The organism is Acidobacteriota bacterium (genome assembly GCA_039028635.1).
Lineage (GTDB): Bacteria > Acidobacteriota > Thermoanaerobaculia > Multivoradales > JBCCEF01 > JBCCEF01.
Window position 1 is genome coordinate 1 of record JBCCHV010000039.1, and the last position, 57,671, is coordinate 57,671.

Annotated in this window: 46 protein-coding genes (1 of these 46 running past the window's edge); 29 read left to right on the plus strand and 17 right to left on the minus strand. The window is 67.3% G+C overall.

Features of this window, described 5'->3' with window-relative positions; all coding sequences use genetic code 11:
* From AAF604_15890 to pyrR, 7 genes are all read right to left on the minus strand, one after another.
* A partial coding sequence (locus AAF604_15890; GenBank protein MEM7051150.1) for an SdrD B-like domain-containing protein occupies positions 1 to 1,522 on the minus strand: 1,522 nt, incomplete at its 3' end.
* A gap of 521 nt (positions 1,523 to 2,043) precedes the next feature.
* Positions 2,044 to 2,796, minus strand: coding sequence for a hypothetical protein (locus AAF604_15895; protein ID MEM7051151.1), 753 nt, complete (start codon positions 2,794 to 2,796; stop codon positions 2,044 to 2,046).
* A 23-nt stretch (positions 2,797 to 2,819) separates the two neighbouring features.
* Entirely contained in the window at positions 2,820 to 3,350 is a 531-nt protein-coding gene (locus AAF604_15900; GenBank protein ID MEM7051152.1) for a M23 family metallopeptidase, read from the minus strand.
* Positions 3,351 to 3,899: 549 nt separating this feature from the next.
* Positions 3,900 to 4,772, minus strand: coding sequence for an inositol monophosphatase family protein (locus AAF604_15905; GenBank protein MEM7051153.1), 873 nt, complete (start codon positions 4,770 to 4,772; stop codon positions 3,900 to 3,902).
* A gap of 121 nt (positions 4,773 to 4,893) precedes the next feature.
* On the minus strand, positions 4,894 to 6,174 hold the full coding sequence (locus AAF604_15910; protein ID MEM7051154.1) for a dihydroorotase: 1,281 nt from the start codon (positions 6,172 to 6,174) through the stop codon (positions 4,894 to 4,896).
* Positions 6,171 to 7,109, minus strand: coding sequence for an aspartate carbamoyltransferase catalytic subunit (locus AAF604_15915; protein MEM7051155.1), 939 nt, complete (start codon positions 7,107 to 7,109; stop codon positions 6,171 to 6,173). The genes AAF604_15910 and AAF604_15915 overlap by 4 nt, the downstream gene beginning before the upstream one ends.
* On the minus strand, positions 7,109 to 7,666 hold the full coding sequence (gene pyrR, locus AAF604_15920; protein ID MEM7051156.1) for a bifunctional pyr operon transcriptional regulator/uracil phosphoribosyltransferase PyrR: 558 nt from the start codon (positions 7,664 to 7,666) through the stop codon (positions 7,109 to 7,111). Before pyrR ends, AAF604_15915 begins: the two co-directional genes overlap by 1 nt.
* Positions 7,667 to 7,824: 158 nt before the next feature.
* Between pyrR and xrtH the strand changes: the two genes are divergently transcribed.
* The 5 genes from xrtH (at position 7,825) to AAF604_15945 (ending at position 13,982) form a co-directional block, all read left to right on the plus strand.
* Complete coding sequence (gene xrtH, locus AAF604_15925; GenBank protein ID MEM7051157.1) at positions 7,825 to 8,364, plus strand: exosortase H; 540 nt, start codon at positions 7,825 to 7,827, stop codon at positions 8,362 to 8,364.
* Positions 8,313 to 8,945, plus strand: a complete 633-nt coding sequence (locus AAF604_15930) for a hypothetical protein (protein ID MEM7051158.1) — start codon at positions 8,313 to 8,315, stop codon at positions 8,943 to 8,945. The genes xrtH and AAF604_15930 overlap by 52 nt, the downstream gene beginning before the upstream one ends.
* 161 nt (positions 8,946 to 9,106) lie before the next feature.
* The gene (smc, locus tag AAF604_15935; protein ID MEM7051159.1) at positions 9,107 to 12,634 is read left to right on the plus strand and encodes a chromosome segregation protein SMC; all 3,528 of its coding nucleotides are present in this window, start codon (positions 9,107 to 9,109) and stop codon (positions 12,632 to 12,634) included.
* 78 nt (positions 12,635 to 12,712) lie between these two features.
* Entirely contained in the window at positions 12,713 to 13,444 is a 732-nt protein-coding gene (locus tag AAF604_15940; GenBank protein ID MEM7051160.1) for a 4'-phosphopantetheinyl transferase superfamily protein, read from the plus strand.
* 76 nt (positions 13,445 to 13,520) lie between these two features.
* The gene (locus tag AAF604_15945; GenBank protein MEM7051161.1) at positions 13,521 to 13,982 is read left to right on the plus strand and encodes a hypothetical protein; all 462 of its coding nucleotides are present in this window, start codon (positions 13,521 to 13,523) and stop codon (positions 13,980 to 13,982) included.
* Positions 13,983 to 14,627: 645 nt separating this feature from the next.
* Here AAF604_15945 and AAF604_15950 read toward each other — a convergent pair.
* From AAF604_15950 to htpG, 4 genes are all read right to left on the minus strand, one after another.
* The gene (locus tag AAF604_15950; protein MEM7051162.1) at positions 14,628 to 14,963 is read right to left on the minus strand and encodes a hypothetical protein; all 336 of its coding nucleotides are present in this window, start codon (positions 14,961 to 14,963) and stop codon (positions 14,628 to 14,630) included.
* A 47-nt stretch (positions 14,964 to 15,010) separates the two neighbouring features.
* The gene (locus tag AAF604_15955; GenBank protein MEM7051163.1) at positions 15,011 to 15,670 is read right to left on the minus strand and encodes a hypothetical protein; all 660 of its coding nucleotides are present in this window, start codon (positions 15,668 to 15,670) and stop codon (positions 15,011 to 15,013) included.
* A 29-nt stretch (positions 15,671 to 15,699) separates the two neighbouring features.
* Positions 15,700 to 15,930 (minus strand): MbtH family protein, encoded by a 231-nt coding sequence (locus AAF604_15960; protein MEM7051164.1) that lies wholly within the window; start codon positions 15,928 to 15,930, stop codon positions 15,700 to 15,702.
* 360 nt (positions 15,931 to 16,290) lie between these two features.
* On the minus strand, positions 16,291 to 18,249 hold the full coding sequence (gene htpG / locus AAF604_15965) for a molecular chaperone HtpG (GenBank protein ID MEM7051165.1): 1,959 nt from the start codon (positions 18,247 to 18,249) through the stop codon (positions 16,291 to 16,293).
* A gap of 409 nt (positions 18,250 to 18,658) precedes the next feature.
* Between htpG and AAF604_15970 the strand changes: the two genes are divergently transcribed.
* The 6 genes from AAF604_15970 to AAF604_15995 all read left to right on the plus strand — a co-directional run bounded on the left by AAF604_15970 (position 18,659) and on the right by AAF604_15995 (position 27,609).
* Entirely contained in the window at positions 18,659 to 19,246 is a 588-nt protein-coding gene (locus AAF604_15970; protein ID MEM7051166.1) for a hypothetical protein, read from the plus strand.
* Positions 19,243 to 21,876, plus strand: coding sequence for a hypothetical protein (locus AAF604_15975; GenBank protein ID MEM7051167.1), 2,634 nt, complete (start codon positions 19,243 to 19,245; stop codon positions 21,874 to 21,876). The genes AAF604_15970 and AAF604_15975 overlap by 4 nt, the downstream gene beginning before the upstream one ends.
* A gap of 74 nt (positions 21,877 to 21,950) precedes the next feature.
* Positions 21,951 to 23,369: a M64 family metallopeptidase gene (locus AAF604_15980; GenBank protein MEM7051168.1), complete on the plus strand. Its 1,419-nt coding sequence runs from the start codon at positions 21,951 to 21,953 to the stop codon at positions 23,367 to 23,369.
* Positions 23,370 to 23,438: 69 nt separating this feature from the next.
* Positions 23,439 to 25,175, plus strand: coding sequence for a VRR-NUC domain-containing protein (locus tag AAF604_15985; protein MEM7051169.1), 1,737 nt, complete (start codon positions 23,439 to 23,441; stop codon positions 25,173 to 25,175).
* 4 nt (positions 25,176 to 25,179) lie between these two features.
* Complete coding sequence (locus AAF604_15990) at positions 25,180 to 26,493, plus strand: WS/DGAT domain-containing protein (protein MEM7051170.1); 1,314 nt, start codon at positions 25,180 to 25,182, stop codon at positions 26,491 to 26,493.
* Between the two features lie 165 nt (positions 26,494 to 26,658).
* A complete protein-coding gene (locus AAF604_15995; GenBank protein ID MEM7051171.1) occupies positions 26,659 to 27,609 on the plus strand; it encodes a DUF3179 domain-containing (seleno)protein in 951 nt (316 codons plus the stop codon).
* Positions 27,610 to 27,877: 268 nt separating this feature from the next.
* Here the strand turns inward: AAF604_15995 and AAF604_16000 are convergent, their stop codons facing one another.
* The 4 genes from AAF604_16000 to AAF604_16015 form a co-directional block, all read right to left on the minus strand.
* Entirely contained in the window at positions 27,878 to 28,903 is a 1,026-nt protein-coding gene (locus AAF604_16000; GenBank protein ID MEM7051172.1) for a cytochrome c peroxidase, read from the minus strand.
* 30 nt (positions 28,904 to 28,933) lie between these two features.
* Entirely contained in the window at positions 28,934 to 29,917 is a 984-nt protein-coding gene (locus AAF604_16005; protein ID MEM7051173.1) for a hypothetical protein, read from the minus strand.
* A 305-nt stretch (positions 29,918 to 30,222) separates the two neighbouring features.
* Positions 30,223 to 30,435 carry a hypothetical protein gene (locus tag AAF604_16010; GenBank protein ID MEM7051174.1) on the minus strand — a complete coding sequence of 71 codons (213 nt, stop codon included), beginning with the start codon at positions 30,433 to 30,435 and terminating at the stop codon, positions 30,223 to 30,225.
* A gap of 381 nt (positions 30,436 to 30,816) precedes the next feature.
* Positions 30,817 to 31,983 (minus strand): succinylglutamate desuccinylase/aspartoacylase family protein, encoded by a 1,167-nt coding sequence (locus AAF604_16015; GenBank protein ID MEM7051175.1) that lies wholly within the window; start codon positions 31,981 to 31,983, stop codon positions 30,817 to 30,819.
* Between the two features lie 215 nt (positions 31,984 to 32,198).
* Here AAF604_16015 and AAF604_16020 point away from each other — a divergent pair, with 215 nt between their 5' ends.
* The 17 genes from AAF604_16020 to AAF604_16100 all read left to right on the plus strand — a co-directional run bounded on the left by AAF604_16020 (position 32,199) and on the right by AAF604_16100 (position 54,571).
* A complete protein-coding gene (locus AAF604_16020; protein ID MEM7051176.1) occupies positions 32,199 to 33,500 on the plus strand; it encodes an NAD(P)/FAD-dependent oxidoreductase in 1,302 nt (433 codons plus the stop codon).
* Positions 33,497 to 33,850, plus strand: a complete 354-nt coding sequence (locus AAF604_16025) for a hypothetical protein (protein ID MEM7051177.1) — start codon at positions 33,497 to 33,499, stop codon at positions 33,848 to 33,850. The genes AAF604_16020 and AAF604_16025 overlap by 4 nt, the downstream gene beginning before the upstream one ends.
* Complete coding sequence (locus tag AAF604_16030; GenBank protein MEM7051178.1) at positions 33,847 to 34,245, plus strand: hypothetical protein; 399 nt, start codon at positions 33,847 to 33,849, stop codon at positions 34,243 to 34,245. The genes AAF604_16025 and AAF604_16030 overlap by 4 nt, the downstream gene beginning before the upstream one ends.
* 107 nt (positions 34,246 to 34,352) lie before the next feature.
* The gene (locus tag AAF604_16035; GenBank protein ID MEM7051179.1) at positions 34,353 to 35,309 is read left to right on the plus strand and encodes a hypothetical protein; all 957 of its coding nucleotides are present in this window, start codon (positions 34,353 to 34,355) and stop codon (positions 35,307 to 35,309) included.
* Positions 35,310 to 35,604: 295 nt separating this feature from the next.
* Complete coding sequence (locus tag AAF604_16040; GenBank protein ID MEM7051180.1) at positions 35,605 to 35,967, plus strand: hypothetical protein; 363 nt, start codon at positions 35,605 to 35,607, stop codon at positions 35,965 to 35,967.
* Positions 35,964 to 36,854 (plus strand): hypothetical protein, encoded by an 891-nt coding sequence (locus tag AAF604_16045; GenBank protein MEM7051181.1) that lies wholly within the window; start codon positions 35,964 to 35,966, stop codon positions 36,852 to 36,854. The genes AAF604_16040 and AAF604_16045 overlap by 4 nt, the downstream gene beginning before the upstream one ends.
* 274 nt (positions 36,855 to 37,128) lie before the next feature.
* Positions 37,129 to 38,958 carry a multiheme c-type cytochrome gene (locus tag AAF604_16050; GenBank protein ID MEM7051182.1) on the plus strand — a complete coding sequence of 610 codons (1,830 nt, stop codon included), beginning with the start codon at positions 37,129 to 37,131 and terminating at the stop codon, positions 38,956 to 38,958.
* Between the two features lie 5 nt (positions 38,959 to 38,963).
* Positions 38,964 to 40,700: a hypothetical protein gene (locus AAF604_16055; protein MEM7051183.1), complete on the plus strand. Its 1,737-nt coding sequence runs from the start codon at positions 38,964 to 38,966 to the stop codon at positions 40,698 to 40,700.
* Complete coding sequence (locus AAF604_16060; GenBank protein ID MEM7051184.1) at positions 40,697 to 42,784, plus strand: multiheme c-type cytochrome; 2,088 nt, start codon at positions 40,697 to 40,699, stop codon at positions 42,782 to 42,784. Before AAF604_16055 ends, AAF604_16060 begins: the two co-directional genes overlap by 4 nt.
* Positions 42,785 to 42,826: 42 nt before the next feature.
* Entirely contained in the window at positions 42,827 to 44,494 is a 1,668-nt protein-coding gene (locus AAF604_16065; GenBank protein ID MEM7051185.1) for a cyclic nucleotide-binding domain-containing protein, read from the plus strand.
* Positions 44,491 to 45,324, plus strand: a complete 834-nt coding sequence (locus AAF604_16070) for a hypothetical protein (GenBank protein ID MEM7051186.1) — start codon at positions 44,491 to 44,493, stop codon at positions 45,322 to 45,324. The genes AAF604_16065 and AAF604_16070 overlap by 4 nt, the downstream gene beginning before the upstream one ends.
* Positions 45,325 to 45,340: 16 nt before the next feature.
* Positions 45,341 to 46,957: a cytochrome c3 family protein gene (locus AAF604_16075; GenBank protein ID MEM7051187.1), complete on the plus strand. Its 1,617-nt coding sequence runs from the start codon at positions 45,341 to 45,343 to the stop codon at positions 46,955 to 46,957.
* A 156-nt stretch (positions 46,958 to 47,113) separates the two neighbouring features.
* Positions 47,114 to 47,941, plus strand: coding sequence for an FHA domain-containing protein (locus AAF604_16080; protein ID MEM7051188.1), 828 nt, complete (start codon positions 47,114 to 47,116; stop codon positions 47,939 to 47,941).
* Complete coding sequence (locus AAF604_16085; protein ID MEM7051189.1) at positions 47,938 to 50,142, plus strand: FAD-dependent oxidoreductase; 2,205 nt, start codon at positions 47,938 to 47,940, stop codon at positions 50,140 to 50,142. The genes AAF604_16080 and AAF604_16085 overlap by 4 nt, the downstream gene beginning before the upstream one ends.
* A 41-nt stretch (positions 50,143 to 50,183) precedes the next feature.
* On the plus strand, positions 50,184 to 51,644 hold the full coding sequence (locus tag AAF604_16090) for a protein kinase (protein ID MEM7051190.1): 1,461 nt from the start codon (positions 50,184 to 50,186) through the stop codon (positions 51,642 to 51,644).
* Between the two features lie 61 nt (positions 51,645 to 51,705).
* Complete coding sequence (locus AAF604_16095; GenBank protein MEM7051191.1) at positions 51,706 to 54,150, plus strand: response regulator; 2,445 nt, start codon at positions 51,706 to 51,708, stop codon at positions 54,148 to 54,150.
* Between the two features lie 43 nt (positions 54,151 to 54,193).
* Positions 54,194 to 54,571, plus strand: coding sequence for a response regulator (locus AAF604_16100; GenBank protein ID MEM7051192.1), 378 nt, complete (start codon positions 54,194 to 54,196; stop codon positions 54,569 to 54,571).
* 42 nt (positions 54,572 to 54,613) lie between these two features.
* On the opposite strand, the gene AAF604_16105 is transcribed toward AAF604_16100, so the two are convergent.
* Positions 54,614 to 55,285: a hypothetical protein gene (locus tag AAF604_16105; protein ID MEM7051193.1), complete on the minus strand. Its 672-nt coding sequence runs from the start codon at positions 55,283 to 55,285 to the stop codon at positions 54,614 to 54,616.
* A gap of 112 nt (positions 55,286 to 55,397) precedes the next feature.
* Positions 55,398 to 56,360, minus strand: a complete 963-nt coding sequence (locus AAF604_16110; protein MEM7051194.1) for a DUF4097 family beta strand repeat-containing protein — start codon at positions 56,358 to 56,360, stop codon at positions 55,398 to 55,400.
* 246 nt (positions 56,361 to 56,606) lie between these two features.
* Between AAF604_16110 and AAF604_16115 the strand changes: the two genes are divergently transcribed.
* Positions 56,607 to 57,671, plus strand: the 5' portion of a protein-coding gene (locus tag AAF604_16115) for a hypothetical protein (protein MEM7051195.1). Its footprint extends 666 nt past the window's final position; 1,065 of the gene's 1,731 nt are visible here — the first part of the coding sequence; the start codon lies at positions 56,607 to 56,609; its stop codon lies beyond the right edge, outside the window.

Here is a 57,671-nt window from a genome sequence, read left to right on the forward strand (position 1 = left end):
CGCCGAAGCAGTAGAAGCCCTGCGGATCGATGCCCGTGTTGTTGGCCAGGCAGGCGTTCCAGAAGGGGCTGAAGATGTCGAAGGTGCGCGTCCGGTCGATCACCATGCCGGTGCTGTCCAGAAGCTCCATCTCGACGCCCGGAATGCCGGCGTCGCCGGCATCCTGCGAACCGCTGCCGTCGGCGTCCGAGAACACCGTGTCACCAACCAGGTAGACCGTCTGGTTCGGGCACGCCGGCGACACGCCATCACCGGCGGCGCGGGTCGAGCAGGTGTCGGCGAACCAGAAGTTCAGGTTCGACATGTCGAGACCGGTGACGTTGACCGTCCAAATGCCCCCAGGCAGCTCCGCCGTCGCGGCGGTGGCATCCGCCAGCGTGGTGTTGCCGGCATCGGGGTTGTCCTGGCTGACGATGCGGAACTGCTCCCACTCGCGGTTGCCGGAGGGATTGTCGTTGCGGTAAACCACGCCCACGGGATCCACCACCTCGTAGCGCACGCAGCCCACCCGGTCGGCCGAGCCCGGCTCGCCGCGACGGAAGAGGTCCAGACGGCTGTCGTCCGGCGGCGCGCCCAGGGTGCTGGCCCCCTCATCGACGGCGCTCAGCGTGTCGAAGGGGAAGTCCGGGTAGCCCGGCAAGGTGTCCGGATCGTCGAGATCACCGCAGGCATCGAGGGTGGCCCCGGAAGGCACCGCCACGAGCTGCGTCGGGTCGGTGCCGTGATCGAAGTCACCATCGAAGATCCGCAGCTCGGTCGAGCCCTCGGCCACCGAGAAGAAGAAGGTGAAGGTGCCGTCGTAGCTGGTCGGCGCATCGACGAACACGCGCGGATCGGAAAGGTCGCTGAAATCGACCGTCGGGTAGACGAAGGCGGCGTCGTTGACCACCTCGCGCAGCGCCGCCACCAGGCCGAAGCTCGGCACCAGGAAGGTCATCGGGTTCGACGACGCGATCTTGACGTTGCTCTCCAAAATCTCGCCGGTGACGCAAGCGCCATCGAGCTGAATCACCAGGTTGTAGTGGAAGAAGCCGCTCGGGGACTGGGCGCTCGCCGACGTCTGGACGGTGGCGCCCCACCAGTCGTTGTCCGGCATCTGCGCTTCCGACGTCGTCCACAGGCCGTTCGGGTCGACCAACAGGTTGGGATCGTTGCCGGTCCAGCGGCCGATCAGGTTGGCGGCGGTGGTGCCGCCGGTCAGCAGCGGGTCGGCATAGAGCAAGAACTCGAGCTGGCGATCGCCAACGTCCCAGTGCTCCAAACCGTCGACATCCACGCCACCGGTCTCACCATCGAAGAAGCTCAAAGTGAACTCGCTCGACGTCGAAGGCACCGTCAATGCGATGCTGACGCCTTGCTCCAAGGTCTCGATGCCCGGGCAACCGAAGCCCAGGAATCGACTGTCCGTCGGATCCGCCGACGGGAACGCCGCAAATGGTCCCGGACCGATCTGCGCCATCGCGCCCGTCGCGCACCAGGCGACGAGCAGCGCAAGCCCGAGAATACGAAGAGAATCCCTCATGTTCTTCCTCCTAGTCGATAGCGGCGCCAGCGTCAGGAGACGCCCCGACCCGCATTCCATGCAGCCCTTTTCAAGCCTTCCCCGTCCTCTTCTGCGGATTCGCTCGCGACCAACGGCCGGGTCAACAGCTCGGCCAGCCCCCCGGGATCGGACAGGTAGTGCTCCTCGCCCGTCCGGAGATTGCGCAGAAAGCCTCGCACCGGGGCGGATTCCCCCTCGATCTCACGAGGCTCGGCCCACAGGCGAACGAGAAACGATGCGGAACGGCTTGTAGTTTCGTCTTTCACGGCTCCCTTTCATCACGATCGGAGAGCAGAAATAGCAACCAAACGGCTCGCTGGACTGATGCCGTGGAGTGAGTCTCGGCAGCAAGCGTCAGGAAAACGTCAGGAAATTAATTCCAACAAACGTATGTTATGAATATCTCAAATTTAGATAACCGACCAAGCCCCGAAAGAGGGGCCCAAGACGAGACCGTCAGAGGGGAAAAGAGGCGCCGGAAGGGCGCTGGAGGGGCGCCGTCAGGTCGCCTGAAAGTAGGCGGCGACCAACTCGCTGGCCCGCTGAACATCGTCACCGGGTTCGATGATGCGTCCGAAGAGGGTGCGATAGGTGTGGCGTAGGGTCTCGAGATCGCGACCATCGAGGAGCTTGACGAGCTCTTCGAGGACCCGCTGCGAGGTGGCTCCGTAGACGCCCCGCGAAGCATCCCGCTCCAGCAACACGAGGGCGAAGAAGAGCGGCTCCGGCAAGCGATCCCGCGAGCCCTTCTCCGGCGCCTTCTCCGTCACCTCTTCGACCTCGACCTCGGTCGGAGCCTCGAGCTGCGGCGCCACCTCGCCTTCGACTTCACCACGGTAGAAGGGCAAGGAGCGGAACTGCCGGGCGAAGCGCGAGAAGAGCACGAAGAGATCGTTCTCGTTCGAGAAGTTGCCCACCAGGCGGGCATCGCGTCCGATCTCGAGACTCTCCGTTTCCTGCAGCACGATGTTGGCGCGGGCCGAGTCTTCGAGTTGCAGCGAGCTCGCCCTCACCTTCCAGGCCGTCAGACTGCCCTGCACGAAGCAGGCGGCGGCGCACTCCAAGCTCACAGCCTCGACCTCGACCCCGGGATCGATTCGGATCGAGCCGCCCACCGACTCGATCTTGCCGTAGGAACCGGAGTTCTGGATCACCAGGTTGCCGGGGGCACGGATCGAAAGCTGGCCGTGGCCATCGACTTCGATCTCGGTCCCTTTCGGGATGATCATGGTCGGCGGAGTCGGTTCGGGCATGGCTCAGCTCGTTTCGGGTAGGGTCAGCGACCGATCAGGCGCGGCAGTGGCTCGAAGTCATCGAGAGACGGCGTGGCGCGCGCCCGCACCAGGGTCTGCTCTTCGTCGCTCCAGCGATAGTCCAGAATGTAGATCCGCGGATCCACCGGCACGAAGCCCTTGCCTTCGGTGCGCCGACGCACCTCGTAGTGAAGGTGGGGACTGGTGCTCCACCCGGTATCGCCGACGGTGCCGATGACGTCGCCTTGGCGAACCCGCTGGCCGCGGCGAACGGTGACCTCATCGCAGTGGCCGAAGAGGGTGATGAAGCGATCCCCGTGACGCAGCACGACCAGATTGCCATAGCGCCACCAGCCGACGCTCTGACGCCGCGGATAGCGGCCGGCAAAGGCCACCACGCCCTCCGCCGGGGCATGGATCTCCATGCCGATGGGGGCCGCCAGGTCGATTCCGGCGTGAAAGTCGAGGGCCTTGGTGAAGGGGCTGCGGCGGTTGCCGAAGGGACTGGTGAGCAGGAAGTTGGCACCGCGCAGGGGAATCACCGACGGCGTCACCCCGAGCGCGCTCCTGGTGGGCGCTCTCGAGCTCCTGGATCTCGGTCAGGAAAGTATCGAGAACCTGCAGCTGCTCGTCGAGACCGGACTGCAGCGTGCGGCCTTGCTCGATGACATTGGCGAAGGTGGACTTCGGCACCGGTGCCGGCGACGGGGTCGCCGGGAAGCCGCCCTGGCCGATCGACTCGTCGTTGGTCAAACCGTAGGCGAGGGAGATCTTGTCGACCTTGAGGCGCAGCGACTCACCGCGTGCTTCGAGCTCCCCCAGGCGGTCGATCATGGCCTGGAGACGCTCCCCCTGACGCACCCTTTCGGCTTCGAGGACCGGCATTTCGCGCAGGCCGAGGAGACCTCGGATCACGTCCGGAGAAACGCGGATCGCAAAGGCGAAGACGGTGAGCAGGAGAAGCACTGCCACCACTCCCGCGGCCACCTGCCCGCGGGTCAGGAAGAAATAGCGCACCCTGCGACGGATGTCCGCCGGGTGGAACTGAAATTCGAAGGCCGAGGGGGCAGGGTCTCGGCGGCGCAGTTTGAGCTTCCAGTGTTTCACGACGAGGGCTTCACGTTGAGACTCGGGGGAAGGGTCCGTGCGGTCGGATCGAGCCGCTCCAGGGCCGCTTCGTCGGCGATGCTGCCGACGACGGCCAACAGGTCCGGCTGAGCCGCCGCTCCTCCAGCCACGATATTACCGGTTTCGAGGTAAGAAGGCCCACCATCGAGGTCACTCACCCGGCCGCCGGCCTCCTCGACCATCAGCACGCCGGCCGCCAGATCCCACGGCGCAAGGCGAAATTCGAAGAAGCCGTCGAACACGCCCGCCGCCGTGTAGGCGAGGTCGAGGGCGGCGGCGCCGCAGCGCCGGATCGCCTTGGCCCGCAGGAAGACCTCCCGGAACACGTCGAGATAGAGGTCGAGCGCCCGCCGCGCCTTGAAGGGGTAGCCGGTCGCCAGGAAAGCGCCGTCGAGGGAAGGGCGCTGCGACACCCGCATCGGCCGGCCGTTCCATTCGGCTCCACCGCCCCGCAGCGCGGTGAAGGTCTCGCGCCGCAAGGGATCGAGAATGACCCCGGCCTCGAGCCTGTCGCCGCGGCGGCAGGCCACCGATACGGCACACATCGGCAAGCCGTGGAGAAAGTTGGTGGTTCCGTCCAGCGGATCGATGATCCACTCCGGGGCACTCTGCCGCGACCCTCCTTCCCCGGCGACGGCACCACCTTCCTCGGCGAGGATGCGGTGGTCCGGGTGACGGCGATGGATCTCCGCAACGATCGCCGCCTCGGCGCCGGTGTCGGCTTCGCTGACGAAGTCGTGAGCCGCCTTCTCGGCCACCCGCAGGTCGGCGGCGCGGAAATGGCGACGCACGACATCGGCACCGGCTTCGGCGGCGCGCAGAGCGGTGGCGAGGAGTTCGGTCGTCATGATCGTCGGCAGGCTGGCAGTTGGTCGCGACGCCATCGCCTGAAGAAACGGCTGACGGCGCCGAGCCGTGAATCGACTGCGCCGCCTTCAACCGAAGGCCGGGGCGGTGAATTCCCCGCCGTCAGTCGATGGTGACGCGGCGACCGCCGACGAAGGTGGTCACCGGAGCGCCACGCAGCTTCCAACCGTCGAAAGGCGTATTGTGGGACTTGGCTCGCAGCGCGTCCGCCTGGACGGTCACCGGACGGTCGGGATGGAAGACGGTGATGTCCGCCGGCTGACCGACCGCCAAGGAGCCACCGGGAATGCCGAGCACCCGGGCGGGCGCCGTCGACAGCAGCTCGATCAAGCGCGACAGGGTCACGACTCCGGGCCGCACCAAACGGTCCAGGCACAGGCTGAGGGTGGTTTCGAGACCAACGATGCCGAAGGGTGCCGCACTGAACTCGACGTCCTTCTCGTCGCGATGGTGCGGCGCGTGGTCGCTCGCGATGCAGTCGACGGTGCCGTCCACCAACCCGGCCACCAGAGCCTCGCGATCTTGCTCGGCGCGCAGCGGCGGCTTCATCTTGGTGGCGGTCGACATCTCGCTGTCGGCCACCGCCCGGTCGGTGAGCAGCAGATGGTGCGGCGAGACCTCGCAGGTCACCCGCAGGCCGGCGGCGCGCGCTCGGCGCACCATCGCCAAGCTGCGGGCGGTCGAGAGATGGGCGACGTGATAGCGACCGGCGGTGTCCTCGAGGAGGAGGAGGTCACGCGCCACCACCACGTCCTCGGAGGCTCCCGGAATGCCTGGTAGGCCGAGGCGCGTCGCCCACTCGCCTTCGTGCATCACGCCGGAGCCGGTGAGATCGAGATCCTCGGCATGCTGAATCACCGGCACGTCGAAGTGGCGGGTGTAGAGCAGGGCCCGGCGCATCAGCTCGGCATTCTTCACCGGCAGACCGTCGTCCGAGACGGCGACGACGCCGGCATCGACCATCTCGCCGATCTCGGCCAGCTCCTCCCCTTTCATTCCCTTGCTGACCGCACCGATCGGATAGACCCGGGCATAGCCGGCCCGGCGGGCCTCTTCGAGAATGTGCTCGGTCACCGTCCGAGAATCGTTGACCGGCCGGGTGTTGGCCATGCAGGCCACCGCCGTAAAGCCGCCGGCGGCGGCCGCCCGGGTACCGGTGGCCACCGTCTCCTTGTACTCCTCACCGGGCTCCCGCAGGTGGACGTGAATGTCGATCAGGCCCGGAGAGACCACCATGCCATCGGCCTCGAAGATCTCGGCCCCATCGCCGTCGAGGGCGTCGTCGATGCGCGCCACCGCGCCGTCCTCGATCAACAGGTCGTAGAAGCCATCGAGATCCTGGCTGGGATCCACCAGCCGCCCGCCACGTACCAGAGTCTTCACGCGAGATCCTCCCCAGCGCCGGAAAGCAGGTAGAGCACCGCCATGCGCACCGCCACGCCGTTGGTCACCTGCTCCAGGATCACCGACTCGGGACCGTCGGCGACGTCACTGGCGATCTCGACGCCGCGATTCATCGGCCCCGGATGCATCACGATGACATCGTCGGCGGCCAGGGCCAGGCGCTGGCGAGTCAAGCCGAAGAGGCGGAAATACTCGCGCGTCGAGGGGAACAGGAAGCGGCTTTGGCGCTCCATCTGGATGCGCAGCATCATCACCACGTCGGCCCCTTTGAGGGCCTCGTCGAGACCGTGACAGACCCGCACTCCCAGAGCCTCGATACCCGCCGGCAACATGGTGAAGGGTCCCGCCACGGTGACCTCGGCGCCGAGCTTGGTGAGCAGGTGGATGTTCGAGCGCACCACCCGGCTGTGCTCGATGTCGCCGACGATGGTCACCTTGAGGCCCGCGATGTCGCCCTTGCGCTGGCGAATGGTGAGGGCGTCGAGGAGCGCCTGGGTGGGATGCTCGTGGGCGCCGTCGCCGGCGTTGATGATGCCCGCCTCGAGACGCTTGGCCAGCAGGTGCGGAGCCCCCGGATGGCGATGCCGGATGACGATCAGGTCCGGCGCCATCGCCTGCAGGTTGAGGGCGGTGTCGACCAGGCTCTCGCCCTTCGAGAGTGCGGAGGTCGATGACGAGAAGTTCAAGCCATCGGCGGACAGCCGCTTTTCGGCGATCTCGAAGCTCGAACGGGTTCGCGTCGAGGCCTCGAAGAAGAGGTTGACCACCGTCTTGCCGCGCAGCGTCGGCACCTTCTTGATCGGCCGCTCCGCGACCTCGTGGAAGGACTCGGCGGTATCCAGGATCTGGCGAATCTCCGCCGCCGACAACTCGGCGATGCCGAGCAGATCTTTGCGCTTCCAGCCCTCGGCCATCAGGAGGCGGTCCGCTCGAGGAGACGCACTCGCTCAGAGCCATCGGTCTTCTGAAAGCTGACCTCGATGACCTCGAGCTCGGCCGTCTGCACCGCCTCGCCCACCACGTCTCCCTGGATCGGCAGCTCGCGATGGCCGCGGTCGATCAAGACCGCCAGCTGAACCGACTTCGGTCGCCCGTAGTCGGCCAGATGGTTGAGGGCGGCGCGCACCGTTCGCCCGGTATAGAGGACGTCGTCGCACAGCACCACCGTCTGCCCCTCGAGATCGACCGGGAAGTGGGTTCCCTTGACCACCGGCTGAGGGGCGATGGTCGAAAGGTCGTCACGATAGAGGGTGATGTCGAGGGTGCCGAGAGCCACCGAGGCGCCCTCCATGGCCTCGATCTCGCGCGCCAAAGCCTCCGCCAGCGGCACACCGCGGGTGCGGATGCCGACCAGCAACAGACCCTTCACACCGCCGTTACGCTCCACGATCTCGCCGGCCATGCGGCGGATGATGCGACGCATCTGCTCCGCGTCGAGGATGGTGCCCTTCTCGATCAGTGTTTCACTCAAAACCGGTGCCCTCCGAATCGCCCGAAATGGTACGCGCGCCACGGAGGAGTGTCAATCGAGCTCCGAGCGCCGCGAAGGCGGCCGAGGTGACGACCTTTTCATCGGCCTGCTATATTCGACCCGGCGGGCGAAAGAGCCCGTCGGAACCCCGAAAATTCATGGCAAAAAAAGACTCGAAAACCGCTGAGACTCCTCCCAGCCGACGGCGAGAAATCCTCTTCCTGGTGGTCTTCGTCGCCCTCCTCGGGCTGAGCTTCACGGCCGTTTCCCTGCCGGCCGTCAACGACCACGTGATCGAGCCCTTCACGGCCGGCGTCGCCAAAGCCAGCGGCATCGCCCTCAACCTGCTCGGCCAGGGCATCACGATGCGCGGCACGATCATCGAGAACCCGCGTTTCGCGGTCAACATCCGCAATGGCTGCAACGGCGTCGAGACTATGCTGATCTTCGTCTCGGCGGTGCTCGCCTTCCCCGCGCCCTGGAAAGCCCGGCTAACGGGCATCTTTCTCGGCGTGCTGGCGATTCAGTTCATCAACCTGGTGCGAGTGGTGGCGCTGTTCTTCACCGGCGTCTACTTCCGCAGCTTCTTCGACGCCTCCCACACGGTGGTCTGGCAAACCGTGGTGATCCTGTTCGGCGTCCTGCTGTGGATTTTCTGGGCCAGCAAGTTCGCGGCCCCGCGGAAAGCGGCGAGCTGAGCACTTCCGGCCTGGCGCTCCGCCCCTTCCTGCTCCGGCTCCTCGCCTGGGCGGTGCCGGTGATCGTCGTTTGGATGCTGATCACCCCGTTCTACAACCGCTTCTTGAAGGTCAGCGCCGAGAACCTGCTGAATCTCTCCGAGAGCCCGGACGTCACGGAGCTCTACTTTCATCCCGAGAAGGAGTATCGCGACCGCGGTTACGTGGTGGTCCACCGCAGCGACTTTCCGCCATCCCGGCGTCAGGTCTACTCGTTCCGCGCCACCGACCTGCACTTTCATCTCCTGCTCCTCGGCAGCCTCTTCCTGGCGGTGCCCGCGATCCCCTGGCGGGAACGCCTCGAGAAGCTCGGCTGGGCCCTCCTGCTATCGGTCTTCTTCCACATCCTGCTGGCCTTCTTCTGGGTCAAGTTCGGCTACGCCACCCAGCTCGGTAGCTGGAGCCTGGAGAACTACGGTGCCTTCGCCCGCAACTTCTACGGCCTCGGCAAGCACCTGCTGGACTTGCCCTTCAAGCTCGCTTTCCCCTTCGTGCTGTGGGTGGTGTTCTACTTCCCGCTCCTGATCCCGCGCCAGAGCTGATCTCCCGGCAGGCCATCCAGAAGCGAAAGGGCCTCCAGCCGGCGGGCCGCCAGCGGTACCAGATCTAGTAGCCGCCCTGAAATTGCACCCCACAGGTTGTGGTGCGGGCGGATCTCTTGCTATTCTCCCGGCTCGAACGACGTCCACCCTTCGGGAGCTCCATGCTGAAGCTAGATCGCCTCGAAATCTCGGGCTTCAAGTCCTTTGTCGACCCGGTGACGATTCAGTTCGCCGGCGGCATCACGTCCATCGTGGGACCCAACGGCTGCGGCAAGTCCAACCTCTCCGATGCCGTCACCTGGGTGCTCGGCGAGCAAAGCGCCAAAAGCCTGCGCGGCGGCAAGATGGAGGACGTCATCTTCGCCGGATCGCAGCGCCGCAAGCCGCTCGGCATGGCGGAGGTCAACCTCACGCTGCAGGCCGACCCGGGGCTTTCCCAGACCGAGGACGGTCGGCTGCAGATCGGCCGGCGGGTCTTCCGCACCGGCGAGAGCCGCTACACCCTCAACGGCAAGGTGGTCCGCCTCAAGGAGATCAAGGATCTCCTGATGGACACCGGCCTGGGCATTCGCGCCTACTCGGTGATCGAGCAGGGCAAGATCGGCATGATCTTGTCGGGCAAGCCCCAGGAACGTCGCAAGCTGCTCGAGGAAGCCGCCGGCATCACCCGCTACAAGGCGCGCCGGCGCATCGCCGAGATCAAGCTCGAGGAATCGAAGGCCAACCTGCTGCGCCTCGACGACATCCTCTCCGAGGTCGAGCGCTCGCTGCGCTCCCTCAAACGCCAGGCGGGCGCCGCGCGGCGCTACCGGGAACGGGAAAAGGAACACCGGGAGCTGCTCGAGAAGGTCCTGCTGGCGCGCTGGAGTCACCTCTCGGATCGCCTGCGGGAGGTCGACGGCCGGATCGCCGAAGCCCAGACCCAGGAAGCCGAGTCGACGTCGTCCCTGAGTCGCGAGGAAGCCACTTTGGTGGCCGGCCGCGAAACCCTCGACACCCTTGCCAGCCAGCTCGCTGAGCGCCATCAGCGGCAGGCGGACCTGGCCGCCACCATCGAGGGACGGCAGCAGTTTCTCAACGCCAACCGCCAACGGCTGAACGAGATCGGTGAGCGGGCCGCCCAGAGCCGTGCCCTCGCCGACCGGCGGCAAGGCGACATCGAGGAGCAGCGCAAGAACCTCGGCGGCCACCAAGAACGGCGCCAAGAGCACGTGACCGACCTCGATCGCGCAGCGGACGAGGTCGATCGCGACGAGGCCAAGATCTCGGCCGCCGACACCGCACTGCAGCGTGCCGCCGAACGCGTCGAGGGCTTGCGCCGCGACATGGCCGAAGCGGTGCGCGGCATTCAGGAGCTGCGCCGTGAGCGCCACCAGGCGGACATTCAGCTCGAAAAGGGCAACTTCCAGCGCCACCGACTGGCGCGCGAGCAGGAGGCACAGGGGGCGGAGCTCGAGCTCGCCCGCGAAGCCTGGGAGCTGAGCCGCGAGCAGGTCACCCATCTCGAGCGCGAGGTCGGCGACCGGCAGGCCAAGGGCGGTGAGCTGAGCAGCGCTCTCGAGGCCGTCCAGGGACGCGAGGCGGAGGCCAGCCAGCACCTGCAGCGAGTCGAAGAAGGCCTGCGCGAGGCCCGTCAGCGGCAGCGCTTGCTGGTCGAGCTGTCACGCGCCCATGCCGAGCGCCGCGGCCGGGTCGAAGCCGCCTTGGCGGCGGCCGGCATCGCCGAGCCGACCTTCCTGGCGGATCGCGTCGAGGTTCTCGATGGCTGGGAGCGCAGCCTGGACTTCTACCTCGCCGACCTCACCGATGCGGTGGTGCTGGGGAGCGCCGATTCCGCCGACCTGGTGGCGCAGCTCGCCGCCGGCGAGGTCAAGACGACGCTGGTCCATCCTCTCGCAGACCTCGGCGAGGCGAGCCCGACGGTAGACGATCCGGCAGCGGTCATCGCGCTGCAGCAGGCCCTGGCTCTGCCGGCGGACCTCGCCGCCTCGCTCCCCCCCGCCTATCTGGTCGAGACCGCCGACGACGCCGCCCGCCTGGCCCGGCAGTACCCCGGGATCGACTTCATCGCCCGCGACGGCGTCTGGGCGAGCGGCGGCCTGGTCTACGTCGAGAGCCGTCAGGCGGCTCCCGGCGTCCTCGAGCGCGAGCGCGAGCTCGCCGACCTCGAGCAAGCGGTGCCGCGCCAGGAAGCGGCCCTCGCCGCCGCCCGCCAGGCCCTCGAGGCACTGGTCGAGCAACGCACCACCCTGGCCCGCGACTCGAACCGCTTGCGCGAAGAGCTCGCCCAGCTACGCCAGGAGCTGGCGGTGGCGGAGACCCGCCGCGAGAACGCCGAGACCCGTCATCGTCGCCTCGCCGAGGCCGGCGAGAGCCTGGCCGTGGAAAAGGCGGCGGTCGAGGCCGAGGTGGAGCGTTTGATCGCCGCCCAGGGCGAGATCGACGGTCGCCTGGGCGGCGCTGAAGAGCGCCAGTCCAGCAGCCAGCAGCAGCTCGAGAGCCTGGAAGCGGAGCGCGAGGCCGCCAAGGCCGAGCGCGAGGGCCTGCGCGAAGCGAGCGCCGGACGCCGCGGCCGCCTCGACCTGTTGCGCGAACGCCTAGCGGCCCACGATCGCGAGATCGAGCGCCTGCAGCGCGAGATCACGGAGGGCGAGGGGCAGGTCACCCAGTGGCAGGACGAAGCGCGGCGCCTGGACGGCTCCCGCGGCGACCTCGGCGAGCAGATCAAGGCCGCCGAAGGCGAGCTGCAGAGCGCCCTCGAGCGCCGCGAGGCCAGCCAGCAGGCGGTGATCGAAGCCCAGACCCGGCTCGACGATCAGCGCGCCCTCCTCAAGGAGCTCGAAGGCAAAATCGCCGAGCTGCGCCAGCATCGCGAGCAGATGGTGCAGCAGCTCGGCGAGTTGCGCATTCGACGGGCCGGCCTGGGCCAGGAGGCGGAACACCTCACCGCCGCCTTCCGCGAGAGCTTCGATGCCGAGCTCCCGGCCAACGCCGGCGAGCCGCCCACCAATCTGCCCGAGATGGAGAGCGACCTGGCGCGACTCAAGGCCACCCTCGAGCGCTTGGGCCCGGTCAATCTGCTCGCCGTCGAGGAGTTCGCCGAGAAGGAAGAGCGGCACCAGTTCCTCACCACTCAGCGGACCGATGTGATCGAGTCCGTCGAGCGCCTGCGAGCCACCATCCACGAGATCGACCAAGCTTCGACGGAGCGCTTCACGGCCACCTTCGCCGAAGTCAACGCCAGCTTCTCGCGCATCTTCACCCACCTCTTCCGCGGCGGCGAGGCGGAGATGCGCCTGCTCGACGAAGAGGACGTTCTCGAGAGCGGCATCGAGATCATCGCCCGGCCGCCGGGCAAGCGCACTCAGAACATCATGCTGATGTCCGGCGGCGAGAAGGCCTTGACCGCCATCGCCCTGCTCTTCGCCCTCTTCCAGACCAAGCCTTCGCCCTTCTGCATCCTGGACGAGGTCGACGCCCCCCTCGACGACGTCAACACCCTGCGCTTTGTCGAGCTGGTGCGGGAGATGGCCGGGGAGACCCAGTTCATCGTCATCACCCACAACAAGCTGACGATGGAAGCAGCCTCGACCCTCTACGGCGTCACGATGGAGGAGAAGGGGGTTTCGAAGCTGGTCGCCGTCGAGCTCGAGGACGTGCAGCCGGAAGAGCAGGCGGCCACCGCCTGACCGGCCCTCCGCCTCGACAGCAGGCCCCGTTCGACAACCCGAAGGCCCTCGTCGCGCCCTCGGTGAGATGATTCCGCAGTGACCGACCTGGCGCAGTTCTCCCCCGCCCCGGCCATGACTCCGCCCGCGGCCGACGAGATCCACCTCTGGCGGGTTCCCCTCGACCCACCGGCGGAGAAAGTGGCTGCCTGCCGTGATCTCCTCTCGCAGGATGAGCGGCAGCGCGCCGATCGCTTCCACTTCGATCGTCACCGGCGACGCTTCACCGTCGGTCGCGGCGTCCTGCGACGCCTCCTCGGCCAATACCTGGACCGCGCCCCGCGAGATATACGCTTTTCCTATGGTCCGAAAGACAAACCCGCCGCCGAAGATTCCGGCACCTTGAGCTTCAATCTCAGCAACTCCCACGAGCTGGCTCTGATCGCCGTCCTCCAGGGTCCCGAGGTGGGTGTCGACCTGGAACGGCTGCGACCGATGCCGGACGCCGAAGACCTCGCCGAGCGCTTCTTCTCGCGCAGCGAACGGGTCGCTTTGCGGGCCGTCGCCGCCGGCAGCTCCAAGGACCGCGCCTTCTTCCGCTGTTGGACCCGCAAGGAGGCCTACGTCAAGGCCACCGGCGACGGCCTGTCGCTCCCCCTCGACCGCTTCGACGTCTCGCTGGACGAACCGCGCTTCCTGGCCCTCGACGGCGACCCGGAGATCGCCCGCGGCTGGTCCCTCTTCCATCTCGAGCCCGGCGAAGGCTACCTCGGCGCCCTCGCCGTCCCGGGGCGCCGCTGGCGCCTGCGGGGCTGGCAATGGGCGGGCTGAGCGCGATAATATATTCCTTGACATCTATTTTTAAGATCAATGGAATTTTCATGCGATTCGACAAAGGAGCGGTCAGATGAAGCTCGGAGACGTGCTCAAGAAAGAGCGGGAAAAGAAGTCCATCGAGGCCGATGTCATGGCCCGCCATCTCGACCTTGCGCCGGGTGAGTACCAGGCCCTCGAGGGCGGCACGACCGAGGCCGAGGCAGCGGGCCCTCTCCTCGCCCAGCTCGCCATCCAGCTCGATGCTCCGACCTCCCGCCTGATCGCTGCCAGCGGCCGGGCCGCAGATGCCCGCAACGGTCAGCTCGGGGAGCTGGTGACAGCGCAGCGCAAGGTGCGTCAAAAGACCCCCGAAGCCCTCGCCGAAGCTCTCGGCATCTCCCTCGCCGACTACCAGGCGATCGAGGCCGGCAAGTCCAATCTCGAGCTCTGGGGGCCCCGCTTCTTGCGCTTCGCGGAGGTCATCGAGCAGCCGGTTTTCAACATCTTCTATCCCTGCGGACTGCCCTTCCAAGAGCTCGACGATTATCCATAGGGGGCTAGGCGCCCCCCTCGGCCGCACGCACAGGTCGTGCGGCCTCACCCCCCTCCCCGGCGCCAAGGGCGCCGCCTCGCCCTGATCGGGCTCGGACGCGCGGTGCTGACTAGCACCTCGCTGCGTGCTGCAACCGATTGATTGTTGGCGTGCGCTGATCAGGACACACGCACAGGTCCTGCGGCCTCACCCCATCCCCGGCGCCAAGGGCGCCGCCTCGCCCTGATAGGGCTCGGAAGCGCGGCAACCGGTTGATTGTTGAGATGCGCTGCAGGACACACGCACAGGTTCTGCGGACTCACCCCATGCGCCAAGGGCGCCGCCGCGCCCGGAAGCAATTTTCAACAACCTGCTGGGCGCCCCCTCGGGTCTGCGCGGCCCGCCAGCACGCACATGTTGTGCGCCTCGCGGCCGGCCAGGCACCCCCATCCTCGGCGCCAAGGGCGCCGCCTCGCCCTGATCGGGCTCGGAAGCGCGGTGCTGGATAGCACCTCGCGGCGCGCGGCAACCGGTTGATTGTTGAGATGCGCTGCAGGACACACGCACAGGTTCTGCGGACTCACCCCATCCTCGACGCCAAACGGACAAGGCCGGCGCACCGGGTTGTTCCCGGCGGCCGGCCTTTGATGCAGATGGAGGCGGACCTCAGGCGCTCGCCGAGTCGGCCTCCGCTGGCTTGATCTCGATCGGCTCGTAGACCGGGATCTCGAACTGCAGCTTGTCGTGGCAGAAGTCTTTCCACTCGTCGGTGATGTCATCGAAGATGATGTGCTCGTCGATGAAGATGCCGTCGGTGACGGTGTAGTTCTCCTGCAGGTAGAGGATGTCCTCGTCGTCGAGGCTGTCGCGCTCGACCTCGACCTCCTGGCCATCGACCACCTTCTTTTCGCGCATCAGCTGGTCGGTCTTCTCGCTCCACGACGCGAAGGCGCGCAAGTCTTTGGCGAGATAGGCCTTGCAGTACTTTCCCATTTCAGCCATCTGGTTCTCCTCAGCCGACCCAGCCGGGCTTCCGAACCGGGTCGTTCCTATCGGTTTGCCTCGAGGCCCATCGCCACCGGCGACGGGACCCACCATTCGAAGTCTTCGCCCAGCAGGCGGCCGACCTTGGGACCGCCGTTCAGAACTCGGCCGCCGGCGCCGAATTGCACCTGTGCTCCGCCGGGGACCGCCAACCCGGGCCGGCCCAGAGAATCCGCCGCCACCTGACGGCGAAGGCCTTGCCAGTCCTCCCCTTCGGCGTGGACGGCCACCCAGAAGGGGGCCCACCGGAGGCCGCGACGGACCTCATCACCGTCCTCGAAGCCCAGGCCCATCTGGACCGCTCCAGCGGAAATACCGATCAGCGTCGCGCCGGCGCGATAGCGCTCTTCGAGCAGCGGTAGCAGCATTGCCGCCTCGAAGCCGCGCCAACCAACGGCGGGATCGCCTCCCGCCAGCACGATGATCTCGGCTCGGGCAAGGGCCCGAAGATGTCGCTCCTCGGGATACCGCGGGATCGCCTCTCGGCGCTCGACTCCGACCCCCGCCATGGCCGCCTCGAAAATCTCCCGGGCCGCCGGATCGTGACCATTCGACGCCCCCAGGTACACCGCCTGCACCGCTTCGGTGGCCTGCTGGCGCAGGCGCTCGAGGAGCGGCGAAGGCGGTTGTCCGGAGGTCGCGAAGAGGCCCCGGCTATCGGCCAACAGCCAGGCCGATGGCGCCGCGATACGACTCAGCCGGCGCTCTCTTGCTGGGCTTCTTCCATCTTCTTGCGCAGGCTCAGCGGACGCATGTCGGTCCAGACCTCTTCGATGTAGTCGAGGCACTCCTGCTTGGTACCTTCCTTACCGACCGCCTTCCAGCCCAGAGGCATGTCGCGATCGACCGGCCAAATGGAGTACTGCTCCTCATGATTGACCACCACGGTGTAGGTCGTATTGTCGTCTGTCTCGTCCCAAGTCACGTCGAGATCTCCCGATTGAGTTCCGCTGTTTTGATGTCGCAAGCCTTCAAGGAAGGCCTGCTAAACATAGAATATCATCTATACAGTGCAAACCTCTGCCAAAGCGGGACAAATCGACAGCGCGAGTTTGGTCTTCACCGCGACGTTCTCCTTCCCCACCTGGCACTGAACACTCGCAGCCTTCACCACGGCAGCGAAGGCTCTTCCCGCTCGCCTCAGAACGATGACGAGCCCTTCCTCGAAGCGCGAGGCGCGCCGATGATCGGCCGGCGAGGCGGGGCAGTCGCGAGCCACCGACGAACTCAATGGCCCGCCCGCAGCGGGGTCGAACGGCGGCCTCGGCAACCCTCGAGGTGCGGCTCAGCCGCCCTCGGCGGCCAAGCCGCGAGACAACAGCTCGACGACCAGGCTGTTGAAGCGCACCGGGTTGGTCAGCTCGGATCCCTCCGCCAGGGTCGCATAGCCGAGCAGCAGCTCCGCATAGTCGCCAACGGCGCCGTCTTCGGCATCGGCCTGGTGGCGATCCAGCAGGCTTCGGACGATGTCGTGCTCGGGGTTGAGCTCGAGGATCCGGCGCTGCTTGGCGCCTCCTCCCTTGCCCTTCTGCAGCAGCTTCTCGAGCTGCGGGCTGTAGTCGTGCTCGGCCCCGACCAGGCAAGCCGGCGAGGTCGTCAGGCGCCCCGAGAGGCGCACCTGCTTGACCGTCTCGTCGAGGGACTTCTGGAGGGCCTCGAGGAGCGGCGAGAAGCTCTCCTCGAGCTCCTCCATCTCCTTCTTCTTGGCTTCCTTGTCCTCTTCCGCAGTCAAGTCCACGGTGCCCTTGCCGACCGACTTCAAGGCCTTGCCTTCGTACTCGTGGAGCGACTGCACCATCAGCTCATCGACCGGATCGACCAGATAGAGAACCTCGATCTCCTTGTCGCGGAAGGCCTCGAGATGGGGTGACGCGGCAACCGCCTCGCGCGACTCGCCGGTGAGGTAGTAGATCTCGTTCTGGTCCTCACCCATGCGGCCCACGTAGTCGGCCAAGGAGGTCAGCTCCTCGCCGTGGGAGCTCTCGAAGAGCAGGAGCTCGATGACGCGGTCGCGGTAGTCCTGCTCCTCGCCCACCCCTTCCTTGAGGGCGCGGCCGAACTCGCCCCAGAATTCGAGGTAACGCTCCCCCTCGTCCTGTTTCATCTTGCGCAGCGTGTCGAGGACTTTGCGCACCAGCCCCTTGCGGATAGCCGCCATCTGGCGGTTCTGCTGCAGCAGCTCGCGGGAGACGTTGAGGGGCAGATCGGAAGCCTCCACCACGCCCTTGAGAAAGCGCAGGTAGCGCGGCAGAAGGTCCTCGCAGTGCTCCATGATCAGGACCCGGCGGACGTAGAGCTGCAACCCCGCCTTGAAGGCCATGTAGTAGAGGTCGTAGGGCGCCGAGCCCGGGATGAACAGCAGGGCCTGGTACTCGAAACGCCCTTCCGCCTTCAGCCAGATGGGCTGCATGGGGTCGTTCCAGTCGTGCGAGATGTGGCGGTAGAACTCCTTCAGCTCGTCGCCCTCGACCTCTGACTCGGAGCGCGTCCAAATCGGCTTCATCGAGTTGAGGGTGAGGTCTTCGACCACCGATTCGGTGTCACCGCCTTCGACCGGATTGCCCTCGTCGTCGAGCTTCGGCTTCTCGCGCTCGACCTTCAGACGAACCGGGTAGGTGACGAAGTCGGAGTAGCGCTTGACCACCTGGCGCAGCGGCCATTCCTGGGTGAAGTCATCGATGCCGTCCTCGCCATCGGCGGCCTTGAGGTGGAGGGTGATGGAGGTGCCGTGGCTGTCACGGCTGGCCTCGGCGAGGTCGTAGCGACCATCCCCCGAGGACTCCCAGCGCGTCGCCCCACTCTCCCCCGCCCGACGGGTGACCAGCACGACCCGGTCGGCCACCATGAAGGAGGAGTAGAAGCCGACACCGAACTGCCCGATGAGCTCGGCGAGCTGAGCTTCCGACTCGCCCGCCCGCACCTTCTCCATCAGCTCACGAGTCCCGGACTTGGCGATGGTGCCGATGTTGGCGATCACCTCGTCGCGATTCATCCCGATGCCGTTGTCGTGAATGGTCAGGGTGCGGGCGTCGGCATCCGGCTCGAGGCGGATCTCCAGCTCGTCGTCGCCGATCAGCTCGGGGCGGGTCAGGGCCTCGAAGCGCAATCGGTCGAGGGCGTCGGAGGCGTTGGACACCAACTCGCGGAGGAAGATCTCCTTGTTGGTGTACAGGGAGTGGATCATCAAGTTGAGAAGCTGCTGCGTCTCGGCTTGAAACTCGAAGGTCTGGGCTTGCTCGCTCACGCCATTCTCCTGGGCGCCTCGAGGAGGCGACCGATGGACTTCTTCGGGGTTCCGGACGGGCACCCGGGGCGCCAGCCGGTCCTCACCGTGGTTTGTCGGGATTTCCGTTCAGATCCTCACCTGAAAACTTCGAACTCGATCTATTTTAACCGATTCTCTCGCCGGCTCCGAGAAGCGCATCGATCAGGCCATCGCCACCGCTCAATTCTTCTATTCCTATGAGCACAGAATTACCGCCTTTCTGTCCCCGTCCCTCAGCTGAAACGCATATACATGTTTGCGGTCCAACAACTCGAATCGCGGTTGCCTCCTCCCTCCCTCGAGTGACCTGAACGGTCGCCTGCAGGTCGTCGCTTCGATTCACTCACAGTGCGTTGCTCTTGGTCTTTCATGCCGAAGGAGACGATGAATGTTTGCTTTGAAGTTTCGTCCGCTACTCGTGTTCCTGAGCCTCTCCGCCGCCTGGGGAGCCGCACCTGCCGGGGCGGCCTTGGTTCAAAAGCTCAACCTCGATGAGATGTGCTCCAGTGCCGATCGGGTCTTTCGCGGTACCGTCGTCGAAGCCCACCGTGGCAGCGCCGCCGTGGGCGGCGGCGAGATTCCGACGGTGACCTATCGCCTGCACGTCTCCGAGACCTTCAAGGGCTCCTTCGAGGCCGAGAACGGTCAGCTCTTCGCCGAGATCCGGATGGTGACCTCGGCCGCTACCAGCAACTCCCGGCGTCACTCCTTGCTCGACTTCCTGCCCCGTCTCGAGGTCGGCAGCGAGTACCTCCTGCTCACCACCCGTCCCAGCGCCTCCGGCCTCTCCACCACCGTCGGCCTCGGCCAGGGTTGCTTCTCGGTGACCGGTCCCGCCACCGGCGCCACCGCCCTCAACGAGGTCGGCAACGCCGGCCTCTTCGACCGCATGACCTCGCCTCCGGCCGGCTGGAGCGGCGGCCCGGTGTCCTACGACGAGCTGCGCCAGCGCATTCAGGGAGCGGTCTCGCCATGAGCCGTTCCAGCCGCGGCCTGACGATCCTCGCTCTCGGCACCCTTCTCGCCCTGCCGGCCTTCGCCGGCGGTCCGCTGGTCAACTGTCGTCCCGGCGAACCCCACCGCTGGCCCGACGGCGGCCGGGCCATTCCCTTCGACCTCGACCTCGGGCCCCTCGCCGGCCTGAGCAACGACGACGCCACCGACCTCTTTCTCACCGCCCAGCAGCGCTGGACCGATCTGCCCTCGGCGACCACCACCTTCGCCGCCCCCGGTCGCATGCCGGTCGACATCACCGTCGACAACTTCGCCCAGTTCTTGAACACGGCGGCGCCGGACGGCCTCAACCCGATCGCCTTCGACGACACCGGCGAAATCTTCGTCGAGCTGTTCGGAGAAAATTCTGGCATGTTCGGCTTCGCCGGGGCCGAGTGGCTGGATCCGCTGCGCTGCGAGATCGAAGAGGCCGCCTTGTTCCTCAACGGGCCGGCGCTGACCGACGCCACCGTCGCCCTCGACATCATGGTCCACGAGCTCGGGCACTTCCAGAACCTCGCCCACAGCAATGTCAACGGCCAGCTCGTCTTCGGCGACACCAGCGGGCCGTTCCCCGACGACACTTTTCCGGTTCCTCCCCTCGGTGGCACCATCGAGACCATGTACCCGCTCTACTTCGGCCCCGTCGCCGGCACCTCGACACCCCACCGGGACGACATTGCGGCCCTCTCGACGCTCTATCCAGCGCCCGACTTCAGCGCCACCACGGGCACCATTGGTGGCACCATCTTGGGCCCCAACGGCACCACCCCGCTGACCGGCGTCAACGTCATCGCCCGCAACCTGGCAGATCCCTTCCTCGATGCCGTGTCGGCCATCTCGAGCGCCACCACCGACGACTTCGCCCCGGCGGACCCCTTCGTCGGCAGCTACACCCTCGCCGGTCTCACCGCCGGGGCCGATTACGCGGTGTTCACGGACGGCCTGATCGCCGGCACCTTCAGCACGCCGCCGTTCAATCCCCTGCCCGGCCCGGAGGAGTTCTACAACGGCAGCGACGAGTCGACCGATGGCGACCTCGACGCGCCCCTCGATCGAGTCGCCCTGACGCCCCTCGCCGGTCAACCCATCAGCGGCATCGACATCGCCTTCAATGCCGGCCCCGAGGGCCCGGTGACGCTGTCCAACGACCAGGCACTGCAGATCTTCTTGCCCTTTACGGTGCCTTTCTGCGGCCGGCGATACGACAGCTTGTGGATCAATGCCAATGGCTCGCTGACCTTCGAGGCCGGCGATACGGACCGTTCGCCGACCCCGCGCGAGCTGCTCTCCGGCCCGCCGAGGATCGCGCCCCTATGGAGTGATCTCGATCCCTCGGCCGGCGGCGAGATCGCCTTCGAGGTCGATCCCTACGGCCTCGCCGTGCGCTTCTCGCAGGTGCCCCGGTCCGACGCCGAAGAAGACGGCGGCGGCAACAGCTTCGAGGTCTTCGTGGACCGCTTTTTCGGCTTCGTGCGCATCGACTACGGCGACCTCGACGTCACCGGCGGCATCGCCGGCCTGTCCTGCGGCGGCGACCAGACCTCCGGCTTCGAGCGCGAGACAGACCTGCGGCGCCACGGCGGCCTCAACCTCAATCACCTGCGCCAGGAGGCCGCCGACTTCGAGAGCTTCGAGGCCGGCGACAACGACCTTGCCGGCAGCCGGTTGAAGTTCCTGCCGCGCTTCCTGCGCCCGCGGGACGCCTTCGAGCCGAACGATCGCTTCGACCGGGCGGTTTGGATCGCGCCGCCCTTTTCCACCGACCAGCACCTGTCCGAGATTTCCCCGGCCGGCGACGACGTCGACTTTTTCCGCTTCAGGGCTCGCGCCGGTGAGACCGTCGCCATCGAAGTGGTGCGCAGCAATGTCGACACCCTGATCGGGGTTTTCGACGGCATCAGCGGTGAACTCCTGATGAGCGACGAAGACGGCGGCAACGGCGACCTGTCGCGTCTGTTGTTCTCCCTCGACAGCGACCGCGAGCTGGTGCTCGCCGTCACCTGCGCCGACGACATCGATTTCTCCGGCGATGGCCGCGAGGGCGGGCGCTACACCCTCCTCGTCAACAGCTATCGCGGCGAGCTCGTCGCCGCCGGCGACGACACCTCGGCAGAGGTCGAGCTGGCGACCTTCGAGTTTCCCTTCGCCGGTCGCCTCTGGGATCGCGTGTTCGTCAACTCGAACGGCAACCTGACCTTCGGCGAAGGTAGCTCGCGGCGCTCCGAGGCGGTCGACCAGCTACTCGCGGGACCACCCCGCATCGCGGTGCTCTGGGACGACCTCGATGCCAGCCGCGGCATGGTCCTCGCTGAGCGCAACAACCGCTCCCTGGCGATTCACTTCCTCAGCGTGCCGGAGTTCGGATCGCGCAATCCCAACTACTTCACGGTCCGCCTGAAGCGCAGCGGCCGCATCGACATGACCTGGGACGCCACCGCCCGACGGGATGCCCTGGTCGGGGTTTCGCCCGGTGAGGGCGCCAGCGATCCCGGCGCGACCGATCTTTCGCGGCGCTTCGTCCACCGCGGCGAGACCGTCTACGAGGTCTTCCCCTTGAGCGGCGGTGAGGACTTCGACCTCTTCTACCGCACCCGGCGCTTCAAGCCCTGAAGCGCCGGCGATCGCTCCCCGGGGTGGCGATGCCCGCCCCGGGAGGGCCGCCCCCGCGAGGTAACATCGGTGCCATGCGCGTCACCAGCCTCTTTCTCGGCCTCGCCCTCGCCGTGCCCGCCCTGGCGGACTTCGACCAGCACTTCACGGAGCGCACCCTGCGCTTCGACTATCACCACGCGGGCACCGCCGGCGAGGAGCACATCGCCCTCGATACCCTGCGCCTCGAAGGCCCCTGGCCGGGGAGTCGCACTCGCTTGATCGACGACACCAACCTCGGCAAGTACCTGTTCGAGGTGGTCGACCCGACCACCCACCGGGTCCTCTATTCGCGCGGCTTCGCCAGCATCTACGGGGAATGGGAGACCACCGCCGAAGCGCGCAGCCATTGGCGCACCTTCCACGAGAGCCAGCGCTTTCCGGAGCCTCGCCGGCCCGCCCAGCTAGTGCTCAAAAAGCGCGCCGCCGACGGCGCCTTTCGCGAGATCTTCAGTCGCCGCATCGATCCCGCCGGCCGCTTCGTCGACCGCTCGCCCCTGGCCCCCGCCGGCAAGCCCTGGGTGGTGTTCGAAAACGGACCCGCCGCCACCAAGGTGGACCTGCTGATCCTCGGCGACGGTTACCAGGCGGGCGAGCTCGAGAAATTCCGTCGCGACGTCGAGCGTCTCACCGCCTACCTGTTCGAAACCGAGCCCTTCTCCCACCACCGCAGCGACTTCAACGTTCGCGCCATCGACGTCGCGTCCCATGACTCGGGCATCGCCGATCCCCGTGAGCCCGGCCACCAGGGCTGGCGCAATACTCCTCTCGGCCTGTCCTACAACGCCTTCGACTCCGAGCGCTATGTGCTCACCTACGCCAACCGCGAGCTGCGCGAGATCGCCGCCCTGGCGCCCTATGACGCCCTCATCTTGCTCGCCAACAACCGCAAGTACGGCGGCGGCGGAATCTACAACCTGTGGACCACGGCGGCCGCCGGCAGCAATCAGGCGCCCTACCTGGTGGTGCACGAGTTCGGCCACTCCTTCGCCGGCCTGGGGGACGAGTACTACACCTCGCAGGTGTCCTACGAAGACTCGATCAGCGGCTCCGCCGAGCCCTGGGAGCCCAACATCACCGCGCTGCTCGATCCGGACGACCTGAAGTGGAAGGATCTCGCCACGCCGGACGTTCCGTTGCCGACGCCCTGGAATCAGGAGCGCTATGACGAGGCCTCCCTCGAGTACCAGGCCAAACGTCAGGCGCTGCGCGCCGCCGGCGCCGGCGAGGAGCAGATGGAAGCGCTCTTCGCCGAGGTCAAGGCGGTCACCGCGCCGCTGTTGCAGAGTGAATCCCACTACGGGGCCGTCGGCGCCTTCGAGGGTGCCGGCTACCAGGCGAAGGGCCTCTACCGACCGGCCGCCGACTGCATCATGTTCACGCGCAACCCGCGCGGCTTCTGCCCGGTGTGCTCGAGCGCCATCGAAAAGGTGATCGCCCTCTACGCCGAGTAGCGGATCGGGTCAGTTCCAGGGAGCGCGGTTACCGCCTTACTCACGCCGCCCTGCGGTAACATGGCGGCAATGGAACCTGCTCCCCAGCGCCCTCTCCCGGAGGGCTACTACGTCGCCAACTTCATCACCCTGCTCGACCAAGTCGAGCAGCGCTATGGCGACCTGCTGACCGCCGAGGAACACTCCCTACGCGAGCGCTTCCTCGGCCTGTCCGAGGGCGCCCAGCGGCTCTATGTGCGGTTGGCCTCGCGCCGCGGACCGGTGTTCCGGCGCGATCGGCTGGCCTATCCGGAAATCCCTCGCCTCGACGCCGCCCTCGAAGACCTCGAGGCGGCACACCTCGGCGACCGCGGCGACCCGGATGACTTCGCCCCTCGGATCGGTCTCCTCCTCAAGGCCGAGCTCACCGACCTCGCCCGCCAGCTCCTGCCGCACCAGCGCGTCTCCGGCGAAAGCAAGGCCGATCTGCGCCAGCGCCTGCTGGACGAGGCATCGCCCGCATCCCTGAGTCTGGTCCTCGGCGACTTCGAAGTGGTTCGACCCCTCGATCTCGAGCTGGTCGACCTCTACCAGCTCCTGTTCTTCGGCAATTTCGGTCAAAACCTCACCGAGTTCGTTCTGCGCGATCTCGGCGTGGTGACCTTCGAAAGCTACTCTCTGGATCCGGACCTGCGCCGATTTCCGGATCGCGTCGCTCTCGACGACACCCTCGAGCTGCACACTATCCGGCAACATCTCGCGGAGCTCCTGGAGGCCGGCGATGTCGACGCCGTCGAGGCCGTCGGGCGCTCGGTGCTGGCTCGCTGCGACCCATGGCATCAACTCTGTCAACGCCCCCTCGACAGTCTCCTGCTGGCCGCTGGGCGAGCTCTCGAACGGGCCTCCCGATGCCATGCCGCCCTCGCCCTCTTCGAGCCGGTGAAGCGCCCGCCGGGCCGCGAACGGCGAGCCCGTCTGCACCACCGCTTGGGTCGAGACGACGAGGCCCTCGCCCTCTGCACCGCCATGACCGCCGAGCCGCGGGACGAGACCGAAATCGCTTTCGCCGACCGCTTCGCGCACCTGGTGCTGCGGCGCCAGGGGAAGGCGGAGCCCCGGCCACGGCCGCGCCGGTGCAGCCAGGATCTCGCCCTGCCCTGCGGCGAACCGGACGACGGAGCCATCGAGGAGCGCGTTCTGGCGCACTTTGCGAACCACGGACGCCAGGGATTCTTCGCCGAGAATTGGCTCTGGCGCAGCCTCTACGGACTGGCCTTCTGGGACATCGTCTTCGCCCCCGTCGCCGGCGCCTTCGAGCACCCCTTCCAGTACGGCCCTCTCGACCTGACGAGGCCGGACTTCCGGCCCCCACGAGAAGGCTTGATCGAGGCCCGCCTGGACCATCTTCGTCATCACCGAGAAATCGGCAGCCTGAGCCGCGAGCTGCTCGCCACCTATGAGCGCAAGCGCGGCTTGGCCAACCGGCTGGTGCCCTGGAACGAGGAGCTGAAGTCGGCCCTCGAGCTCGCCCTCGGGCGCCTCCACGGCCCCCAGCTCGCCGCCGTCTGCGACCGACTCAGCGGCGGCCTGCGGCGCTACGGCCGCGGACTTCCGGACCTCTTCGTGACCGCCGCCGATCCTGACGACCTCGGCTTCACCCTCTACGAGGTCAAAGGCCCCGGCGACACGCTGCGTCCGGAACAGGGCCGGTGGATCGATTTCCTCAACCGGAACCGACTGCCGACAAAGCTCTTACGGGTCACCTGGAGGAGCGATGCCGCATGCTACGATCGAGTCGATGGCGAATCCCCTTCGCCACCGCCTTGAGGCCATGACCGAGTCCCCCGCACGCCAGCGCATCGCCAGCCCCGATCTCCTGTGGCTGCAGGACTCGCCCCACAACCTGATGAACATCGTGGGGATCCACACCCTCGATCGCATCGACGCCCCGACCCTCCGCGAGCTGTGGACCGAGCGCGTGCTCGGTCTCGACCAGGGCCGGCGCTACCCACGCTTCACCCAACGAGTGGTCGAAGACCGCGGGCGCTCCTACTGGCAGCGAGACGACGCCTTCGCCGTCGAGCGGCACATTTTCGAGGTTCCGGAGGAGGGTCCCTGGAGCGATCAGCGCCTGAAATCGTTCCTCGGCCACCTCGCCGCCGATCCCCTGCCCCGAGACCGCCCTCTCTGGCAGCTAGTGATCATTCCCGAGCTCGACAACGGCCGCAGCGCCGTCATCACCCGCATCCACCACTGCATGGGCGATGGTATGGCGCTGATCCCGATCTTGTTCTCGCTTCAGGATCCCCTCGAGCCGGCGGCGCCGAAGCGCCGCGACGACCCCACCGGCAAGGTGGCGAAGCCGCGGGCGAGCAAGGCGACCCTCGCCCTCAAGGCCCCTCTCCTGGGCCCGCTGGTGATGCTACGCAAGATGATCGCGCGCGCCGACCGCAGCATTCTCCACGGCCCTCAGCCGAGCGGCGAGAAGCGCGTCGCCTGGTCCGAGCCGATCCCCTTGACCGCCATCAAGGAGCTCAAGAATGCCTACGGCGCCACCGTCAATGACGTCCTGATGGCGGCCATCGCCGGCGCCTTCCGGCGCTATGTCGAAACTGCCTCGGGCGAGCCCGTCGCCAGCCTGCGGGCCTCGGTACCGGTCAACATTCGCGCCGCCGGAACGACACCCAAAATGGAGAATCGCTTCGCCACCGTGCTGCTTGAGCTTCCCGCCGGAATCGCCCACGGCGGTGAGCGCGTCGCCGAGGTCAAGCGCCGGATGGACGCCCTCAAGCGCTCCGTCGAGCCGCTGGTGATGTTCGGAGCGGTGAGTGTCGTCCTCAAGACCCTGCCGAAGGCCGCCAGCCGAGCCGTGGCCGACTTCTTCGCCAACAAGTGCACCTGCGTGTTGACCAACGTTCCCGGGCCCCAGGAACCCGTGGCGATGGCCGATCGGCGAATTCACGAAATGATGTTCTGGGTCCCGCAGCGCGCCAAGATCGGCATCGGCGTGTCGATCCTGAGCTTCGCCGGCGCCGTCCGCCTGGGGGTGATCAGCGATGTCGAGCTGCTCCCCGAGCCCCACGCCCTGGTGGACGCTTTCGGGGCCGAGTTGGCGGACCTCGAGGCCGGCCGGCCGAGCCCCTGACCGGGCCGCTCCAAGTCGCAAATCCCACCGTCGCCCCGGACCGTAGAGAGAGCGACGGCGGGAGCCACCTCCGCCGCTCTTCGAAAACCCTCGGGAGGAAAGACCTTGAAGACGCGTTCCTGGATCGTCCTCGTCGCTATCGTCAGCCTGCTCGGCGGCTCCGCCTTGGCGGCGGCCGACCGCAAGCTGCCGGAGCCTCACCCGGACCTGCCGAAGGAGTTCAAACAGCTCCTACCGCGCGGCGGCATCCCCTCCGTCGACAACCCTCAGTTCGTCAACGCCGCAGAGGCCGAGATCGCCGACGATGCCTGGGTACTGGGCGTCGCCCTCGACGGCGAGGCGCGGGCTTACAGCCTCAACCTGCTGAATCGCCACGAGATCGTCAACGACCGGATCGGAGAGCGGCTGTTCGCCGCCGTGTGGTGACCGCTCGCCAACACGGCCGTCGTGTACGGCCGCAGCTACCAGGGCAAAGAGCTCAACTTCGAGCCCTCCGGAGGTCTTCTCCACGCCTCCCTGGTGATGCAGGACAAGGAGACCAGCTCCTACTGGGCGATCATGACCGGCGACTCCCTCGCCGGCCCATTCCAGGGCACCGCCCTCGACGAGCTGCCGCTCGGTGAGAAGGCGACCTGGGCAGACTGGAAGGCGCGCTACCCGCACACCACCGTGCTGTCGGTGGAGGGCGAAGAGCACGTTCAAAACAATCCCTACGACAACTACTTCGCCTCCGAGAAGGGCTTCCGCGGCAGCACCGCTGAGGACGACCGGCTACCGACCAAGGAGCCGATCTTCGCCTTCTTCCATGACGACAAGCCGCGCGCCATCGTGCTCGCCGGCGTCGCCGGCGGCGCCATCGTCCGACTGGGCGAGCGCGACCTCTTCCTGCATCGCCCGGCCGGCGCTCCGCTCTTCCGCTCCACCGCCGCCCACCTCGGCGACCGCGGCAGCTTCAGCCAACGCGACGGCGCCTGGCACCACGGCGATCAAGCCTTCGACCCGGCGAGCGGCAGGTTCTCGGGCGAGGTCGAACGCCTCGAAGGATTCGACACCTTCTGGTTCAACTTCTCGGAGACCCATCCGAAAGTGAAGATCCTGCGGCCGGAAAAGGGCTGATCGGCAACGCCCGGGCTTCCGTGAGGGGCCCGGGCGAGAAAGCCGGTTCCTACGCCCAGGGCTTCCGCGCCCCGGTGACCTTCGACGAAGATCTCCACATCGAGCTCGCCGGTGGCGAAGCCCCCGAGGCCTCCCGCCGAGGGGAACCCATCCGCCCGGCGATAGGCGGAGACCTTCCGACCGTCGATGCGACAGATCTCGAAGTCGCACCTGGAGGCGAGCAGGGGATTCTAGGGGCGCAACCGGCTAGCGGGTGACCTGCCTCGGCTCAGTAGCCGATCCGGAGATCGGAGCTGGTGAGGCTTTCGAGAAAGGCGACCAGGGCGGCCTGCTCGTCTTCGCTGAGGTCGAGGGGCTCGATGCGCTCGTCCTGGAAGCGGTTCTCGATTCCACCTTCGACGTAGAAGTCGACCACCGCTTCGAGGGTATCGAAGCGGCCATCGTGCATGTACGGTCCGGTGATCTCGACGTTGCGCAGGCTCGGGGTCTTGAAGCGGCCGCGGTCCTCCGGCATCAGGGTGACGTAGAAGCGACCGAGGTCGATCTTCTCGTAGTCGAAGCCGATGCCGGTGTTGTGGTACTCGAAGTCGGTGAAGAAGGGCTGCTGCCGATCGAAGCTGTGGCAGCTCACGCAGCCGGCCTTGTTCTGGAACAGGTCCCAACCGGCGAGGGCCTCGGCCGAAAGGGCTCCGCGATCATTCGCGAAGTAGTAGCGGTCGAAGGGCGAGTCGCCGGCGATCAACGTGCGTTCGTAGGTCGCAATGGCCTGGGAGATGCGCTCGAAGGTCACCTCCGAATCGCCAAAGGCCTGGTCGAAGAGCACCGCGTAGGCCGGGTTTGCCGCCACATCCTCGACCGCTTCGGCCGGGTCGTCGCGGCGCATCTCCTTGGGATGGATCACCGGGTACTCGACCTGCGCCTCGAGGGACGGCTCCTCTCCGATCCAGAGCAGCTCCGGCTGGTAAGCGACGTTGAGCAGGGACGGCGCATTGCGCACTCCGAGGACCCCTCCCACCCCCAGCGGCAAGGGCTCGCCGTCGCAGAAGGCCTTGTCCGGCAGATGGCAGCTGGCGCAGCTCAGAGAGCCATCGGCGCTCAAGGCCGGATCGAAGAACAGTTGCTTGCCGAGGGTGATCTTTTCCGCCGTCATCGGATTGCCGTCCGGTACCGGGACCGGAGGGAACCCGAGAGGTAACTCGACCCGGTAGCCGATCGGCGCGACCTGCACGGTGGCACAGGCCACCAGGAAGGCCAGCGCCAGGCAGAGGAGCAGAGGGGCTTTCGGCAAGCGCATGTTTCGGCGGGTATCAGCTCTCGGCAATGGTTAGCGGGTGCGAACCTCGGGAACGGCTTCGAGCTGCTCGAGGTCGAGCATGTTCTGCCAGGCCTCGGCCAAGGTCAGACCACCGGGACGCGGCGTGGCGTTGGAGATCTTGTAGTAGCGATCGACGAAGAACTCCTTGCAGTTGACGAAGGTGATGGTCGGTCGGCGGAGGCCGCTGACCACGTTGCCGTTCTCGTCAACCTCGCCGTCGGTCAAGACGACGTGCTTCCATAGATAGTCCTCCGTGTAGCCGCTCGACGGCGAGATCCAGGGCTCGAGGATCACGAAGTAGTCCCCCTCGCGGAAGAAGGTCGCCTGCTCGTCGAAGCTGAAGCCGCCCGGCGGGAACTCGTGGCCGGTACCGCGATAGTCGCCGGCCATGTCGATGCGCAGGCCCTTGAAGCCCTGGGAGCGATCGACACCATCCACCGGCGTGAGCTTGATGTCCCAATGGGCGGCCACGATCTCGGGCATGAAGAGCTCGCCACCGGGGATCTTGCCCTCTTCCACCGCTTCTTCGAAGTCTTCCGTGATCTCGACCCGCGGCTCGGCCTGGGAGATGTGGATGCCGGTCATGTCGGACTTGTCGTCGGGTCCGAGGTTGACGTGGTCGATCATCATCGCCTCGCCGGTTCCGGTGCGGTCCTTCATGTCGAAGTGGAAGAAGGAGCGGGTCTCCATGGGAACGCCGTAAAAGGTCGCCCGCCGTACCCAGGTGCCGTGCAGCCGCTCGGAGAACTCGGCGATGTCGGCGTCGGAGCCGCGAGTCACCGCCAGGCCATCGTAGCGACAGGCCTTGAGGTCCGCCCGCGCCACCGATTTCTCCGACTTGGCGAACTGCGGCGAAGTGTTCTCCGAAGCCGTGTTGGCGTCCTCTTTGGCGGGAGCGAGCTCGGTTTTCGGGGTGGTACCGCTCTGGCTGGCACAGGCCAGGCACAGGCTCATGGCCAACAGTCCAATGGGCCGCTTCCACTCGATCGTCATGGGCATCGTCTCCTCAGCTACCGGCAGTTCCGATTGCGGCCTCGCGCCGCGATCCCCGAACCCGAAGCTCGATCCCGGTGTCCACCGCCATCGCTGGCTGCGGCCACCGGGCCGGCGATCGCCGACTCCGGGCTGGATGCTCGCTTCTTCTTTTATCGGTGCCCTGGAAGGGCAGCTACTCCCAGATTGCGAACCCAGGAAAAGGGTCGCAGAAAGGGCGGTCAGGCAGGGGTTTCGAAGGACCGCTGGCGGCTGGGGCGACGGCGCTGGGGTCAAGACTCCTGAGCCGCGCGAGGAGCGCCGGGTCAGGCGGGCTCGTCTTCGCCGCGAATCAGCCGCACCCAGCGACCGCAGACGTCGGCGACGTCGGCGCTGGCGAAGGCCTGGAGGGAGAAATCCTGGATTTCAGGGCGCGCCACGCCGGCTCGGCGCAGGGCCTGTCGAGTGGCACCGATCAGCGCCAAGGGGTTCGAGCTACGGCTCGAAACCTCGATTTTCGGATAGCGCGGCTCAGCCATGACGTAGCTCCCACCTACCTAACGCTTGCAACACGCCATCCGTTTCACTCCCTCCCCCATCTTTCCCGAACCAGCACTCTTCCTTGCAATTCTGGTACCGCCAGTGGGGCCCGAAGTTCTCGTCAGACCAGCGGCCGAAGACTGCCGAGCTGACCGGCTTTTCGTGCCGATCAGGCGCCGCGATCGTCCCGTGGACGGGAAGACGACTGTCCGCCAAGGCGGACAGTCGTCCGGACTCGAAACACTTTTTGGAACGCTCGCCCGCTCTTCTCGCGCTGCGGTGGCCGAGCTGCTCGGATGCCTAGCGCTGCCGGGGAACCACGACCTATGCCAGAAGCTGCTGTAAGGAGCTCGGACCCCGCGGGGCCGCGGGGTGTCGGCTCAGGCGATCGGCGTGTCGTCGGCGCGGCGCGAAACCACCAGCTCGTCGCCGAGCAGGCCATGGCGCCGGAAACCCAACAGGTGGAAGATCTCGAGAGCGAACCAGCGCGCGATCCGCCGGTTGACGACGAAGGTCTCCTCGCGCTCCGGATGGCGGCGCACTCCCGGCAACCAGTGGAGAAAGCGCTCGAGGCGCAGCCGGCGCATACGACGAGAGATCTTCAGCCAGCCCGGGCTGATCGGCCGGATGATGAAGAACCCGTCCTCTCCTTGACTTTGGTAGAGCGGCATCAGGATGAGGCCCGTCTCCGGTGCTCTCACCGCCCCGCCGACATCGCTCCCCAGGTGCTGGGCCTCCGCCACCGGGTCGAAGCTGGCGAATCCGGGCTCCATCCGGAAACCGTCTTCGGGCACGATGGCGTGGCGGTAGCGCACCTCCGTGACATGGGGCAATCCGGCGGCGACCTTGGCCAGGAGCTGCCGCCCGGCAGCCACCTCAGAGCGGCTCCCGTGATCGATCAGCCCGGCCGCTTCGAGGGCCACCCAGACCGCCGCCTCGGCACCATCGATGGCCGCCGGGTCGTCATGCTGACCGCTTTCGAAGCCGGTGGTCACCATCCCCTGCCCCACCAAGTGATGCAGCAGGGGCCCGGCGAGCTCTTCCTCCAGGCCGAGAATCAAGGGCACCGGAAACTCGAGGGCAAAGGCGCGATTGGGCAGCGTGTCATCGAGCAGGGCGAAGGCCGAGCCCGGTCCTGAGGTGGTGTGGAGGTCGAGCACGTAGACCGGGCCCCGGGCCGCCACCCGAGCCCGTTCGATCTCGTCCGCCAGGGCGAGCATTTCCTCGTCTTCGGCACCGACCGGCAGCTCACCGCCGCGCAAGCGACGCAGGCGGTCGTCCGTCCAGATGCGGTTGAGGTCGTCTTCGAGGAAACGCTTGCCGGCGGCGAGGGCCTTGCGGTTGCCGATCAAGCCCACCAGCTCTCCCCGCAAGACGGCGGCGCCTTCGAGGTCCGCGAACACCCGCTGCAGCCCCTCGACTCCCGCCGGCTCGTTGCCATGCAGTGCCGCGACGCAGATCAGGGTCGGACCGGGCTCCTGACCGCGACGGCGGCCGATCACTCGTTCAGCATAGGCAGGGGCTTGGGGTAGCGTCGCAACCGACATCGAAAACTCGCTCTTTTTCCTGGCGCGGGGTCGGCTTCCGCGGCCCGCGGAGGAGCCGGCGACGGGACCCACATGGGATGCTCTAGCCTAGCGCTCTTTGCCCCTCCAGGCAACCGATCCGTGACGTTTCCGCGGCGATCCCGCGACCGTCCTGCGTTGACTCTCCGCCGGGCCCTTCATATGCTCCGATACGCTCCTCGGAGGTTCTCGAACCCATGCCCGCTGCTCCTTCTCCCCAGCACGACGTCATCGTCGCCGGCGGCGGTCCCAGCGGTGCGACGGCGGCCCTCTTGCTGGCTCGCCATGGCTTCCGGGTGCTGGTCGCAGAACGCAGTCGTTTTCCGCGATTTCGCCTCGGCGAATCGCTCCTGCCGGCCAACACGCCGTTGCTGCGCCGGCTCGGCGTGGCAGAGCGTCTCCGCCAGCTCCCCCACACCACCAAGCGAGGCGTCGAGTTCGGCCTCGGACATCTCTTCGATACGTCCGTGGTCGAGTTCCGGGATGCCTTCGGCCCTCAGGAATCGGCCTTCAATGTCGAGCGCGCAGCCTTCGACACCATGCTCCTCGACGCCGCCCGGGAGGCCGGCGCCGAGGTCGCCGAGGGCCTGCCCTTGCGGCGCATCCACCGACTGGCCGACGACGACGTCGAGGTTTGCCTCGGTGACCGCCGCTGCCGGGCGCGATATCTGCTCGATGCCACCGGTCAGGCCACGGTGGTCGGAAAGCACCTCGGCCTGCGCCGCGACCTCGCCGGCATGGAGCGCATCGCCTACTTCGCCCACGCCACCGGCGTCGAAGGCCTGGCCGGCGAGCGGGCCGGCTTTCCGTCGATCCTGATGATGCGCGACGCTTGGTTCTGGAGCATTCCCCTCGACGCCCAGCGCACCAGCTTGGGGGTGGTGATGGATCGCTCCGCGGCGCGGCGCTTGCCGGTGCCTCCGGAGCAGCGATTGCAATGGGCCTTGGCCCGCTGCCCGCTGCTCGCCCACCGGTGCCGCGACGCCGTGCTCCCGGAGCGCAACGGCGTGGCCGCTGACTTCACCTACCGCTGCGCCCCCGCCTGCGGTCCGGGCTACTTTCTGCTCGGCGACGCCGCCACCTTCGTCGATCCGATTTTCTCCACCGGTGTCTACCTCGGCATGGCGGGGGCCACCGCTGCCAGCGATGGCCTGACTGAGGCGCTCGCCGGACGCCGTTCGCCCGCCGCCATCCGGCGGCGCTACCGGCGCTTCGTGGACCGCAGCACGCGACCCTACCTGCGCCTGATCCAGCAGTTCTATGACCCGGCATTTCGCGATCTCCTGCTCGCCGGCGCCGGCCCGCTGCAACTTCATCGGGCGGTGCTGTCGCTGCTCGCCGGCCACGGAGTCCCTCGACCGGCTTGGCGCATCCGCTGGCGCATGGCGCTCTTCGGTCTCGCCGTCAAAGCGCAGCATCTCGTTCCCCTGGCTCCCCGCCAATCGGCCCAGTCCCTGCTCTCCGGGGCAGGCGAGTGGAATCGGCAGGCTGCTGCTTGAGCGCCCGGTTCGACTTCGGCGAGGGGCGCCTCGAGGACACCACCTGGTATCTGCCGGTCGGCATCCCTGCCGACAGCCCCTTTTTCGAAGGCCACTTTCCGGAGTCCCCGGTGCTCCCGGCGGTGGCTCAGCTCGAGCTGCTCCGGCAGGCCTGGGATCGGCTCGGTCGCAGCGCTCATCTGGTGGCGATCGACAATCTTCGCCTGGCCTCTCCCCTTCTCCCCGGAGACCAGCTGAGCTTGGAGATCGCCCTTCCCGATGCCGCCTCCGGCCGCAGTAGCTTCCGCCTTCTGCGCCGGACCGACGAGATCTCCCGGGGGATCCTGCGCTGGCAGAGCGGAGAGTCATGAACCGGATCTCCCAGCGACTTCCCCACCGCGGTCCGGCTCTACTGGTGAAGGAGATCGTCCAGCGGGATGGCGATCGACTGGTCTGCGAGGGGGAGATCCCCCCCACCAGCGCCTTCGCCGACGGCGGCCGAGCCCCGGCCTTTCTCGCCCTCGAGCTGGCCGCCCAGAGCGCCGCCCTGGTCGAGTCTTCGACCGACGAGGAGCCACGCATCGGCTATCTGGTGCGCATCCGAAGGGCTCAGCTCGCGGCCCCGTCGGTCCCCACCGGCGTCCGCCTGAGAACCGAGATCCAGCCCCTCGGCGGCAGCGGTGGCCTCCGCATGTTCCGGGTCCGGGTTCTCCTCGACGGCGAGGAGATCGCCAGCGGCGACCTCACGACGGTCCTGACAGACTGAGGGAGAGCCGGCGGCGAAGCGCCGTGGTAACGGTTTCGCGCCTGCGACGCACTCTGGAGTTGTGCCATGCTCAGCCGGCGATTCGAGACTTCCCGGATCCAGTCAATATGTCAGCCAGCGATTCCAAGCCTTCGCCAGCCGTTCGACGCAAGCTCGAAAACCGTCGCACCCGACTCGTCGCCCTCGCCCGCCAGGTGCGGGCCATCGATGTCAGCAAGTTCGAGTCGTCGTCCGATGACCGAGTCCAGGAAACCCTCGTTCCGGTCGTGCGAGACATCGCCAAGAAGGCCTCCCAGGTGTTCGCCACCGCCCCGGATCCCGACCACGAGATCGCCGACCTTTTCGACGTCGCGTCCCTCGAGGTCGAGGTCAACGTCGCCCGCCTCGAGCGCGTCCTCGAACGCAGCGACACCCTGCCGAAACAGCTCTACTTGAGCTGCTCGATCCTGCTTTCATCGCTGTTGCGAGCCGCCGTCGCCCTCGAGAATCGTCTCGCCTTCACCCTGCAGCGAACGGCGGAGCTGTCGCTGCGCGAGGAGCTCGAGGTAGGGCTGGCCATCCGACGAGACTATCGACGCTTCGAGGGCTGGGTCTCGGCCTTCGTCGATCGCTCCGGCGAAGAGTTGCGCCGGGACCTCGATGCCGGCGCCACGGCCCTCGCCTGGCTGCGCAGCCGGCCATCCTTTGATCGCATGCGGTTCAGCGACCGGCGTGAGCTCTTCGAGCTCGAGCGACGCACCCGTGAATGGCTCGATTCGGACGGCGCCAGCGAGCCCGGTCGGGGCTTGCGATCGGATATCGGGACCTACTCGAAGATGGTCCAGCTGATCAACGCTCGCACCGAGATCTTCGACCACGATCGTCAACTCACCGCCGACCTGCTCGCGGCCCTCGACGATCTCGACGAGGACGCCTCCCTCGATGAGGAGCTGCTCGAGCGCACCCAGCGCCTGCTCGGCCGCTGCACCGAGCTCGATTGTCTGCTCGACCACTGGCCGGAAGCACCCGCCTCATCCTGGCGACGCATCCTGAACCGCCTCGCGACCACCCTCGGTCTGGAATAGGCGGCGAAGACCCCTCACGACGTGCCTTCCTCGGCAACCGTCCCGCTCTCGCCACCGGAGACACAACCCTAGGCGAGGGATCGGTCGGTCGACCCCAGCAGCAGGAGAGCCAGGCGATCCACGGGAGGTTCAGGGCTGCCGAAATCAACGAATTCGTCACCGCGAAGGCCACTACCGGTTGGTGGCCTGGCAACTCATCCTTTATTGCTTAATTTTATTAATTGAGATAGGATTCGTTTCGGTGATCAGTTCTACGGAACCGATTTCGGTTCTTCAATCAGAGCTCGAGGCTCTGGTGAGCTCGCTACCCAACTGCCAGGCCGCCGGCCTCGTCGACCTGGATACGGGAGAGATTTTGGCGATGAGCCAGCAGAGCTCGATCGACCCGGACACGGCCGTCATGATCGGCGCCTCGATCCACGATCGCTTCAATCATTCCCGAATCGAGCAGCTGGAGTCCCTGCCCGAATCGTCGACCAGCCCGGTCGACGAGCTGGTCTACCTGTGCCAAGGCCTGAGCTTCGTGTTCCTCCGAGCGACTCCCCGCTCGGTGCTCTTCATCATCGGCTCCGAGGGCGCCAACTTCGGTCTTCTTTCCCTGCGCGGACACCAGACCGTGACCGCCCTCGGACTGCGAGCTGACGGAGGACAGTCATGAGGATTCTCGAGTTGCTGTTCCACTGGCTCACCGACCTGGAATCACAGCTCGACCGCCGACCGGCGACGGTGAGGGTGGTCGCCGACTTCGCCGATCATCCCTTGGTGACCATGCTCTGGGAGGACCGTCGCCTCTGCCTGTGTCATGCCTCGGAAGGCCCGCGGCTCCATCGCGTGCTGGCCGACGAGGTGGGAGTCGATCCGGAGTGGGTCCTCGGCCAGCTGCGCACCGGCGGTCCCGCCTGGGTCGACCGACTGGTGACCTCCGGGCGCTGCGACGCAGCCGCCCTCCGGCGCGCCCTCGGACTTCATGTCGCCCTCACCTTGACTCAGTCCGCCCGCCTCGCTCTCGACCATACGATGGTCTCCCTGGAGGTCGAGCATCAGCCTCACAGCCGCCGAACCGCCGCCTTCTCCTTCACCGGACTCGAGGTCTTGACTCTGGCGGCTCGCAGTACCCTCGAAGGGGTCGTGGAAGCCGGGCAGCCGCCCACCGGTTTCATCGCTCCGCTGATCAGTCAGCGCCGATCCCTGTGCTTCCTCGAGCTGCCGCGAGGACGCCTGAAGGCTCTCCCGTTGGCGGTCACGGACTGCCCCGACATGACCCTCCAAGAGGCTCTCGGCGCCTATCGCGAAGCGCGCGCCGCCATCGCGCCGGCGCCCCTCGAATCGACCGGCCTCACCCCGGAAGCGGCGATGATGCGACGCGCCAACCGGCGCGGCCTGGTGGTGTTCTACAACCCGCCCTACCTCACCACCGTCGAAACGGCGCGGCCCTCCGAGGCGGTCACCCTCCTGTCCCTCTACCTCAGCAAGCGGCCGGCCCAAGCCGGCCAGCCCCGCCAGGGGCTGGCACCGGAGCTCTTGAAAACCGCCGTCGGCGGGTAGGACACCCAGCCCGGACGCTTCGGGCGCCGCAGCGAAGGACCCCGCCGGCAAACCGGAAGGAGCCGGCGAAGGAGCTCGCAGGGAATCCCGGAGTAGCGGTGTATCCGCTTGCGTACCAGCAGGAAAGCGGGCTCCCGACCGCAGAGCCTCCCGGGACTCCCCTTGCGTCTCCCAACGGGATTTGCTAAGTTATTGCCAATAATTGCTTTAACTCTACCGGCCACGAGGTCCGAGACCTCGCGGCTGGCAGGGTGTCTTGGAAGGACTTTTTTTCGTGAGCCGAACGCCATGGGCCTGGCTGTGTGCCGCCCTGATGTCGCTGTGGGTTTTGCTGCTCGTCAGCAGCTCGACGATCTCCGCACCACGCGTCGACAGCGGCCCCGACCAGCCTGCCCCCTCTCCCCCTCCCGAAACCGCTGACGACGCGACGCTGAGCGCCGACGCCGAGCACGCGGCGCTGTTCTTGGAGAACCGCTTTCCGGCGGCGACCACCTGCGCCACCTGCCATCCGGACCACTACCGTGAGTGGTCCGTCTCGCCCCACGCCTACGCTCAGATGAGCCCGGTGTTCAACGCCATGCACGGCACCATCCTGAAGCGCACCAACGGCACCAATGGCGACTTCTGCATCCGCTGTCACACCCCCGTCGGCATGAATCTCGGCGAGCCCGAGTTCATGAGCAATCTCGACCGCCATCCGACCTCCCGGGAAGGCGTCACCTGCGTGGTTTGCCACCGCCTCAACAACGCCTACGGCAAGCTCTCCGGCCGCCTCGCGATCGTCGAAGGGGATCTCTTCGACCCGGTTTACGGACCGAGCGGCAATGACGAGCTGGCGCGGGTCATCGAGAGCGACGAGTTCCGCGTCAACACCGAGCGCGGCCGCGCCGGCCGCGCCATCCACACCCGCTCCGAGAAGTTCTTCCAGATTTCCACCTCTGGCCTGTGCGCCACCTGTCACGACGTCAATCTGGTCAACGGCTTCCGCCTCGAGGAAGCCTTCAGCGAGTTCAAGACCTCACCAGCGGCCCAGGAAGGTACCTCCTGCCAGGACTGCCACATGAGCACCGAGCCGGGCGTCGACTCGGGGTACGCCGAAGGGCCCGCGGCGATCGTCGGCGGCCGACCCACGGTGGCGCGCAAGCGGACCGATCACATGTTCATCGGGCCCGACTACTCGGTCGTCCACCCGGGGATCTTCCCGCACAACCCCAAGGCCTCGGAGCTCGCCACCCTGCGCGAGTGGCTGACCTTCGACCACGAGGCCGGCTGGGGAACGGACGCCTTCGAAGAAGAGCTTCCGGAAGGGTACGAGTTCCCCGACCGCTGGCGCTCCGCCGACGACCGCTATGACGCCCGCGACATCGTGAACGAGAATCTGGTGCTGCTCGCCGAGGCCAATGAAGAACGACTCAAGCTGCTGCGGGCCGGCTACCAGCTCGGTGAGGTGGTGATCGATCGCGCCGACGACAAGGGCATCGTGTTTCGCGTCGAGGTCAAGAACGGCACCAACGGGCACGGCGTGCCGACCGGATTCGACGCCGAGCGGTTGGTGTTTCTGCACACCTCTGTGCGCGACCGCGATGGTCGCGTGATTTTCGAATCCGGCGACCTCGATCCCAACGGCGACGTCCGCGACAGCCACTCGCTTTACGTCCACAACGGCGAGCTACCCCTCGATCGCCAGCTCTTCAGCCTGCAGTCGAAGTTCATCACCCGGATGGTGCGCGGCGGCGAGCGCGAGCAGGTGCTGGCGGTCAACTACTCGCCGGATCCGCTGCCCTTCCTGCGCCCCTCGACTTCGTCCACGATTCTGACCGGCCGACCGCGAGGGGCTCGCAAGCACAAGCAGAACATCGAGCCCTTGGGTAGCCGCTGGGCCGAGTACCGAGTGCCCGCCAAGGCCCTCGACGGACGAGGGCCCTACCGTCTCGAAGTCGAGATCAAGGCCGGCATGATCCCCGTCAACCTGATCCACGAGATCAAGGACGTCGGATTCGACTACGGCCTGAGCGCCCGCGAGGTCGCCGAGCGCGTGGTCGACGGTCATCTGGTGCTGTGGAAGCACGAAGCCGCGATCGAGCTCGACCGCTCCGGCGGGTAGGCGTCGTGGCGCCGCGGCGATTGCTCCTCTTCGGACTCCTCTCGGGAGTCCTCCTGTGTCTGCCGACGCCATCGTCCGCCACCGAGAGTCGAGCCACCGCGGTTTCGGGAGTCGCGGACACCGGCGTTCTCGAAGACCGGTCGCCGGATCCGCCCGGCCAAGACCTGCCGCCGACGGGCCAGGATAAAGACCCGCAAGACTCGCCGCAGAGCGCCACGGCGAAGGACGATTCCGCCCCGCACCACTCCGATCACGACCCCGCGGCTGAGCACGGAGGATTGCCAGCAGCGCACTCCGGCGAGGCGCACGCGAGCCATGATCAGGGCGACGCCGGCCACGGCGAGGATGAAAGTCACGGCGCAGGCCACGGCAAGCATGGCGGGCACAGCAGCCGCCTGACCGAAGAACGGATTCCGCTGCTGGTCGAGAACGTCCCGCAACGGCCGAAGCCGATTCTCGAGCTCGGCGAGCCGTTTCTCGGCTCGGGCACCCTGAAGCCCGGATTCCACCTGCCCACGGGAGCCGTCTGGCAGCCTTCGCTGCTGGTCTTCGGCACCCTTCGCACGGCCGTGCAGAGCTTCGAGAACGAGGTCGGACGGGTGAGTGAGCTGACCACCCGTCTGGACCTTTTCGCCAATCTCCAGCTCTCCGGAACGGAGCGCTTGGTGGTCGGTTTCCGGCCCTTCGATCGCAACGGCCGCTTCACCAATTACACCTTCGAATCGACCGTTCCCGGCGTTGACGACGGCGAGTTCACGGACGAGCTCAACGGCGAAATCACCAGCCTGTTCTTCGAGGGCGACTTCGGCGAGATCTTTCCCAACCTGTCCCGCAACGACTTCTCCCCCACGGACGTCGGTTTTTCGGTCGGGCGCCAGCCGATGCTGTTCCAGGAAGGGCTGCTGATCAACGACGCCATCGACGGCCTCGGCATCACCCGCAACACCCTGCAGCCGAAGAAGTCCTCGAACTTCCGCGCCACCTTCTTCTGGGGCTGGAACGAGGTCGGTCGACCCGGGCCGGCCGGCAACCGGGAAGACGACCAGGCTCATCTTCTCGCCCTCTTGACCTCCGCCGACCTGCGCCGCTCGACCATCGATGCCGATCTCGTCTGGGTGCTCTCGGACGAGCGTCAGACCAACCTCGGGGGATCTCCTCTGCGCACCGGAGGCGACCTGCTCGCCGGCGGTTTGAGCTTCGTGCAGCGCATCGGGGAGCTCAACACCTCCTTCCGCGTGCTCGGCTCCCTGGCCAACGACGAGACCGCCAGCAGCAGCGACGGCTTCCTGCTCTTCTCGGAGATCTCTCGCACCCCGCACCGCACCCACGACCTCCTCTACGTCAACGGCTTCGTGGCCCTCGACCGCTACACCTCGGCGGCCCGTGGACCGGCCGCCGGCGGTCCCTTGGGACGCGCCGGCATCAACTTCGCGGCGGTCGGCCTCGGGCGTTACGGCGCCGCCTTGTCGAGCCAAGCGGAAGATGTCGTCGGTGGTGCGGTGGGCTACCAGCGGTTCTTCGATCACACCCGCAAACAGCTCATCGTCGAGCTCGGGGCACGCCTCGGCACCTCGTCCGACATCGCCGACGCCGTCGCTGCGACCGCCCGCTACCAGGCCGCTCTCATGCGCCGCTTCGTGCTCCGGACGGAGGTCTTCGCCGGCCTGCGCCGCGATCCCGGTCCCGCCGGCGACGATGAGGAGCTCTTCGGCGGGCGCTTCGAGGTCATCCTGAAGTTTTGATCGCTCGGCCCACGATCTCTGCGCTGGCTCGGCGGGCTCGCGCCCTGGCTCCTCTCGGGGCGATCGCCCTCGGGTTGATCGCCGTCGCCTGGGCGACCGCCGCCCAGACCGGTGGCAACCCGGACCTGCGGGCCTTCACCCGCGAGCCACCGGAGAAGATCGTCACCGCCGAAGCCTGCGGCGAGTGCCATATCTCCGAGCTCGAGGTCTGGAAGCGCACTCCGCACGCCACCGGCTTCAAGACGCTGCACCGCACCGAGGCGGCGGAAGCGATCGCCGCCAAGATGGGCTTTCGGCTGATGAAACGCGACAGCCTGTGCATCGAGTGCCACTACACGCCGGAGTTTCGCGGTGAGCAGCTGCGCGCCGTTTCGGGCGTGTCTTGCGAGTCCTGCCACGGAGCCGGGCGGGACTGGATCGATCTCCACAACGACTATGGCAAGGGCTTCGACCACACCACCGAAACGCCGCAGCATCGCGAGCAGCGCATCGCCGCCAGCCGCGCGGCGGGCATGCGCCGGCCCACGGACCTCTACGGAGTAGCGGCGAGTTGCATGGGTTGCCACACGGTGCCGGACGAACGCCTGGTGAATGTCGGAGGCCACACCACCGGCAGCCCTGGCTTCGAGCTCGTCGAGTGGTCCCAGGGGGAGATTCGGCACAACTTCCTGCAGTCCTTCCTGACCGGTGACGGCACCGAGAATCGTCAGCACGATGACCCCGAGAAACGTCCCATGTACGTGCTCGGTCGCCTGGTCGATCTGGAGTTCACGCTGCGCGCCGCCGCCGAGGCCACTGAACCCGGAACCTACTCCCGCGCCGTCGGACGACGCGCCAAGACCGCCACCGTCGAGCTGCGCAAAATCGCTCAGCAGGCGGAGATCGCCGAGATCGCCGACGCCCTCGAGATCGTCCGCGGCGTTCGGGTGGTACCGGACAACCGCGACGCCCTGTTGGCAGCGGCCGATGCGCTCGCCACGGTGGCAAAGCGCTTCGCCGCCGCCGACCAGGTGGCCGCCCAATCGGCGAGCCTCGATCCCCTGGTGCAGGGCCTGCCGATCGCTCTGCCGGAGCCGGAGCCCGCAGCCGTTGCCGCGACGGCCGCCACCGCCGCCGCTCCCGACGGCACGGCGGAAGCCGGCGATGCCGCGGGGGCGACGCCGGCGACTCGGGTGGTGCGCGCCGGGCGACCGGCCGTGGGCGATGTCAAGCGACGCATTCGACCGGCGAGCCGTCACCAGACCCTCGGCCCCGGAGCCTGCAGCGGCTGTCATCAGGAAGCCAACGACTGGTGGGCTCGGGACGCCCATTTCAGCTCTGCCGAGCCCTTCTTCAGCCGCTCGCCGCAGGCGGTGAGGATCGCGACCCTCTACGGCGTCCCGCGCGAGCAGATGGTCACCGGCCGCCACCTCTGCATGAACTGCCACGGCACGGTGGTTTCCGGCAGCGAGGCCTTCGAGGTCTTCGACGGCGCGAGCTGCGAGAGCTGCCACGGCGCCGCCGCCGACTACCTGGAGATTCATCGCGAGGGTGACAAGGCGCAGGGCGTCAACCGGCCGGGCTACCGCAAGGCCCTGGCGGCCGGCATGGTGGAGCTCAAGAAGCTGCCGGTGCGGGCACAAACCTGCACTAGCTGCCACTACATCACGGACCGGCGCTTGATCTCCTCGGGCCATCCCTCGGGGCAGGACTTCGATTACGTCGCCGGCATGGCCAAGGTGAAGCACTGGCCAACCGCCGATCCCGGCGCCGGCACCCTGCGCTCCGCCTTTGGAACGGTGGTGGCAGCCCGCGGGGCGGTGCCCGATGTTCCCCTCGGCGAGCTGCCGGAGACCGCCGAAGTGGCGGTGGCCGCCGCCAGCGCCGGCGCAACGCCCGGCCGGAGCTGGAACCGCGCCCGGCCGGCGAGCCGGACGGTGCGTGGCGGGCGCACGCCGGTCGCCAGCCTGCGCCGGCCCGGCGCTGCCCCGGTCGAGCTACCACCCTTCCCCGAAATCGACGCCGCGACTCCGATCGAAGAGTCTCTCTTGCTTCTCAAGGAACGCCTCGAGCAGGTCTACGAGGCCGTGCGCGGCGAGCGCTGAGCCCTTGTTTGCCCGCCAACCCTCACGGAGCTGCTCACCAGCATGACCGAATTCGAGCCCCCACCCGACATGCCGCCTCAGGACCTCGGCAAGACGATGCTCAAGCGCATCGAGCAGTACCGGGACCGCTGGACCTCGAGCGGAGCCAGCAGCGGTCTGCTGGTGCTCTCGGACAAGCTCTCGCCGGCTCAGTTGCGCCAGTTCGAGATCTTCGCCGACTACGACGACGCCTTTCTCGAACGCATCAGCCCGGACGTCTCCGTCGCCTCCTGGCGCCAGGGCTCGGTGTTGTTCGAGGCCGGCACCTACATCGACCTCGCCTTCTTCGTCCTCGAGGGCCGGGTTCAGGTGGCGGTCGAAGAGCTCGCCGCCGGCGCCTCCCAATCGCTCCCGATCTTCGACCTCACCCGCACCGTGATCAGCGAGCAGCTGCCACCGCTGGCGATGGAGGGCACAATGGCCCGGCCCGCCGGCGAGCCCGAAGCCAAGAACGACGTCACCCGCGAGATCACCTTTCTCTCGGGCATGGACTTCGACTTGCCGACCGGGTCCGGTGCCCTGCTCGGCGCTGGCGAGCTGTTCGGCGAGATCGGCGCGATGAGCGGCTGGCCGCAATCGGTGACGGCGCGCTGCGCCAGCGACTGCCGCCTGCTGCAAATTCGGGTTCCGGCGCTGCGCCTGATGAAGCGCAAGTCGCGCGCCTTGGCGGAACGCCTCGACCGCCTCTATCGCGAGCGCTCCCTGGCCAGCCAGCTCCAGACCACACCGCTGTTCCGGGACTGCAGCCGCAGCTTCCTGGACCAGTTGCGAGAAGCCGTCGAGCTGGTGTCCCTCGACCCCGGCGAAGGGCTGTTGCGCCAAGGGGATGCGGTCGACGCTCTCTACCTGGTGCGCTCCGGGTTTCTGCGCTTGAGTCAGCGCCTCGGCGAAGGCGACATCGTCGTCTCCTATCTTTCCAAGGGCATGACCCTGGGAGAGGTCGAGCTCCTCACCTTCGGACTCGAGAGCTGGGAAGTGTCGGCCTCGTCGGTGGAGTATGCCGAGCTCGTCAAGGTGCCGCGGGCGACCTTCGACGAGCTGGTGACCTCCTATCCGGGCCTCCGCGACCAGCTCTGGCAGAGCGCCACCGAACGCATCAAGGAAGCTGGCCGGGCGCGGCGCAACATCGGCCGCTCGTCCTTCACCGAAGCGGCCCTCGACAGTGGCCTGGTGCAAGGCAGCAGCATCCTGGTCATCGACCTCGAGTCCTGCACCCGCTGTGACGACTGCGTGCGGGCCTGCGCCGAGACCCACCAGGGTCGACCGCGATTCGTGCGCGAGGGCAACAAGCAGAAAAATCTGCTGATCGCCCGCTCTTGCTACCACTGCCGCGATCCGGTCTGCCTGATCGGCTGCCCGACGGGGGCCATCCATCGGGCCGGCGTCGGCGACGTGGTGGCGATCGAGGATCCGCTCTGCATCGGCTGCTCGACCTGCGCCCGCAACTGCCCCTACGACGCCATCGTGATGCACGAAACCGGCGAGACCTGGCCCGAGGACATGGTTCCCACGGGACTGCGCGGTAGGCCGCGCGACGTCGCCAGCAAGTGCGACCTCTGCATCGAGACCGGCCATGACCCGGCCTGCGTCAGCAACTGCCCCCAGGGTTGTGCCTTTCGCGTCGGCTCTCTCCAGGAGATCGAGGCGCTGCTGGTGGAGGACGACTCGTGACGCCGCGCCAAAGGCGCCAGGCGCTCGCCCGGCGCTGGCGTCGTGCCTTCGTGGTCGCCACCGCGATCTGCCTGGCGGCCTACGCCGTCAACGCCCTCTTCTTCGAGCTCAGCCCGGCCAACGTTTGGGGCTTGACCTACGGCATCGCGGCGGCGGTCTTGCTGGTCGCCACCGCCCTCTATTCGGCTCGCCGGCGCTTTCCGCGCTCGGTTTCCCGCTGGCGCCTCGGCAGCGCCCGCGCCTGGCTCTATGGCCACCTGTATGGCGGCACCCTCTTTCTCCTCTTGATGCTGATGCACAGCGGCTTTTCCGTCCCCGGTGGCGCCGTCACCTGGTGGCTCTGGGCGCTCAGTCTGTGGACCGTGGCCAGCGGCCTGGTCGGGCTGGCCCTGCAGCAGTGGATACCGCGAGTTCTGGGCTCAGGCCTCGAGGTCGAGGCTCTCTACGAGCGCATCCCCGATCTGGTGGCCGATCTCCGCGCCCGCGCCGATCACCTCGCCGCCGAGTGCGCCGAGCCGATCCAGGCCCTCTACGGGCAGCGCTTGGCTCCCGCCCTGGCCGGCCCGCAACCGCGGTTGCGCTACTACCTCGACATCACTGGCGGCCGGCGCGGCGCCTTGCGCGAGCTGGATCTTCTCCACCGTCTCTTGCCGCCGGACGAGCAAGACAAGCTCGCCGAGCTCACCGAGATGTACCGCACCAAGCTCCAGCTCGACGCTCAGTACACCCTGCAGAAGGGACTGCGCGGCTGGCTTTGGCTGCACGTACCGGTCTCCCTGGTGGTGTTGATCCTGCTGGTCATCCACGTGATTGCGGTTTGGTACTACTGAGGCGGACGGAGAGGCGATGACGAGGAAGGGCCAGGGCAAGCGGAAGGGGACCTTCGGCGAGGCCGGTCTGCCGGTGGCACGCAGCTACGTCGTGCGACCGGCGACCCGGCGCCGCATGCTGTGGGTGGGAGCTGCCGGCGGGTTGCTGATCGCAGCCCTCGGCGCGGTCAGCTTCCTGCGCCCCGATGGCGGCCTGGTCTCGAAGGGACCTCTGTCTTCGCACCATGCCACTCTCGAGAGCAGCTGCTCCTCCTGTCACGGCGGCTTCGCCCCGGTGGCCAACGACGCCTGCTCGGCCTGCCACGAAAAACCCGACGACGACCTCGGCCTCTATACCTTCGCGGCCCACTACGTCTATCGCTCCGATGATTTTCAGCGCGTCGTTCCGTCGCCGGACGAAGAGACCTGCATCGCCTGCCACGGCGAGCACGGCGGTCGTGACGCCGCCATCGTGCGCGCCACCGACGCCCGCTGCCAAAGCTGTCACGAGTTCTCCCCCTTCCATCGGCGCCATCCCGAGTTCGCCTTTGCCCGCGGCTCCGACGGGGAAACCGCCGATGGCGGAGCAAGGGTCGATCGCGCCCTCGCCTTCCCTCATATCCGACACGTCAACGAGCTGCTCGGCGGCGACGGCTTCGAGACCGCCGAGGCGACCTGCTTCGCCTGCCACGAGCCGCAAGCCGACGGCCGCAGCTTCCGGCCCCTCGACTTTGACCGCCACTGCGATGCCTGTCACCTCGCGAGCACCGACCGGACACCTCCCCTACCGGTAGTCCAGGCCGAAGATGGTGCCCCCGGCGTCGAAACCCTCGACGCCATTCGCCAGGCCGCACTTCCCGGTACCCGTTGGGCCGACTACCTCAACCCGGGTGAGTTTCGTCAGGTCGGTGACCGGGTGATCAAGAGTCCCCTCTACCACCGCGACCCCTGGGTGCTCCACAACCTCCGGCTCCTGCGCCAGCGGCTGATCGGCGACGGCGGACTGGCCGACCTCCTCACCGCCTCTCCGGACGTCGCTCCGGAAGAGCTCCGCACCCTCTACGAGGAAGCCATCACCACCCTCGAGCAGCAGGCCCGCGACCTACGCTCGGTGCCGGACCATGCGGTCCAGCAAGACATCGAGAAGATCGATGCGATCCTCGACGACCTGCGTCGCCGCCTGGAGGACCCCCATGTGCCGCTCGACGAAACCGGTTTCCTCCTCGCCCTGGGACCGCCGGGCGATCGGGACGACGACGAGGTGGCTCGAATCCGAACCGTTGCCGATGCCCTGACCCAGCCCTGTCAGCAATGCCACACGGTGCGCGACGCCACCATCGTGCGGGTCGAGAACGACCTGCGGACGCTGCGGCGGGCGGAGTTCGACCATCGCGCCCACACGCTGCAGCGTTCCTGCCTCGACTGCCACCGGGAGATTCCGATCGCCGAGTTCGCCGGTTCGAGCGCCGAGGTACCGGCAGAGCTCGACAACTCGCAGATCCACAATCTGCCGCGGGTCGCCTCCTGCGCCGAATGTCACAACCAGGAGCTGGCGGTCGAGGGCTGTGTCCAGTGCCATCTCTTCCACCCGGACACCAGCCGCCGAGCCGCCAGCTCGGAGGTCCATTTCCCGGAGACTCCCAATGCAGGCTAGTTTCCCGTGCGGCGCATTCTCGACCGACTCCCCAGGCCGTTGGCAGCGTCGCCACCCGGCAAAAAGCCTCGACAGGAGCTGCCTCGCGGCGCCTTGCCAAAAGCCCGATGGAGTCGGCCCGATCGACCACCCTCTCTGCGCGCGGGACACGACACCATGACCGCTCGCACGGCTCGCTTGCTGCTGCGCGAAGGCGCCCGCGACGCCCATCGCTTCGATTTTACCGGCGAAGCCACGCTCGGGCGTGACCCGGCGAGCACCGTGACCCTCGAGAGTCACGAGGTCTCCGGCCGTCACGCCCGCATCCACTGGGACGAAGACCTCGGCCACTACCTGATCGACGACCTCGACAGCCTCAACGGCACCGAGCTCGACGGCGAACCGGTACGCACCACCATGAAGCTCGACCGCCTCCACGTCATCACCCTCGGCGGCGCCATCGAGCTGATCTTCCAGGGACCGGACCTGTGTGCGCCGGCGCCACCGGCCGCCGACCACGACGCCACCACCAGTCATTCGGACACGCTCTTGGGAGTCCCCCCGATGGCCTTGCCGGGCAGCCTGGGCGCAGCGCCCCCCTTCCGCTCCAGTAGCGACGACACGCGGGTCGATCAGGAAGCGGTCCAGGTTCTCCCAACCGCCTTCGGCAGCGCGCCGCCACCGGCCCAGTGGCGCCTCCAAGTGGCCGACCATGGCCCGGCCGAAGGCTTTCCGCTCCGTCCAGGGCGCAATCGCGTCGGGCGCATCCCGGAATCGGAAGTCCTCCTCGACGGCGCCAGCATCTCGCGCCTCCACGCCGTACTGACGGTTCATCGCGGGCGGCTGTCGGTGCGGGACGCCGGCAGCCGCAACCGCACCTGGCTCGGGGACAGAGCAATCCAAGGCGAAGTCGAGGTGCAACCGGGCACCGAGCTGCGCTTCGGCAACGTCACCGCGACGGTGATTCGCCGGGCTCCGGCGACCGACTCGGGAGAGTCATCATGAGCACCCGATCCGAAACCCTCGATCTGCTGGTCGTCGGCGGTGGCCCAGGGGGTACGGCGGCGGCATTCCGCGCCGCCGAGCACGGCCTGCGAGTCCTGGTGATCGACTACGACGATCTGATGAAGCGGATCCGCGACTACTCCAAGGCCAAGCTCATTCTTCCCGGCTTTGGTGGCGGCGACACGATGGCTTTCCCGAAGGGCGGCGAGCTGATCTCAGCGCTGGCCTTCGACCCCATCGACAAAGACGAGATGTGCCAGCGCTGGAAGCAGCTCTATCGCGAGCACGGCGTCGCCAGCCGCACCGGCATCGAGCTCACCGACCTCGAAGCGGCGGCCGATGGCGCGTGGGTAGCCCGCACCTGGGATCACGGCCAGCGCTGCGATGGCGAGATTCGCGCCCGTCAGGTCGTGCTCGCCATCGGACGCGGCGTGCCGCGCCGCTTCGACATTCCGGGCGACACCGACGGCATCTGCTTTCGGCTCGATGCCGCCGAGCGTTATCTCGGCGAGGTCGCCTGCGTCATCGGCGGCGGCACCTCGGCGGCCGAGGCGGTGATCGCCCTCTCCAACGCCAAGGCCGCCGACGGCGATCCCTCGGCGGTTTACTGGTCTTACCGCGGGGATCGCATGCCGCGGGTGTCGAAAGCCCTCGCCGAACAGTTCTTCTCGGCCTATGTCGGCAACGGCAATATCCGCTACTTCCCGAAGAGCGAGCCCGCCGGAGTGGTGGTCGCCGGCGACCGCGAGGAGTACCTGGCGATCCGTACCGACCGCCGGGTGATCTCGGGCCGTCCTCATGAGACCACCCACCTGGAGTTTCCCAAGGATCGGGTGATCGCCTGCATCGGCGAGGACATCCCCGAGACGCTGCTCTCCAATCTCGGCTCTCCACTGGTCTGCGGCGGCCCGAGGGGACGCAAGCGGATGGTGGTCAATCGCTTCCTGGAAACCTGCCAGCCGGGCATCTTCGTGGTCGGCGACCTGCTCAGCCAGGCCTACTTCGAGACCGACGACTTCGCCGGCGATCCGGCGGCCTTTCGCGAGGTCAAGCACCGCGGCAACATCAAGTCGGCGCTGCGCGATGGCGTGCTGGTGGCGGACGTCATCGAGGCTCGCCGGAGCGGTCGGGACGCCAGCGCGGTGGTGGTCGAGGACGCCCCGGAGGCGGATCGTTCGGCCGCCATCGCCGTCGCCACGACCCCGGACGGACCACCGCAGGACAGCTTCGAAGCCGACCGCGCCGTCAACGAGCACGCCGTCCTAGTGCGCCTCCTGCCGGGCGGTCTCGAGGGCGAGGAGTTCGCCCTCGGCCGCGCCGGCGTGACCACCATCGGACGCAGCGGCTGCGACGCCAGCTTCCCCAACGACACCGCCCTGTCGGCGCAACACGCTTCCATCGCCTACGGCGAGGGCGGCTTCACGCTGCGCGACGACGGCGGCGCCACCGGCCTCTTCCTGGAGCTGCCGGCAGCGGACAAACGCCAGCTCCGGGTCGGCGACCTGCTGCGCTGTGGTCAGCAGTTTCTGCGCCTCGACAGCCTCGGTGACCAACCTTCCTTCAGCCATTTCGATGGCCGCGGCCACCAGCTCGGGCACCATGCGCTCGACGCCGGCACCACCGTGGTCGGTCGCCGCGCACCGGACATCACCCTCGATCCCGAAGACCGCACCCTGTCGCGACGACATCTGGCACTGGTGGTGGAAAACGGCACCGTCCTGGCCAAAGACCTGAAGAGCGCCAACGGCTCCTTCCTGCGAGTCCGGGATGCCCTGCCGCTGCGCCACGGCGACCGCTTCCGCGCCGGTCACCAGCGCTTTATGATCAGCCTGCAGGAGGACGGCGTCCTCGCCACCGGTGGCGAAGAAACGACGGCGCCGCCGCCCAGCCCACCACCGGCGGCCGGCGGCGAGGGCCCGCAGGTGACCTTTCAAGGCCTCGGCGTGACCGTTGCCGTCACCCCTCACCAAACCCTCTGCGACGCCGCCGAGGCAGCGGGCCTGCCGATCACCGCCGAGTGCCATGCCGGGATTTGTGGCAGCGATCCGCTACGCATCGTCACCGGCCATGAGAACCTGGCGTCGGAGCCGGACGATCAAGAGATCGAAACGCTCGAGGAAATCTGTGAGCTTCAACCCGGCGAATGCCGGCTGGCGTGCAAGCTGCGGATCACCGGACCGGTGACCGTCGAAATCCTATGACCGTCTTGGCGCCCTGACCCGAGGCGATAGCGGAGAGCGAGATGTCCGATTCTCAACCCACCCTTCTGGTCGTCGACGACGAAGAGATGAATCGCGACCTGCTGTCGCGTCGACTTCAGCGCAAGGGCTACGACGTCGCCATCGCGAAGGGCGGCCAGGAAGCCCTCGACGCCGTCGCCGCCGGCGGCATCGATCTCATTCTCCTCGACATCATGATGCCCGGCATCGATGGCCTCCAGGTGTTGCGGACCCTGCGCGGCCGCTACGCCCAGAACGAGCTGCCGATCATCATGGCCACCGCCAAGGGGGAGAGCGAAGACGTCGTCCAGGCCCTCGAGCTGGGAGCCAACGACTACGTCGTCAAGCCGCTCGATTTTCCGGTCGTTCTAGCGCGGGTCCAGGCTCAGCTCCGCTCCAAGGTGAGCGCCGCCCAGGGCGACGCCAAGAGCACCGAGCCGAGCGCCGCCGAAATCAAGCCCGGCGTGGTGATGGCCGGCAAGTATCGCCTCGACAAGCTCCTCGGCTCGGGCACCTTCGGGAGCGTTTTTCGCGCCCGCCACCTCGACCTCGAGACCGACGTCGCCCTCAAGGTCTTGCGGACCGGCCTGGCCTCCGATGGCGAATCGCTGGCCCGCTTCCGCCTCGAGGGCGCCGCCGCCTGCCGTCTACGCCATCCCCATGCGGTAGCAGTACACGACTTCGCGGTCACCGAGGCCGGCGTGCCCTATCTGGTGATGGAGCTGCTCGAAGGCCGCTCCCTCGACCAAGAGCTCGCCGGTGGCCGCGTCCTGACGCCGTCCCGCAGCGCCGAGCTCCTACAGCCCATCTGCGAAGCCCTCGCCGAGGCCCACCGCGCCGGCATGGTGCACCGCGACATCAAGCCGGCGAACATCTTCCTGGCCGAGAGCCATGGCCGCGAGGTGGTCAAGGTGCTCGACTTCGGAATCGCCAAGCTGATGGGCGAGACCGTCACCTCGCAGCAGCTGACCCAAGACGGCATGCTCCTCGGAACCCCCAGCTACATGTCACCGGAGCGCCTCGAAAACCGCGACTACGATGGTCGCTCGGACGTCTACGCTGTCGGCGTGATGCTCTTCCAGATGCTCACCGGCCGGCTACCCTTCATCGCCAAGCGCGGCGACCTGATGGCGCTGGTGGTGCTGCACGTCAAGGGCGAAGCGCCGGCCCTGCGGGAGCTGCGACCGGAGCTGTCGCCCGAGCTCGAGGGGCTGGTGGCCCGCACCCTGGCCAAGGCCCCGTCGGAGCGGCCGGACGCCGCCGGCCTCGCCCGCGAGCTCGCCGACCTGGCGGCCCACGAAGACGCCGCCGAGGAACCTTCGCCTCCTCCGGCCCTGGCTCCCGGCGAGGAACAGAACACCGAAGAGCTGATCGCCAGCCTGGCTCCCACGCTGGCGGTGGACGACCCCACCGCCGGCCAGCCACGGCGCGGCGTCGGCGGCTGGTTTCGGCGCCTTTTCCGTGGCAACGGATCGGACCATTGAGCCGCCGATCTCACCGGTCTCGCCGCACGGCGAGCCGGTCTAACCGCGAGGCCCCCATGCCATGACCATCCGAGAAAAGCTCAGCCTGTCCCTCTTGGTGATCCTGGCCCTTTTCGCGGTCAACATCGCCATCTACTTCTGGGGCAATGCCAAGCGCGACCAGAGCATCCTGGAGTTGCGCGCCTCGGCGACGCGCCAGCTACGGCTGGTGGACGTCGGCCAGAAGCTCGACGAACGGCGCCAGGAGGTCGCGGTCTTCAGCAGCTTGATGATCGACGCCGACGACGCTCTGCTGGCACCGCAGCAGGCGGCCGAGGTGCAGGAGCGCATCGCCGAAGCCCGCCGGGAGGTCGAGGAGCTGGGCCGTCTGATGCGCCCCGACCAGCAAGACGGCTTCGGTGCCTTCGCCGTCGTCTTCCACCAGCTCCAGGAAAGCTGGTCGCTGTTCTACGAGCGCGCCAGCCAGCCACCGGTCGCAGCGGCCGGCGAGGCGGCCGAGCCTTCGGCGGCGCCGACCGACGCCGAGCCCAACACCGAGGGTGAAACCGCCGAGGCGACCACCCCGGACGAGGACCAGGATCTGCCGGAAACCCTCGTCCAGGCAGGTCTCTACGATCAGGTGACAGACCGCCTCGAAGCTCTGATCCTGGACGAGAAGGAGCGCGAGGATCAGGCCACCGTCAACTTCTTCGAGGTCAACCGGCTCACCCGGCGCACCACCCTGTTGTTCTTCGGCCTCTCCGCCCTGATGGCCCTCGGAGTCGCCTTCTTCTCCGGTGGCAAGCTGGTCCGTCGTCTCAAAAAGCTGCAGAGCGGCGCCGGGGAGATTGGCCGGGGCAACCTCAGTCATCGCATCCAGGTGCGTTCGCGCGACGAGCTGGCTCAGCTCGCCGGCAGCTTCAACGAGATGGCCGCCAACCTCACTGCCGCCCGCTCCACGGTCGAGGAAGCGCGCGCCGCCGCCGAGCGCGCCAACCGCGCCAAGAGCCGCTTTCTAGCCAACATGAGCCACGAGCTGCGCACCCCGATGAACGCCATCATCGGTTACAGCGAGATGCTTCTCGAGGACGCCGAGGATCTCGGCCAGGAAGAGACCATTCCGGACCTCCAGCGCATCGTCGCGGCGAGCAAGCACCTGCTCGCCCTGATCAACGACATTCTCGACCTGTCGAAGATCGAAGCCGGCAAGATGACCCTCCACCTCGAGGATTTCGCCATCGGTGCCCTGCTGGATGACGTCGTCGCCACCGTTCAGCCGCTGATCGAAAAGAACTCCAACCATCTCGAAGTCCGGTTGGCGCCCGAGCTCGGCACCATGCGGGCGGATCAGATCAAGGTGCGACAGATCCTGTTCAATCTCCTCAGCAATGCCAGCAAGTTCACCGAGAGCGGCACCGTCACCCTGGCCGCCAAGGAGCATCCCGTCGGCGGCGGGCCGGGCGTTCGCTTCGAGGTGCGCGATACCGGCATCGGCATGAACCAAGAGCAGGTGACGCGGGTCTTCGAAGCCTTCACCCAGGCCGACTCGTCGACTACCCGCGAGTACGGAGGGACCGGCCTCGGCCTGACCATCAGCAAACGCTTTTGTCACCTGATGGGCGGCGAGATCGCGGTCGACAGCCAACCCGGCCAGGGCACCGCCTTCGTGGTCGACCTGCCCTTGACGGTCGAAGCCGCCGACGGCGCCCCGGTCACACAGGAGGCGAAACCGACGAAAGCGGTGGCGGCGGACGACGAGGTCGCGACCGGCAGCAACGGTCGCGGCCCGGTGCTGGTGATCGACGACGATCCCGCCACCCTCGACCTGGTGCGGCGCTTCCTGGCGCGAGAGGGCTTCGAAGTGATCACCGCCGCCGACGGCGCCAATGGCCTCGAGCTCGCCCGCAGCCATCGGCCGGCGGCCATCACCCTCGATGTGCTGATGCCCGAGATGGACGGCTGGACCGTGCTCTCGGAGCTCAAGGGGGACGATCGCACCGCCGACATTCCAGTGATCATGCTGTCGATGATGGACAACCGCGAGCTCGGTCTGACCCTCGGCGCGGCCGACTACATGACCAAGCCCGTCGATCGCGATCGCTTGATCTCCCTGCTGCGGAACTTCTCCCAGAACGGCAGCGAAGGCCGGGTACTGATCGTCGAGGACGACGCCGAGACGCGCAGTTTGATGCGCCGTATGCTCGATTCCATCGGCTGGACCGTCGACGAGGCGGCCAATGGCCGGGTCGGCCTCGAGCGGGTCGCCGAAGCGGCGCCGGATCTCATCCTGCTCGACCTGATGATGCCCGAAATGGACGGCTTCGACTTCCTCGAAGCGATTCGCAATCGCGAGGAGCGCATTCCGGTCGTGGTGGTGACCGCCAAGGATCTCACCGAGGAAGATCGCCTGCGCCTGAACGGTTACGTCGAAAAGGTCGTACATAAGGGGGGCACGCCCAGCGAGACCTTCTTCGAGGAGCTCGGCGAGCTGGTTCGAGCTTGCGTCCGACCGGCCGACCAAGACTGACCCCACCGCCGCTCAACGCCCGGTGTTGGAGACCGACACGAAGATGCCCAAGATCCTGCTCGTCGAAGACAACGAGATGAACCGCGACATGCTGACCCGGCGATTGAAGCGCCGCGGCTACGAGGTCGCCGTGGCCGTCGATGGTCAGCAGGCCCTCGACGAAGTGCGAGCGCTGGTTCCCGATCTGATTCTGATGGACATGAGCCTGCCGGTGGTCGACGGCTGGGAAGCAACCCGACGCCTGAAGGCGGCGCCCGAGACCCGTGAGATTCCGGTGATCGCTCTCACCGCCCACGCCATGGCCGAAGACCGAGAGAAAGCTCTGCAGGCCGGCTGCGATGAGTACGACACCAAGCCCGTCGAGCTGAAGCGCCTGTTGGGCAAGATCGCCACCCTCCTCGAGAGCCGCGGCCTCCCCTGAGGCTGGCGCCGGCCCGACAAGCCGCCACCACGCCGGCAACTCCTAGCTGCCGACCAGAGTCTCCTTGACCTTGCGCAGCGCCTCTTCCTTCTTTTTCAGCTCTTCCTCGATGCTCGCCAAGCGGGAGCGCAGCTTGCGAACTTCGGCCTGGAGGGCCTTGACCTCGGCCTCGGCGGCACTGCTCTCGGCCGAACCGGCCTCTTCCTGAGCCGCCAGGGCGGCGGCACACTCGTGCGCCTCGGCAGCCCGTGCTTCGATCTGCTGGCGCAGCTCGGCCGCTTCCTGGCGGGCCGTTTGACGGGCTTCCTCTCCCTGACGCAGGGCGCCCCTCACCGCCGCGACCTCGGCGCGCCGGTCGAACTTGGGGAAGGAATCCTCGAGCTCGGCGAGGGCCTGGTCCGCCCGCTGAGAATCGCTCGCCGCGGCCTCGTCGCCCTGGGCCTGCAGAAGCGACGAGATCGCCAGCGAGAAAAGGGCATCGGCGCGCCGTGGATCGCCCTTCGGCAGGGCCTGCGCAAGTTGCTGAAAGCTGGCCATGGCGGTCGCGAGATCGCCCTGCTCGAGAGCCGCGGCCCCGTCCCGCTGCAAGCGGCGCGCTTCGCGCTTGCTCAAGCTCTCATCGGCGCCCTGAGCCCAGGCGCCGGCGACGGGCAGAAGCAGGAGCCCAGCGACCATCCAGATCGAGAGATACCTCAGGCTTGACGACTTCGACACGGCGATTCTCCTTCCCCAGGAAATGATCCAGCAACGAAATGCATTTCGTCACCGGAAGTCCCCCGGGACGACCCGCCAACTCTACCAGGGGAGCGTCGCCCAGGTGGCGATGTCAGCCCTTGATTACCCGCGCTCCTGCGGTGGCTCGAACCACCAGTGGAGCTCCGCCCCCCTGGATCTCGCCACGCAGCATCGGCTTGCCCGGGCCGTCCTCCGCCGGCTCCCCCGCACGGGTCACCGGATAAGCGCTGCGGACCTTGCCATGGGGCGACTCGAGGTCGAGGTCGAGCCCGAGTCCCGGCGGCACCTGCACCGTGACCGCACCGTCGAGGGTGGTCAAGCGCAGCTCCTCGAGGTCACCGGCGGCCAGCCGAGCTTCGATGTCGCCGCGCTTGGTCTTCGCCACCACCGGCCCGGTGACATCGTCGATCTGGATGGTGCCGCTGCCGGTCGACGCCTCGACCTCGCCGTGATGGCCGTTCAGGTGCAAGGCGCCGGCGAGCGACTTGAGCTGGACATCGCCGCGGGTTCCTCCGACATAGGCGGTGCCGCTCTGGGTCTGGATATCGATGTCGCCGATACAGCGGTCCACGGACAGCGAGCCGTTCTCGGCACGAGCGAAGATCGAGCCCCGCACGCTGCGGAAGCTGAGCACCCCGAGGTTGGTGATGGCGCGCACGTCACCCTCGATCTCCTGCACCGTGATCGAGCCTCCCTCGGTCTCGATGTCGAGGTCGTAGCGGGTCGGCAGGCGCAACACATAGCGCACCTGCAATCGGTTCGACTCCATGCCGTAGAGGCCACGCTTGCCGCTGTAGTCGGAGGTCAGCAGAACGCCCTCCGGCGTCGGCGCCAGCTCGAAGGACAGCTCCTCGGCATCGCCGTCCTCGCGGTAGACCGTCAGCTCGACGGACTCTTGACTGCCACCCCGGACGACCACCGAGCCGAGATCGGAGCGCACCGTCAGCTTTCCGGCCGGCGACACCTGCAAGGTCTTGCGGACCGGCTCCGCGGACAGCCCGCCCGAAAACAGGGCCAGCACGGCGATCCACCCCATCACTGTTCGATTCCTCACGTCTCGATTCCTCACGACGATAAAATTAATGAGTGCACACTCTTCTATTTTACGACCCAACAGCCTCCCCAGGCTCTACGCGATCCCCTGCAAGGGCAGATTTCCCGGCCCTCGGGTCCCCACGAACCCGCTCCGGACCTCACCTGCACCGCTAGCTAGGTGCGGCGTCCCGGGACGATCGGGACGCCCGAATCGTGAGCAATCCCGGACAAATACGGCGCCGACGAAGGTGCTAGCCTGCTATTCATGAGCATTCCGACGCCCCTCCGTGCTCCGCTGCTCACGCTCACTTTCTTGTTGGCCGCGATCCCCGCGGCGGCCGCCACAGGCCATCTCGCACCAGCCGACTATGACTCCTCGTCGAGTCGCTTCGGCGGCGTGCTGTGCACTGTGGCGACCTGCGGCACGGGCTCCGCCGTCCTACCGGCAGGCGTCGATGTATTCGCCTGGTTCGGCGGCGTCAAGGGCGTCGACCAGAGCACCCTGGAACGTCTGATCATGGTTCCCGATGCCGCCGGTGTCGAGCTCCAGATGCGCATTTCTCACCCGGTGATGAGCGGCAATGGACGCGATTACCTGAGCCTCGAGATCGACGGTCGCGAGGTCTTCCACCTCGCTGAGGGCAGCGCCGGCTACAGCGGCTTCCGGGACGTTCGCATCGACCTCACGCCTTTTGCCGACGGCCGGGAGCACCGCTTCTTGTTGCGCTCCGAGGTCTTCGGTCCCAAGGTCTCGAGCTTCTTCGTCACCGCTCTGGAGGTCGTCAAGGTGGCCAATCTCGGCGCCCTGATTTTCCGCGACGGCTTCGAGTCCGGCGACGTCCTCGCCTGGTCGAGCTCGGTCTCGGATCCCGAGTGCGAGGGCGACCGGGACAACGATCGCCTGCTCGATTGCTTCGAGACCAACGATGGCCTGTTCCAGGGGCCGACCCGCACCGGCAGCGATCCCGACGTCGCCGACACCGACGGCGATGGCATCGACGACGGTGACGAAGTCCTCGGGACGCTGGCCGGCCTCGACCTACCGGCGATGGGTACCAATCCGGTGCGCAAGAGCCTGCTGGTGGAGTTCGACTGGTTCGACGACAACCTCGATCCCGGCATCTGCGGCGCCCACTCCCATCGTCCATCGGTGCCGATCATCGACAAGCTTGCCGCCGCCTACGCCGACGGCGAGGCCACCAACCCGGACGGCAGCACCGGCGTCGACCTGATCGCCGATTTCGGCCAGGGAGGCGTCTTCACCGGCGGCAACCTGATCAACGACGCCGATGGCGTTCTGGTTGGCAACTCGAACGGTGCCGAGTTCCAG

What these genes read in the sequence shown, in the direction of transcription:
- AAF604_15950 (MEM7051162.1), bottom strand. Translation starts at nt 14,963, where the DNA reads ATGGCTGAAATGGGAAAGTACTGCAAGGCCTATCTCGCCAAAGACTTG.
- AAF604_16080 (MEM7051188.1), top strand. Translation starts at nt 47,114, where the DNA reads ATGACCGCTCGCACGGCTCGCTTGCTGCTGCGCGAAGGCGCCCGCGAC.
- xrtH (MEM7051157.1), top strand. Translation starts at nt 7,825, where the DNA reads ATGGCAAAAAAAGACTCGAAAACCGCTGAGACTCCTCCCAGCCGACGG.
- AAF604_16100 (MEM7051192.1), top strand. Translation starts at nt 54,194, where the DNA reads ATGCCCAAGATCCTGCTCGTCGAAGACAACGAGATGAACCGCGACATG.
- AAF604_16045 (MEM7051181.1), top strand. Translation starts at nt 35,964, where the DNA reads ATGAGGATTCTCGAGTTGCTGTTCCACTGGCTCACCGACCTGGAATCA.
- AAF604_15980 (MEM7051168.1), top strand. Translation starts at nt 21,951, where the DNA reads ATGCGCGTCACCAGCCTCTTTCTCGGCCTCGCCCTCGCCGTGCCCGCC.
- AAF604_16090 (MEM7051190.1), top strand. Translation starts at nt 50,184, where the DNA reads ATGTCCGATTCTCAACCCACCCTTCTGGTCGTCGACGACGAAGAGATG.
- AAF604_16085 (MEM7051189.1), top strand. Translation starts at nt 47,938, where the DNA reads ATGAGCACCCGATCCGAAACCCTCGATCTGCTGGTCGTCGGCGGTGGC.
- AAF604_16075 (MEM7051187.1), top strand. Translation starts at nt 45,341, where the DNA reads ATGACGAGGAAGGGCCAGGGCAAGCGGAAGGGGACCTTCGGCGAGGCC.
- AAF604_16010 (MEM7051174.1), bottom strand. Translation starts at nt 30,435, where the DNA reads ATGGCTGAGCCGCGCTATCCGAAAATCGAGGTTTCGAGCCGTAGCTCG.
- AAF604_15970 (MEM7051166.1), top strand. Translation starts at nt 18,659, where the DNA reads ATGTTTGCTTTGAAGTTTCGTCCGCTACTCGTGTTCCTGAGCCTCTCC.
- AAF604_16095 (MEM7051191.1), top strand. Translation starts at nt 51,706, where the DNA reads ATGACCATCCGAGAAAAGCTCAGCCTGTCCCTCTTGGTGATCCTGGCC.
- AAF604_15915 (MEM7051155.1), bottom strand. Translation starts at nt 7,109, where the DNA reads ATGGCCGAGGGCTGGAAGCGCAAAGATCTGCTCGGCATCGCCGAGTTG.
- AAF604_16035 (MEM7051179.1), top strand. Translation starts at nt 34,353, where the DNA reads ATGTCAGCCAGCGATTCCAAGCCTTCGCCAGCCGTTCGACGCAAGCTC.
- AAF604_15895 (MEM7051151.1), bottom strand. Translation starts at nt 2,796, where the DNA reads ATGCCCGAACCGACTCCGCCGACCATGATCATCCCGAAAGGGACCGAG.
- AAF604_16065 (MEM7051185.1), top strand. Translation starts at nt 42,827, where the DNA reads ATGACCGAATTCGAGCCCCCACCCGACATGCCGCCTCAGGACCTCGGC.
- AAF604_16020 (MEM7051176.1), top strand. Translation starts at nt 32,199, where the DNA reads ATGCCCGCTGCTCCTTCTCCCCAGCACGACGTCATCGTCGCCGGCGGC.
- AAF604_15975 (MEM7051167.1), top strand. Translation starts at nt 19,243, where the DNA reads ATGAGCCGTTCCAGCCGCGGCCTGACGATCCTCGCTCTCGGCACCCTT.
- AAF604_16015 (MEM7051175.1), bottom strand. Translation starts at nt 31,983, where the DNA reads ATGTCGGTTGCGACGCTACCCCAAGCCCCTGCCTATGCTGAACGAGTG.
- AAF604_16005 (MEM7051173.1), bottom strand. Translation starts at nt 29,917, where the DNA reads ATGACGATCGAGTGGAAGCGGCCCATTGGACTGTTGGCCATGAGCCTG.
- AAF604_15990 (MEM7051170.1), top strand. Translation starts at nt 25,180, where the DNA reads ATGACCGAGTCCCCCGCACGCCAGCGCATCGCCAGCCCCGATCTCCTG.
- AAF604_15985 (MEM7051169.1), top strand. Translation starts at nt 23,439, where the DNA reads ATGGAACCTGCTCCCCAGCGCCCTCTCCCGGAGGGCTACTACGTCGCC.
- smc (MEM7051159.1), top strand. Translation starts at nt 9,107, where the DNA reads ATGCTGAAGCTAGATCGCCTCGAAATCTCGGGCTTCAAGTCCTTTGTC.
- AAF604_16030 (MEM7051178.1), top strand. Translation starts at nt 33,847, where the DNA reads ATGAACCGGATCTCCCAGCGACTTCCCCACCGCGGTCCGGCTCTACTG.
- AAF604_15945 (MEM7051161.1), top strand. Translation starts at nt 13,521, where the DNA reads ATGAAGCTCGGAGACGTGCTCAAGAAAGAGCGGGAAAAGAAGTCCATC.
- AAF604_15905 (MEM7051153.1), bottom strand. Translation starts at nt 4,772, where the DNA reads ATGACGACCGAACTCCTCGCCACCGCTCTGCGCGCCGCCGAAGCCGGT.
- AAF604_16000 (MEM7051172.1), bottom strand. Translation starts at nt 28,903, where the DNA reads ATGCGCTTGCCGAAAGCCCCTCTGCTCCTCTGCCTGGCGCTGGCCTTC.